Source organism: uncultured Bacteroides sp. (genome assembly GCF_902472605.1).
Classification (GTDB): domain Bacteria; phylum Bacteroidota; class Bacteroidia; order Bacteroidales; family Bacteroidaceae; genus Phocaeicola.
Genome location: NZ_CABROP010000024.1, coordinates 1 through 47,484, shown reverse-complemented (window position 1 = coordinate 47,484; position 47,484 = coordinate 1). Strand labels below are relative to the sequence as shown.

Here is a 47,484-nt window from a genome sequence, read left to right as displayed (position 1 = left end):
TATATTCTTTATACTTGTATGGAAATAGTCTGTTTCCAATCAGTAGTCCTCCCACAACTGATGCGAGGTCCTCTTTTTCCATCCAATATCCCTTACCGTCGTCACCTACTAAACGTATTTTTTTACCGTCCATGCTGGTTGCTTTCGTCATGTCAATTTCTCGTAAATCTCCTGCCATAGTTTTGTAAATTTTAATTGTTAATATTTAGTAATGTTATTAGCTTGGTATGTTATTGTAATAAACTGATGCAATCCAAAAATCTGCGAATCCTTGTAGGATATAAATTGAGTTACCTGCAAAAGTCACTGTAGAATTTCCTGCATACTTAACATTTCCCATTATCATGAATTTTCCTGAAGGTACTTTAACTATAATAGAAAGGCTTGTTTTTACATACAGATAAACAGTCCTACCATCTGCATTATCTCCCCAAGCCAGCAACAGCTCTGAATTATTTAATATTGATGATATGATAATCTTGTCATCCGAGATTGCGGAACCGTTAAATCCCCATATATCAATTCCAGATGATATGTATATCGGCTCGTATATCAGTGTCTTCCACGGTGTCCTTAATGAACCGCTTATATTTACATTTTGGAATGAACCGCTTGTAGCATTTATTTCACCTGTGACATGCGCATTCGTTTGCCAAGTTTCGCCTTTTTCATCAACGCGATAAGGTGCATTTTCAGGAGTCTCACTTCCGACCCATATCCGGATTTTGCTACCTTCTTCGCTACCTGAAAGACCAGCTGTTACCGTTCCATCTGATTTCTGTATCAGAAGCTGGTTTCCCTGCATGAATTTGATTTTTGCGTTCTTGGCAAGGATAAATGAGGCAAAAACAGCTCCAAAATTAGCTGAGAACTTAGACCAGTAACTTGTGTTCGTATAAGTTATACTTTCACTTGAAACATGTGTCTTTAAGCACAAGTACGCATCCCATCCTGTCTCTATAGCATCATTACGGACAAGCGCAACATTGACAATTCTCACAGACAGGCTTCCATCCGTAATGTTGCTGTCGTTCCGGTATTCGACTCCAAGTGCCCATTCAGAGTCTATGATAGATACTCCTTGAATCCCCTGTTGTCCGTCCTTTCCATCTTTTCCGTCAGCACCATCCTGTCCGTCTTTACCGGGAATACCCTGCTCGCCTTTTTCAGCAAGAACATCGTATTCAGCAGTATTCATTTCACCAGTAAGGATGTACCCACTGTTAGTCTTCAGACGATTCCCTTCACTGTCCATCAACGTGAACATAGGGGGATTGTATGTGGCTACCTTGGCGACGTAAGAGCTTCCGGCCATTGTGACTACACCCATTTTGGGGACAAGTAATCCATTATACCATGTGCCTAAATTTGTGTACCCGTCTCCTTTTTCTCCTTGCTCTCCCTTTATCTTCGTCCAAGAATACTTCCTGTAATCGGTTGAGTCATTCTGTTCAAAATCTGTATATTGCCCTATATACGATTTATTCGTAGAGTTTGACACGCTGAAATCTACGGAACCATCTGAGCTGTTAGAGTAAGCTATATGCAAGTAAGAAGTTTTACCGTTTTCACCGTTTATTCCAGCGATACCTTGTTCTCCTTTTTCTCCCTGCGCCCCTTCAAACCGAGACCACGTGTACTTCGTATAATCGTTGCTGTCCTGTTCTGTAAAATCAACATAAGTGCCAATATAGGTAGACGGAACTTCCGTCATAGGATTTCCGTTTGAGTTTGCGGAGTATTTTATGTGAAAATATGAGGTTCTTCCATCTTCGCCTTTTTCACCTTGAATACCCTGTTCACCTTTCTCTCCTTGCAAACCTTGTATGCCTTGGGCACCCTGCTCACCTTTAATCTTGGACCATTTGTAGTCAGATGGATTTGTGCTGTCATCAGGATTCAAGTCTGTCAGTACCCCAATGTAGTCTCCAGAATCTTCTCCATTATTACCGGTAAATGTCGAGCCTCCATCGTTTGAATACTTGATATGAAGGTAGTATGTTTTGCCGTCTGTCCCGTTGTAGCCTGGTATTCCCTGTTCACCTTTTTCACCTTGAATACCTTCAAAACGAGCCCATGCATATTTTGTATAATCTTCACTGTCAGCTTCTTCGAAATCCACGTAAGTACCTATATACTTGCTTGGTGTTTCGGTCATTGGGTATCCGTTCTCATTCTCAGAGTACTTTATATGGAAATACGATGTCTTACCATCTGCACCGTCTTTACCGGCAATTCCTTGTTCTCCCTTTTCTCCCTGCAAACCTTGAAGGCCATCTTCACCGTCTTTTCCCTTTTCAGCTATTATGTCATATTCAGCTGTATTGATTTCACCTGTGAGGATATATCCGTCATTGGTTTTTAGACGATTCCCTTCGCTGTCCATGAGTGTGAACATAGGGGGATTTGTGGTTGCTACCTTTGCGGCAAATGAATTTCCTCCCATTGTTACAACACCCAGATAAGGTACAATCATACCTTCATACCAGTGTCCTAAAACAGAGAAACCGTCACCTTTTTCTCCCTGAGAGCCAGTTTCACCTTTGACTTTTATAGGCTTACCCCAAGTACCTTCGGAAGAAGATGCTGCGACCTTCTGTGACATCCAAATAGTAGTTGATGTTGCATTTGTATGCCATCCGTTCGTAGTTCCGTCACCCGTAGGGGCAGAAGGCTCTGCTTCGCTGTCGTTATATGTAATATATACAGACAACCCGTTCTGACCGTCAGCTCCGTCTGTACCGTCCGTACCATCTACGACCATCAGCTTCCAAGCATTCCCATTGTAGATATATACACGACCGTTGTCTGTATCACGATAAGCCCAGTTCATCTGAGGATTTGCTGGTGCTTCCGACAAGTCACCTTTCCATACAATGCTAAGACCGTTTTCGCCGTTCTTACCGTCTACTCCGTCAATAGTCATTTGATACCAAGAACCATCCTGATATACATAAGACTTCTTGTCTGTCGTATTCTTATAAGCCCATCCGTTTTGCGGTCTTGACGGCGCACTTGCAAATTCTCCTTTCCATATAATGCTTGTTCCATCCTTACCGTCAACACCGTCAGCTCCATTCAATCCGTCTTTACCATCTTCACCTCGGAACTTACTCCATGTGTATTCAGATGGGTCAGTACCTTCAACTTCCGTTGTCTTGTTTACGGCAATACCGATATACTTCGTGCTATCAGTTGGCTGTTGATACATTGGATTACCGTCAGCATTATCTGAATAAACAATCCAAGTATAGTATTGAATGCCGTCCTCACCTTTTTCGCCTGGCACACCTTGCTCTCCCTTTATGTCAGACCAAGTATAGTCGTCGGGGTTATTGCTTTCAAGGGGGCTTTGCTTGTTGTATGCAAAACCGATATAAGCCTTTCCCGTAGGGTCGTTGGATATTCCATTTCCTTCTGCATCGTCAGCATATCTTATCCATGTATAGAATGTCTTTCCATCCTTACCATCCTGCCCTGCAACTCCGTCTAACCCATCCTTACCGTTGGTTCCGTCCGCTGCAATAAGCTGGTATTCTGCGTTGTTTATTTCACCCGTAAGTATATACCCTGATTCAGTCTTTATTCTGTTATTATTGTTGTCAAGAAGGGTATAATATGGCGGATTGTCTGTACCGTTTTTATTGATACACATAAATGAAGCATTACCCATTCTAACAACCCCTAAGTAAGGTACATGAAGTCCATTGTACCATCCTCCCATATTTACTACAGATTCTCCAGCTGGCCCTTGAATGACGCCTGCATCAGTCCATTTGCTGCCAGTCCATACCCACAAATGACCTTGTATCAGATAACCGTCACCTTCTTTGTTGCCTTCCTGCGAAAGTTCGGATTCATCATTCTTGCTTCCCAATATCCGGAAAGAGGTTCCGTCCTGGCCGTTTTCTCCCTTAGATACCTGCAACAACCAGTTGGGATTGTTTTCAGAAGGCTCTGTATTCGTTCCGCTTTCATTAACACACAGCCAAATGCACCCGTTATGTGATACACGATCGTAATAGAAGTATTGAGTGTTATTTATAAATGCTCCACGGTCGTTGGCAGTTATGACCGGTGTACCATCGGGTTTTACCTGTGTAATGTTTCCGGTAAAATACACGCTATTGGTGTACTCAGAGTATCCTTCCATATTAAGGCCGAAGACGTTTAGGTTCGACAGGTCTCCGGACTGCTTGGCTATGTTACCCTTACCGATTTCCCATGCATTCTGATGCCACAGATACCTTGTGTAAGTCCGGGTTTCGTAAACAGATGTCTGCCTGTCTTCACGCGTGAAACTGCCGTATGCCACAAATTTCATCTGCTCGAAAGGATCGAAAGAAAATTTCCAACTGTCTGATACGGGCCGAATCTGGTACTTGAACTGCTCGTTCCTGTCACCCATCACCTCGGTAATCGTGAAATAAACCGTGCAGAACCCTGCAAATGTCCGATTTCCACGGCTGTCATCCGTATCTTCAGTGGCATTGTCAGAAGATGTAAGCGAGTGGAATATACCCATACAGATGTCACCAACGGACACAGCTCCTATCTGCCCATCTTCAAGTTTTATAGTACATATCTTGTTTTCGGTATCAACCGTATCAATCAAACCTCCACCTGGCGCCCGCCATTTGTCCCCCAGAAATATTTCTATACTGTTGAAGCGAAATTCTGGAGTCTCAATGTATCGACGTGAAGTAAGGGACTCAACTTCGGCATTTCCGTTTTCGTCAATCTTTGCTCCGAATCCGGTCATTCCTTCTGCATATCCGTTTTTCCCGAAAATGGCACCAGCACGAAATATGGACGTCTGCAAGAATGTGAGTACTCCGATAACGGTGTCATTGAACTTCTTAGAGATAAACTCTGCTTTGGAGCGAAGAGCCGAAAATACATTGCTGTCAGAAGGTGCAGTCGAGTCGTTTACCTTAATTACATACACAACGCTACCTCCTCCACCTGTATAGGTCTGTCCTTTGTATGTGAGTGAATCCACCTTGTCCTCGATTTCTCCGATACGTGAGTAGGGCATACTCTCACCAATGGTATAGACCGTGCTGTCCCAAGGAATGTCCAAGTTCATTTCCCAACCCAAGACACGTGAGATGCGTCCGTTCTCAAAATAGGTGTCATCTACCAGATTGATGCGTTGACCGAACTCGAACGTGCGGGAAATCAAATCCTCTTTTACCCATGAACTGCTGAGGGTAGTAGGGTAGGTGCCATCATCCTTCTTCACTTTGTCGGCGTACTTCTGTGCCTTTTCCTTCAGTTCCTGTTCAGCTTCTGGGATATACTGGTCGGAAACCAGTTGGATGTCGAATCCGGAAAGGACATATTCGTCACCATTGGCAGGATACATCATATCATCGGGTAGGGGACGGCCATAGTCCTCATTTCGGACAATCTCCCAAAGCTGCTCGCCGCGAGTCTCGTCCTTCGGCTCAGGATTGAAGATAACTCCGAACTCCATGCCATTCAGCTTGCCGGACTGGAATTTGATTTTCAGCTCCTGTCCTTCGATGATATACTCTTCCTTGAACTCCAATCCGGTATCTTTGTAACGGTAGTAGATGACGGTCTCTTTCGTGCCGTCCTCATTATCCACTTCCTCGGTACGTGTGTGAACGTCGGACAAAGTACCAACACGACGGGGATAAACATCATCGAAAACAACCACGTCCTCGATGGCTTCTTCCTGAGACATTCCTTCGTATGCGTCAATATAGGGAGTATCGGCCGGAAGCATAAGCCGCTTCTGGACTACACCGTTCACCACGGCCTGTTCGTCGGTCGGACGGTAGTTCGTTGGGATATTCTTTGTTGAGCCAAACGCATAGATGCGGGTGGCATAAGTGCCCTGACTTTCACTGCGGGTGATGCTCGACGCTTCGAGACCACGCTCGATTTTAACGGCATCTCCGAACTCATTTCGCCCAAAATGAATCACGTTGTCCGTTATCCAGCAATCACAGTTCCACTTATCCTCGCCCGCCATAGAAAATAAGGCATCCAACAGGTTCATGTTTTCGTAAGTCATTGCTACGGCCTTGTTTTCTACGGTATCGTCTATGCTGAAAGTGAAGTCTGTTCCTCGGTAGTTGTATCCCAAAGCCTTCAGGTTTCGAAGGAATACACCAAGCTGTACATCAAGAGATGCAGTAAGCGACCATGACGCTTCGCTGCCTGCATGCTCCGGCGTGTACTTAAAAATCTTGTTCTTCCACTTCCAGTAGTAGGCGTTCATCTGAAGCTTATAGTCATAGCCTCCAGTGGAAGAGTTATAGGTTGGCTTCTGAAGGTCAGTTATCTCATAGATTTTTGCCAACTTTCCGCCGAGGGATTCATCCAATACGCCGGACAAGTCAACGTAGTCACCCAGTTTGAACGGAATGGGAGTGGACACCGAAAAAGGGAGGATGATATAGTCCTCTTTCATCAGCGTAAACTTTCCCTTGGCCCCTTTGTTGATGGAGGTGGAAAACCTTGTCTTTCCGGATATGTCCTTGATTTCAATCATATCCCCAAAGTTCATAAATAGAAAATGGAAGCCCTAAAAATCAGGGCTTCCATTTGAAACAATAAAGGGAATGTTCGTTATTCGTTTCTGTCCATCGGATTCGGTTCTTCAAATTTACTTGAAACCTTTCCGAAACAGCGGTCCAAACTCAACCCGTATGAAACACTTTTACCCAGGTAAACCAGCTTGTAAACCTCATTTCCGAGTACCGGCACCTTGATATTCACTGCTCCTTTCTCCAGTTCTGTCTGAAAGGCTTTCTTTTTGCTTCGGTAATCACTTTCCGAACTGCCTTCAATAGTGAACTGAAGAGTGATTTCGCGCGAATCCACTTTTGCGTTGTCTGTTATCACACGTTTTCCATGTTCCAACCGGCTTTCATTCTCAATGTAGTCTTTCATTTCATTGAACCCGTCGATGGCATCGAGGAAACTGTCTCCCATGCGGACACCCCATGTACTCCATGCGTCTTTCCCATTGATAAATAAATCTCCTGTCATAGTCTTGCTGTATTACGTTTCACTTCGGCGATGTCAGCCTGAATCTGCTTGATTGGTTTGACAATTTCGCCCGTATTCTCTCTGATTTGCTGCAACTCCAGATAGGAATTGGCCAGAATGGTACGTGTCTCATCGGCGATGTTGTACATTCCTGTTGCCTGTACTGTCAAGGCACTGATGGAACCTCGCAGTTCCGTGATAGCCACTGTCTGCTGCTGCTCTGCTTCCTCTATCCTAAGATTGGACTCATATACGGCTGTGAACCGCCCACTCAGTTCCCCGGCATCCTCGTGCGTCATTTCTGTTCCGAATCCGCGGCTGGAGGCTGATTGCTGCTCGGAGGAAGAACCTTCCCATCCCATAGCCTGCATGATGGCGTTACGCTCAGCTAAGGCATCACTGACCATCTGGTCCCATTGTGATTTTAGGTCGCTTTGTTCTGAACCGGACAAAGTACCGTCCGTCATCGAGTTTGCAAAGCTCTTGTACCACGTTTTCAAGCGGCTTGCATAGGTATCTGACATCATGCTTTCCACCACAGCCTGCTGCATCATCTTCTCGAAATTTTCTGCGAAGTCTTCCGCATCTGATTCCATGTCAAGTAGTTGGCTCTTGAACTCATCCCGGATATTGTCAAACGAGGTGTCGGTCAGCTTTTCGCGGTAAGTGTCCTCCAGTTCATCGAGCTGTTTCCAGTATTCAATATAGCTGTCCATATACTGTGAAGCGTTCTGATATCCATCGTCGGCGTATTGCTTGATTTTTGAGTATAGGTCTGTGGCGTTGTTTGCCACGTTGTACATCTGCTCACTGGTCAGGTTCCAGAAATCGCTGGCACTTGTCACCGAAACTCCTGCTGCATCACTGACACGTTTCCAGTCTTCGGCAGACATAGCGTCGTTGATTTTCTTATTACTTGAATGTGTGCCACCGATTCCAAGGAAACCGTTGCTATATGCAGCGGCAGAGCGTTGCATCATCTCTTTTGTATTGGCCATCTGCTCCTCGATATTCTTCTTCTGTTGTTCGTAAAGTCCAGTTGCATCGGCAACAGAACTTTCGTCCATCTTCTCAGCCAGATTATCGAGAGAGGCTTTCAAATCTTGATTGGATATTGTCAGTTTTTCCAAATCGTCTTTCAAATAAGGGTCACTTTCCTTATTTCCGATAAGTCCAAAGGTCAATGTGTCCCATATCCCCCCAACGGCTCTAAAGACACTACCGAAAAGATTGTCAACAAACCCATCAAGCCCCTGCGAGCTGATGGCATCTAAAAGAGAAAATGCGGCTCCAATGATTCCACCAAGTTTCTCGCTCCCATCTGCAAATATGTCTACTATATTACCGGCCAGGCTTCCGACTTGAGAAAGAGACATCTCTGAATTGGAGCCAAGCTGGGTAATTACATTCGACAAAGCGATAAGGTTGCTTGTCGTTTTGTCCGTTGACTTCTGCACATTGGTCTGAGCGTTCTGCTGTCTCTTCTGAGCATCGTTCAGCTTTTTTGTAGCAGCTTCCTTTTGCGCATCCGTACCATTCTTCATGGCTTCGTTGTATTCCTCCTGGGCTTGTGACAGTTCTTCCTGAGCCTTGGCAAGTTCGCTTAACTGTTCGGGTAGGTCGGCCAGCAATCCTCCTTTGTCGATGAGGCTTGATTGGATGTTGTTCAACGCCTCGTCAATGACCTTCTTCTGGTCAACAGCCATATTCTTGTATTCTTCGGAGTTCTTGAAGTCCCTAAGCTGCTGCTTTACCTTGTTCAAGGATTCTTTGGATACCTTGTCCAAATCACCGAATACAAGTTCCCAGTTGATACCCTGTTTTAGCTTTTCAAGATCAAGGGAGGAAAGTGCCTTTTCCATTTCTTTTTGGAGTATATCCTTGTCTCCCTGAGTAGTGGCTTCTGATATTTTACGAGCGTACTCATCGGTGATGGCCTGTCTTTTTTGCATGAATGTGCCGTAGTTTTTCAGATAGCGTTCATTGGCCTCGATTTCATCTTTGAGCCGGTCGTTTACTTGCTTATTCTTAGTGTTGTCGTAAATACTGTCAAACATGGAAGTATCAACAGTAACAGAAGATGATTCAAAACTTTTCTTTTTATACTTTGGGTTTTGTTTTGCCTTTAACTCTTCTGTGGCTTCGAATATTTCTTTCTGCCGCTGTACTTCCTTTTGGATATACTCTTCTTTAGCCCTGTCAATAGCTTGTAATTCTTTCTTATTATCAAGCTCACGTTGTGCAAGTATCTTCTCTCTTCCATCGGCCATAGCATTAATACGTGCCTGTTCAACCTGATTCTCTAATTCTACAGCTTCTTTTGCACGTTCTAATGCCTGTTTACGTTCCAAGTCTGAAAGTTTCCCTCCAGCTGATGTTGTCGCGTTCTCTCTTGACACATCCTTGTTCCTGACTCCGGTAAGTGTTTCCAACGTCTTTTCTGCACTCTGCAACTCTTTCTCCTTTGCCTTAATAGCAGATTCTACAGTCTTACCAGTCTCTGCCTGCAATTTTCCGCTTCGAAGGTCGGCAATCTCTTTTTTGAGTGTCTTGATACGCTTTGTGGCATTTTCTACTTCTTTGGATATTGTAGATTGTGGGGATTCTTTTTTATCGGATAAAGACGATTCTTCAATCTCTTTTTCCAAAGCATTAATAGCAGAAATAGTTTCATCTAATGCTTCCTTTGCCTTATTGGCTTTTTTTTCTGCGCTGCTTCTCTCTTGTGCTGTATACAGCTGTAATCTCGCTCCAGATTCGCCATAAAACTCTCCAAGTGGATTTTCTTTCTTTACTCTTTCAAAATTTTCTTGACTTGATTTATAGTCTTTTTCTTGGACACGTTTCTTTCTGTATAACTCCTCCAGCTCTTCCTGAGCAGCTTTCATCCGTATCTGCTTTTCCAGTTGCGTCAGATAGGATTTAATAGCCTCTGTGTTGTTGTTTATCAGTCGGCCCTCTTCATCAAGACTGGCATTGTAAGATGGGATGATGGCCTGCAAATCAGACAAGGCTTTCTTCTTCTGGTCAAGAGACGAAGTTTCACTTTTCAATACGCCGGACAACCTGTCAACCGTTGCTGCCTGCTTGGAAAATTCCTCATCGGCCTTTTTGTTCACCGAATTAAGCGTCTCCTGTGCTACAGTGGCTTCATTGGTTCTCTTGGTGTACATGTAAATAGCCGTACCGATTCCTACCAGCGTTGCTAACAGAGCAACATATACATTGGATTTTGAAGCGACATTGAAAGCCTGTTGTGCAGCGGTGGCCAGTCCCAATTCCTTTCTGTACATTACTATCAGACGGATACTTTCAACAAATCCGACCGCCTTCTGCGCTACGGCTGCGGTAATCAACGCGGCCTTGTACGTTCCGTATGCTGCAATCAGTCCGCCCATAACAGACAACACATCATCAAGACTTTCCACCAAGTCCTCGGCTGTACCGATGCCAAACTCAAAAACTTCCTTATACTTGTTCCCGAACTCATTCATTTTCTGGAAGAGGGTATCTTCGATATTCGACAGTCGCTGGGGCCACGTCCCGGCGGAACTTTCCATAAGGTTGGCAAACTTTCCTCCTTCGGATGTCATGTTTTTGAAGGCCTGTTCGACCTCCTTAAACCCTACCTTACCTTCCTTCACAAGTTCACTTACCTGGTCTTTAGAAACTCCTAATACCTTGGCCAGTTCTTCGTAGATTGGAATGCCTCGTCCGGCGAATTGGCGGATGTCTACAGTCATGGCCCGTCCTTGTGTTCTCAATGTTCCATACAGATAAATAAGCTGTCCGATAGGAATCTGCAATCCGGAAGCCACATCTCCAAGCATGGAAAGTTCATTCACGACATTATCGGCCGAGGAACCGTATGCCAGAAGCTGTTTTGCTCCGGTCGCTACATCGTCAAGATTGAATGGTGTTTTGGCCGCGAACTGGACAATATCGGCGATGAGCTGGTCCGCTTTTGATTTGTCCTGAAGGATGGTTGAAAGAGCTACCTGTAACTGCTGCATCTTTCCGGTTGCTTCAATCACATCGGATCCGAATTTCTTTATCGCCACCAGTCCACCGATTTCAACGGCTGTACGCTTTAAAGAATCCGTCAGGGATTTTACTATCTCATCAGCGTTGTTCGTCCCACTGGAAAATTCCTTGTACTCTCTCGTAAGTTTCCTCACTTCGAGCCTGTTTCTGGCCTGCTGGTCCTGTAATTCGCCAAGGGAATATCTCTGCTCGTTCAAGGCTGCTTTAGCCCGGTTCAGTTCAGCTAATTTAGCTTTTGAATTAGGAGAATACTTACCCATCTTTGAATATTCATCAGACAGCCGTCTGACATCATCCTGCGTATCACGGATGATTTTCCTTTGTTTTATGATTTCCTCTGTCAGTTCATCGGAGGCCTTTGACGCGGAATTAAGCTTTTTCTTCAAATCATTCTCCATCACAGCACCAGCCTTGGCCGCTTCTGTCACCAGCCCCATCATCTGTTGGCGAGCAGATGCCAGTTGAGTTTCCAAAGCCTTGGCGGCTGCGGGGGATTTGTTCACGTCCATCTTTTTGAGTTGGGCTTCCAGCTTCTCACATTCCTTCCTCAGACGGATAACCTCATCATAATCTGAACTGACTTTAAAGTATAGTGTAGCCATATCTATTTCTTGTTTCTTCTTCTGCGCGAAGCCATGTCCTTACCCTGTACCTTTGTAACCTTTGTCCCTGTAACGGTATGGAGCTTGTCACGCTGCATTAATACTAAATTTCTGTACGGTATCTCATAGACCACTTCCCGGTATGACAGATGCAGATTTTCCATGAACGACGCTATCTGTCCCAATAGAGTATCATTCCCTACAACCTCGGTTTCGCTGCCAGCAGGCTTACGTTCCTCGCCAAGCTGACAGCTTTGAGAAAAACCTTTGAGTCAATCATAGAGAGTGCTTCATCCAATGCGTTCACATTCTCTTCGTATGTTCCTTTTCCCAGTTCTTCGCTCAAACTTTCGTCACCAGCTATCAGCCAGGAGAGAGCCTTGCTGTAAGCCTCGCTTTCTCCCAAGGAAAACAGGACTTCTTTCAAATTGTCCGCTTCTTGTACGCCTGATAGATGGGAAATTGCCCCGGCCAGTTTGTGGACAGTAGGAGGGTAGACCGTGTAGGCTTTTCCGGCGACAAACACCGTCCTGAAATCACTTCCGATAATGGATTCTGATACTATTTTCGCTCCTTGATTCATTCTGATAAAAATTAAGGGGTGAAGCCATAAAGCCCACCCCTGTTATGGAATTCAAATTCTACCTATTGGATAGGCATTAAACACCTGCTTTTACCTCTTCTGAGTCAAACCAGTATTCCGGAGCGATAGCGGAGTCTTTCGGCTCCAGTTCTACAGCACTCACCGGAAGTCCGATAGCTTTGTCCGTTGTCGCTTCGCGGGCCCCGATGTCTGCACGAGGAATGACGCAATACTGGTCGTCTTCGGTCAGGGCAACAATCAGCTTCTCAATTTTCACCTTACCTCTTGCACGTTTCCAACCCTTGTCGGTGTTGATGACATCACCTCCCATGAGGTCTTTCTTAGTCGGATAGTCATACTCTCCAATCGTAAAGTTAACGGTCACGTCACCCATCTCCTTGTCGCTGCGATAGGTCTGGCCGGTAAGCTGGTTCTTATAGTTCGTTCGGCTCGCTTCCGCTTCTTCGAGTGTCCATGTGTCGCCATGAATATTTTTAACTTCTTTCAATGTGTCACCCTGCAAAAGAGTGTACAGAGCTTGTCCGGTCAAATCCGCGGAAATCTCGCTCGTTTCTCCATATAAAAGTTTTTTGATATTCACGGCTGTGATTTTCTTTGCTTCTGCCATATTATTTCACATTTAAAATTTCAAACAAAATTCTTACATTCACATAGTGACACTTTAAGGCTGTGTCCTCCTCGGTTCCGATTGTGTCGATGGAATAATGATAAGTGGTACCGTCATAGCGTCCGGTTATGCCGTCAAACAGCTTTTGAGCCTGTTTTTCAAGTTCGTTTAGCCTAATGGTATTGGCTTCACCTTCATTCAGGTCTGGAACGCAAAGGTTCACTTCTGCGAAAGACTTCTTCCAGTATGTTCCTGGCTGTTGACTTTTAGCATGAATGACAATCCTTTCTGACTTCATCGGACCCGTCAATTTCTTGCCATGGGGAACAATGGATATGCCGAAAGACTGGCAATCACGGTAAAGTATGTTCGCTATGTCGGTAGTTACTATCATTTGATTTCCTCCTTCAATCGTTTCTCAGCGTATAGGGCTGCACCAGTCAGGACTTCGTAGCCTTTGGATTCTACGAAAGATGCGTATTCGGCTTCATTCCTCAACTCCAAGCCGTCATCCTGAACTGAATACTTGTTTGACTTACGGAGCGTGCCGGTCCGGTTCTGATAACTGCCATGCTCCACTGCATAATCGACAGCTTCTTTGCCTACCTTCTCTTCAACGGCTTTCACCTCTGCATAACCTTGGTCGAAAAAGCTATCCACGTCCGAAAAATCAAACTTTACAGCCATATTTCTGAGTAACCAAAATAATTCGTATTCTTTACCATGTAAACCTTGCCAGTTCCCCGGATATTCTCACCGTCCATACACCTTACTTCATCACCAGCCTCCAGTGAGATTTTCTTCTCACAGACTACGTGATAGTTCGGCCGGTACACCTCGCCGTTCTCCGAGGTAAACTCCTTGGTAGAGTTGTCATCACACCGGCACTTGCACACGTCTTGCCAGCTTTCTCCGCCGGTACCGGGGATAGGCCGGCCGAACTCGTCTGTTTCCATTGAAGTAAAGACTTTAACCTGTAATGTATGTGGAGCGAATATCATAGGAATCTGACTTTAGGTTTATCTGACAGCGTGTCTTCAAGACCGTACTTCTTACACAAGAATGAGTAGTATTCCTTCAAGCCCTGAGTATTCCAGGACATAGAGAAACCGTTCTCGCTGATAGAAGTGGCACGGAGTAATAGAGAGGGGATGAACTTCGCCATTTCCACCGAAACAAGTCCGATGTTTGACGGGCCCATCTCATCCTCTCCGCTTATCCCTGAAGACAGACTTATCTCCAAAAGGTCAGCCTCCGACAAGTTAATGCCGAAGGTCTGAAACTTCTGTGATATGTAGTCATTTACTGTCATGCGTTCATGGTTGTCAAATCGAAATTCACAATCAGGTTCGGATTTGTAATCTGCGGAATCCACTCAGCCGTGTATTCCAGATAACGACCGTTCTTGTCCTTGTAACCGGAGATAAGCATATCACCGTCGGCTTGGGTGTAGTTACGTCCTGGTACGCCATCCACGGCTTCGTACGGAGTATGGAAGCGCATGTAACCAACCTTATCCTGCGGAAGTAAGGTAATGCGGTCGTCTGCGTAAATCTGCACGTTCTTTCCGGTCTGGTCTTTCACGTAATCTTCCTTAATCTCAATGGCCGGAAGGCCGATGCCGGTAAAGACTGAAGAAGCCAGTTGAGAGGTAATCAATCCAGTTGACATATACATTTCGTTACTGGTAAGCTGCATCTTGAACTTGTCACCAAATTCCGCTGAGCCGATAATATTCTTCACGAAAGTTCCACGTGACATGATCATCTTCTGGAAATTACCGTAGTCCGCTTTAAGTGCATTAATCTGCTGCTGCAAATAGGTAATGAATTTAGTCTTCGCACCGGTATCAGGCTTAATAAACTTGAACGGCAATTCAATGTTGAGAAGGTCAACGCCTCCGGCATTGTCGTCCTTGTTCTTGACTGTTGCTGCTCCTGTCATCAAGAGTGAACCTACGATAATATCCATACGTTTATGAGCTGCCAAGAGTACCTGACGGTAATCGTCGTAAATGAAGTTCACGATTTCCTGCATGGCTGCTACCTGGTCGGCAGGTTTAGCTGCATTGTACTTGTCAATCAAGTCCTGCAAATCAGACAAACGGTCTATGGAAATCTGGTAAGCATCGCCAAGATAAGCGATTTCACCATAACCTGAACCGATGTTCCGGCGTTCGCGGATAGGCTTCTCACCGTATCGTGAGTTGATGGAACCAGCCATTACGCCAGTAACCTGACCGATATAGTCTTTGAACACACGGGTAGTAGTTCTGCGGAAATCCAGGTACTGCTGCCAGTAAATCGCATCCTTACGGGTTTGAAGGACGCGCTGGATAACGGCATTAACGATGTTGGGGTCGTTAAACAGGGTATGAATAGTTAGCATCATATCTTAGTCCTCCTTTCTTATTCGTTAAATTGGAAATGTGGCATATTTGCCTTGTCTTTTTCATGGAAAGGCATAACCAGCTTGGTCGGTTCAATTTCGAAAGCACGCATAAGCAATGCTACCAAAACGATACCATCCTCCACTTTGGCTCTTTCGTATAAAGCTGAGTTGGCCACTACCTTCGGGGTAGTTCCATCGACTGCTGTGGCTTCAAAAAGAACTGTTCCGACATTGATTGTCGCGCCAAAATCAGCGGCTAAAGTCAGCTTGTCAAAAGCTTTATCAGACTTGTCAATCGAACTAACTGTCGCACCATGAGAACCGTCACCAATGTGCATACCCACATAAGCCAATGAGTTCTTCTTGATTTTCAATGTTAAGTTGGAACCTGTGGTGTATTTCTCGTAAACTTCCACACGGATAGCTACCTGAGCGGTCTTCTTCACCAAGTCGGCGGCAATCGGCGTGAAGGATGGAAGGAACGAACCTGCAACCAGGTTGGTCGTATCCAGCTTGTAAGGCCCTCTGCGTCTTACTCCGGTAGAGACATCATAGCGTTCCTCGATGGACGGTTCAGGCTCAATGTTGTACTTAAATCCTGCTGACATAAATTACTTGTTTTGTTGTTCGACAATAGATTTTGTGTCCGCCTCAATCATTTTGGCGAACTCACTCGCTTCTTTCTCCTGCTTCTGTTCGGCAGTCTCAGGAGCTTTTGAGAACTGAAAACCGCTGTTAGACATATCCTGCTTCATGTCCTTGAAATAGGTATCCAAGTCCGTGTTCTCAGGAATGTTGCGGTCTTTCAGCATAAATTCGGGAATACCGTACTTCTTCGCCACTGCCGAGATTTGAGAATTGCGCTGCGCCTGCGCTTCATTTTCCTCCATTTTGGCCAGCTTGTCGGCAAAAGGCTTGATACCAGCTGCAATGCCGTCGGCAATCATCTTTGCGATGTCCGTTTCCTGCGGCTTTGGAGGGTCGTTTGGCTTCGGTGGTTCCGGTTTCGGATTCTCGATTGGTTTTCCGTCTTTCAGTCCATGCTTCTTCTCGTAGTTGGAAACAGCGGAAGTCTGCGCTTGTCCTGCACGGAAATCACCATAGTTTTGCATCACGTCATGAAAAGAGATACCCTCAACGATGGAGGTCACCTTCGTTTCGTCCGTTATACCCTCAGCCTTTTTTGTGGCAATACGGGTAAGAGTGGCAGTGTCCACCCCAGCGAATTTCTGTTGCAGTCCTGCCAAGATTTGTTCAAAGATTGTCATACCGTATGAGTTTGATTAATAATTTCATACGGTAAATTTACTTATAGAGAAAGGGAGGGGGAAATTTTAAGGCTAACGATACGAAACAATTGGGATAATGTTCGTTTTTAGACAAAAAGAAAGCGTGACTACTGGGGTAATCACGCTAAAAAATCATTTTTTTTGAGCTTTTAAGTTCACCATTACATTTTTACCATATTCTGTTAAAATCCAATATGTGTATATTCCATCAACTTTTATAGTATCTGTTGATATCAATTTTAATACCATAAGTTGAATCAATATTGTTTGAAAATCACTGTTTATAATACTATAATGTTCCCCCAATAGGTTTTTAGTCATTTCTGAATACATAGTATTTTCATTGGTCGGACTAAACAACAAAGTTGATATTGACAAAAATATTTCATTCCAACTAACTTCTCGTTCATATATTTTAGCTTCTTCATCAAAAGAAAGCAATTCATAATCATACGTATAATGAATAGTAAATTTATCTTCTCCTTGTTTATATATTTCTGTTCCTTCTGGTATCTGAGAACTTAATACTCTGATTTTAGACTTCAATAAATCATTCTCCTTACGGAGAGTAATAAGTTCCCTGTTCGCTTCTGCTGAAGAAATTTCATCTGCTTTTACCCATCCTGTTCGAGGATAATTCTCAAACATATAATCTAAGGTAACATTCACATTAAATGCTAACTCATAAGCTTCTCCCCAAGATTTACATAAATTATTTTGTACTAATCTTTTAAATTCACCATATTTTTCCTTACCTTCATTTGTGTTTTCAACCTTGGAAGACGGTAAATCACCAATGTTTTTATGATAGAATGCAGCAACAGGAATATTTTTGTTTAAAGCATATTCATATTCTAACTGTGTGTAACTTTTACCAGTTTTTGGTTCTATAGATCCATAGCGACCACCAAGAATTAGAATATAATAATCGCATCTATCTATAAGTTTCTTTATAACTGCAAACTGTTCTTCACTTGCGGCAGGAAAGTATTCCATACCAACAGGAAAGCAATTCTTACTAATTAAAGCCTCTATAACTTTCTGTCTTTCCTCAATTAAATCTTGATAAGTTGAACTAACAAAAACCTGATACTTCTTATCCATAATTACAACAAATTTATAGCTGCCAGTTCCTCTGTCAGTGCGTTAATACCTTTCTGAATCTTCTCCAACTGCTGTTTACGGGGTTTATGTACTCCAGCCGCATAATGCCACAACTGGCGCTCATTGATTCCGGTTATCCGGCTCAATGCCGCTTTGGTAAAGATACTGCTGTAATAATTGATGAAGGTGGCCGCATCTATCTTGAATTTTAAGGTGAACTCTCCCTGCAAAACTTCCACCGGAGCGATGTTCATCTCCTTGCATGAATCCAAGTATAGCTCAACAGCTTCCTTCATGTTCTTCTCGATTTCCTTCACGTCGTTGCCGACAGTAATCACCGGAGCACCTTCAATGTAGGCACTCAGATTATTCCCAGCATGTTCTACAATCACTTCAACGGTTTTCATACAGACCTCCCTTTTTATTGTGAAACAAAAGAGGCGGGGGCTATTTTAGCCCCGCTTGCCTCAGAATGTTGTAATAAGTGCCTTTCTCAACGCCTTTCTTGCCGTGGTCGGGGACAATCACTACATGGCTGCCATCAGTGTAAACCATGTGACTGCCTTTCTGCCTCACGAACCAAAAGCCATTTTCAGTAAGCAGCGTTACAACGTCTTTAACTGATTTGTAGCTCATAGCGTTTACGACTTAATTACGATGCAAATATAGTAAAATAACGAATAATATCAAAAAAGTATTCATGTTTTTACTATGATAAAGAAAATAGCGACACCTCGAAAGATACCGCTATTCAATTAGTCAATATTTTAGATTTCCATCCGTATCGTTTGTATAAGCCCCGTAATTCTTCTGACTGAATTGTTCTATTCTTCAGATTTGCTACTTGAACTTTTGAGAGAGGAAAGCTGTTCCTGTTTCTCAATGTCGTTCTTCTGCTTCTCTGCCTGTTCTTCCTTGATGGCTTCAATCTCGTCCATAACGGAATCCACGTTCCCTACAAAGGTGATGGCTCGTTTCTGTGACCAAATTTCTCCGTTCTTGGCCTTGATGGCGGTGTCTATCTTGTCTTTGAGGTCCTCCAATTTGTACGGCTGCATCTGCACATCCACGTCGATGGTCTCGGAAGCCGCTTCGAGTGTGGAATTCACGGAACCCAACGCAGAGACAAGGAAGTTCACACGCCGTTGCATGAACTCGCCAACCGTTTCGTTAAGGTTCTCCACATTCAAATGGGTAGACATGAACACATAGTCAAAACTTACACCGGATACGGCGTTTCCTGTACCTTTCAGGGAGTCAAAAGAGATTCTGGGTGTATTGGTCAGTCCATATATCTGGCTCAGCAAGGTTTCCACCTCGAATTTTACGGTGTCAGGAACCTGAGACCAGGTAAGATACTGGGCATTTGCTCCCTGTCCGGTAAGTTCGACCACCCGGTTCTTGAACTCACCGGAGAAATTCTCCACGTTACCAAAAAGCATGAGGATAGGGAAGAAGTGATAGTCGATACAGTCCGCATAACTTGATAGGAGTTTCTCCAGTCTTACGCGGAGACTCTTTATCTTCTCACAGTACGCTTCCGGACGATACATGTAGATTACAGGCATTTTCTTGAAACAATGTGCGAAAGAACCCTTGTCTGTCCAATTGTTTGTAAGCTCCCACTGGTAAACCATATCCTTGGTAATGGTCATAAAGCAGGTAATCTCCACGTCATTCAGGTCTTTCTTCTTGTATTCACGGGATAGGGCCACCAAATCCCCCTGGTCATTGAAGAACGGATAGAGTTTATCTCCGCGGAACGGGGACCAGATGGCACTCTTCAGGCGGTACTCAGGTTTAGATTTACCGAAGATTCCTGAAATCTTTCTTTTGAGCTTGTCCCAGAAACCGTCATCTTTCACTACATACCAGTATTCGGCCACTTCCTGCTCGGCCAGCCATGCCCGGACAACCTTTTTGTTCTGGTATTTCAATTTGTTCTTCTTAAATACCTGCTTCAACGCAGAAAGAAGGCTTTCCTCCGACTGGTCCGGCTGGCAATCAAGAACCGGTTCCGTCCCCACGGTGAAGGCCGTCTGAATGTTCACGATGTCCTGCTCGATAGGAAGTGCAATCCGGTTCGGGTCAACTTCCTTCTTTACCGCCGGCTCGATATATTCTTTCCCGGTTGTCGGGTCTGTAATCCGTTTCTCAGGTTGAGTTGTGATTTTGATTTTAGGGTATTTCTCTTCATCTATCACTATCTCGTGCTTGTTCGGATTCCAGTCGTTGTAAAGGGCATGAGCGTTTGGTTGCTTGGTCTTTCGTCCCTTCTTCAGATAGTAGATTTTTCTCTCTACTTCGGGTATAGCTAAAATTTGTTCTAAAGTCATATTTCAAAGTTTAATGTCCAAATATTCCTGAAACATCTTTCGGTTTCATAATCCTGCCGAGAAGTTCTCCCAGCACATAGTAGCGTGCAGCATCTATACCGTGGTTATCGTGGTCTTCCGGCTCGTTGATGTAGTTTCCGTCCTTATCCTTTGCCCAGACATAATTTCTGTACTCCCTCTGCAGGTTGTAGGAGCGTCTGGTGATAAAGATTTCCATCCCTTGCATTTTGTCAAGACCTGCATTGACAGAACCTTGTCCTTTCTCTACTGGATAAATCTTGATACCTCCATTGTGGATTTCCTGAATGAGTCGCGGGTCCGCACTGTCGGCAATCACTTTCAGATTCCAAGGCCGCAAGGTTTTTATGATGTCTCCCGAAAGAAGTCCGGTTCTATAATCCAATTCATCCAGATACAGTGCATTGTCTATGATTCCACATCGGATAGCTGCTGTAGGGTCATTGGTATAACCAAAATCCAGCCCGATAGCTACATGCTTACACCACATCGGGAACTCATCCACGATGCCCCATTTCTTGAACACGGCACCTTCGGCCACGTCAGCCCAACGTCCGATAACCACATGAGCGTACTTCTCCGGATTCTTCTCTTTCATTTCCTTGACTTCTCTTAGGAACTCAGGAGAAAGGTTCTCGATATTGTCGAAGTAAGTCGTATGGATATGAAGAACATTCGGATGAGTTGAGATTTGAACCGGTACACCGTCAATCTCCACCAGCCGGTGGGTATTCTCGATGTATTTCTTGTAGATGAAGTGATTGGAGTCACAGGGATTCATGATAATGATAATCCGGTTCTGGATTCCCTTTTTACGGATGGAGAGCATAATCTTGTCAAACTCTTCCTCACTGGTCCATTCCTCGGCTTCATCGCAGACAAAGGTGGTGATACCCTGAATAGATTTCAGCTTGGCCGTTTGATTTCCGGAAGAAGTCTTGATACCCCGGAACATGATACGGCTGCCGGTCATCCGGTTTACGATATCCGTCTTGGTGGTCTTGAAATACTTCGTGGTTCCGTCCAGTTCTATCTTTTCCATCATTTCCGGAATAATAGACATGCCGGCAGATACCATTGTGTAACGGGTGTATAGAATCTGGTGGACAATCTTCTCCACTGGAGTCTGCTCAAAGGTCAGTCGTTCGATGAAGGTGGAAGCGTTGAAAGACTTCCCCGATCCACGGCCACCAGTAATGAGGATGATAAACTTCTCTCTGTCTGTGTATAACGGATGATATATCGTCTGGGGAACAATCATTTCAGCTTGTCTTTAATCCATGAGTCAATAGAAATTCCGTGGTCAATATCCTTTGGAATATCGGCTTCCTCGTCCTGCCGGCGTTCAACCTTCCTCCATTCTTCGTCATGGTGATACAGCCAGACGGACATGGCCTGAAGGTTGGGAGCCAGCTCGCTTTCACTAACCTGAAGCTCTTCTTCGCCGGTCAGATTGCCATCCTGGTCTTTCAGCTTCCTCACTACAGTGCTCTTGGTCTTGATACCACCCAAAGCCATCGCAAGGAACTTCGCACGCACAGCAGCGGTGATGGTCGCACGCCCGCGCGCTAATACTTCGCATAATTCAGAGTGCTCATTCTTCTTCTCGCAGAATGTCTGGGGGCATAACCCTAAAGCAAAAGCGATTTCTTTATCCGTGAATCCCTTCTTGGCATACATCTCCACCTGAGAAAGAAACTCCTCACTCTTGTAGTCAAATTTCGGCTTTCGCCCTGTATGTTTGCTTTTTTGAGATTCACTTTTCATAACCAAATCATCCGTTATTGTTACCCATATAAATGCGGCGAGAAACAGGATTATTGCCATAGACATCAATTCCTCTCTTTGAGAAATAACTGTCTATTCTCGCTGCATATCTTTCCATTATAGACCTCGTTCTGTCTCTTATACTTCTTTGCCTGTCTGTACCAAGCCCGTATTGCCTTCCAGCGTTGTACATTATTCGTCTTGACTGTTGATACAGCTGGCTATATGTTTTCCTTCTAACTCGGCATACCTCCTATATTTTAGATTCTCATTCAATTCTTTCTATCTGTTCATCGAATACCTCTCCCTTGATAAACTTGGAGTAGGGGTCGTAACCAAATCTCTCACAGAAGGCCGCTTTGGCCTCAAACGTATCGAAAGAAAGCATCAAGTAAGCATCCATGTCCTGTGCCTGCTTCTGAACGGCATCCTTTACCTGCTGCTTGACTTCCTTCATGTGGGCCACCTTCTCGGCTCTTTCCATCTGTTTGGCAGCTTTCTCGGCTTCTTTCTGCTCAGTTACTGGAGCCATCATATCCTCCAAAGCTTCCGCGATGGAACTTTCTTCTTCAGTCTGTAGGAGGAAATCACAGCCAATAATATTCAGGTCGGCAGCCGTCAGTCCTGCATCCTGATAGTCAATATCGGGAACCATCCGGGCCAAAGCGTCATAGTCCCATGAACCCTGTGCGTTTGGATTGTTCATCAGGATATTCAACTCTTTCTCCTGCTTTTCGTCTACATCAATCACATCTACACGGATTCTATAATCATTCTCAGGATACTTCTGAAGCTCGTCCATCACGCTAAGACGCTGGTGACCGGACACGACAGTCAGTCCGGTCCGCTTGTTGACTACGATTCCGCCGACAAGTCCGAACTTTTTGATACCCCGCTTCAACGTCTTTCTGGCTTCCTCAGAAAGTTTCCTGGGGTTATAACCTGCAAAGTGAATGGCGGAACGGTTAAGTTCCACCGATTCACTCTTTATGTATTTGCTCAGTTCCATACCTATTGCTTTTGTTTATGTTCCCAAAGGATTCTCTCAGCCATCGGAAACACCTTGTAAATTCTCTGTAAATCCTGCGGGTAGTTCTTCTCCAGCCATAACATACAATCCAGATTGAATCCAACACCAGAACTGGCCTTCAGCGAATACCTGACAGGTTCCGGCAGCCCGTTCTGCTTCATGTAGGACAGGATGTCTTTCTGCGTCCAGTCTGCCAAAGGGTAGCACATACCGTTGTTTTCGTACCCGTTGGCTTCATAGCCTTTCAGCATCAGGCGACGGTTCATGCCATCGGCCTTCTTCATACCCAAGAACGTGTAGTAAAGTCCGTATCTTAGCTGCATGGCCTTCACCACATCGGCCAGTTTTAAAAGTTTCACTTTCGGGTTTGGCACGCAATACAAACCACCACGAAGAATGTAGGTAAGGTTCCAGTGAGGCACCTGAACAAACTCTATCCTCGGATATTTGGCTTTTACCCATCCAATCCATCTTTCGATGTGCTCTAAACCTTTGACAAAGTACATGAACACGCAGACTATCCTTTCAAACTTCGGATAGATCATGTCCAGTAAGACCAAAGAATCCTTACCCAAGGACAGAAACAGCAAAACCCCGTCAGTATTCTGTCTGACGAGGTCAATATAGCTGTATGTCCTTTCTTGCAGTGTCATTATCCGCCACTCATACCAAGTCCTGTGCGGACGTTATAATACTGCTGGCGGCGGGTGATATATCTACCGCCCTGAGAGGTTCTACCTGTATTCGGGTCTGTCAATCCAGTGCGGCCCCCACGGTAGTTGCTCGTTGAAAATGTACTTCTGTTTGTTCTGACTCAACAACAAGTTTTAAAGGGTTAAACATTCTTTTCCATCACTCGGCCAAGGTCATAAACGACCTGTGCGGCCAAGTATATCTCACCTTGATAGGTGTATTCGATAAGATTGTGATTCTCATCTTCAAACAGTTCTATCTTTGCGCCTTTGACTTCTACCAGTGCGCTGGCCCTGTCTTTATTGTAGCCTACAAAGAACTGGATGGCATCGTAACGCTTAGGCTGCAAAATACCGTCTTTCTCGACACAATACCCATCAGCGTCAAGCTGGCAGTATTTTTTCTGGGTTGTAGGTCTGATTTCTCTGAATTCTTGTGTTTTCTTGCCCGACAAGATTTCGTCAAAGAACTTCTGTTTGATGATAAGCGTAAGTATTTCCATAATCGTGTAACTTTTAAATGTTAGTTGCGGGTGATGGATTCGAACCACCGGCCTTCACCAAGTCAAAGTGACGAGCTGCCCACTGCTCTAACCCGCGATGGTATCTATACAAAGATACCCCATTATGAAGACAATTCTAAACAACAATTCAACGCATACGAAACAATTTGCTAATTGTTTGCTAATAAATCAGGGTCGTGCCCATTGATTATTTCCTCGACTATTGCTTTTGCACGCTCTATGCCGTTTTTATAGCCTCGTCCATAGTCTGTTCTTGTAGACAAGTAGCTGGTATCATTACCCAGCCACTCGATTATTTCTTGCAGGATTTCTTTCTCGTTCATAGTTTCAATAATCTCTTAGTTGCTTCAATATCAATAAAATTAGTCCAACCTGCATCGTAAAGCCTTACAGCTGCTTCTGAAAGGGTTATTTTACCGCTTTCTACTTTCTCTCTCAGGCTTTCTAAAATGTTCTTTATCATAACCATCTCAAATTAGAATAATACACACCGTTCAATTTCATATAATCACCATACAGCTTTACTTTGCCTTTGTACATCATGGCGAACTTAGAACTGCCAGCGGCAGCCATCATCATGGATTCTGTTACCTTTGATTCATAACCATATTTCATTACAAGTGGATAAACTTGCCATCTGAAGAAGATTTCACTGTCTGTCATATCATTTACCGACTGAATAGGCAAAACGCCATTATGGGCAAAATAAACGCCATTCTCGACAAACGGGTGACAGTTCTTTCTGCACTTAGAACCGTGTGTAGCCAGTCTCATGTGAATGATACATTCTTCTTCAATGCCAACCTCTGAAAGATGGGCCAGAAACCTTTGATAATTCATTGACTTGAATCTGTGCTTAGAAGAAACAAAACCGTAACCATGATGATTGATTCTCTGAACCTTATTTAAGGTGTCCAGCGTTGGCATCTGGACACCTTTGGGTTTATATATTATACAACACATATCTGATTGATTTTAACCGTGTGAGGCTCATGCAAGAACCTCAGCACGTGATTTGAAGAATGATTTTTCTTTCGCTGTCAAGAAAGGTATCTCGTCGATTGAAGTTACCTCTGAACTTAATACGTTCTTCTTTGACTACGCTACCAGCTTGGCACAGAAATTCACCCAATTAGAGATTTTCTCGAAGTCTGTAGACCCTTGATGCTGTCTGAACTCGATAGTTTGATGGCGGGCGTAAGAACAGGCATTTACCTTGAAATATCTACTGCCGTTCATAATGTTTAGAACATCATGCTTTGTCATGCAATATTCAAAACTCATGCCTTGAAGAGTTCTGCACCACTGGCTGTTGTTTGCTCGTCTTGATCGTGCCATGAAAGTATCAATCACTCTCTCTAACTTCTGATAGTTCTTGAATACGTTGATATAGGCCTCGTCAGACAGATTTGCAGCCCCTATATGAACGTGTAGGCCAGTAGATATATTCACTTGTGCACCCGCTTCATTCAAAGCCTTACAGCAATTCTCGAGGCTTTTCATACCTGCCTTACCTGTGAGAACTGGCGATACACATTCGATAGGGTTTTCACCCCTGATAGAAGAGTCAGAAACAAACTTGTAGTAGTGGTTGTTGTCAACGTGGTTGTAACCTTCATAGTGAAAAGGCATTTCGTTTCTTGTAGCGCTTTCTCTCATAAGGCTGGCAGCTACCAGGCATTCAATCTCGACCCCAAAAGTGAGCTTGTGTGTCTCTCTGACAGGTTTAGGCAGGTCAGCCATAAGCAACTCTACTTCGTACTTTCTCAAACCCAACTTGACGAAAGCTGCTTTCTTTGCTGACTTAGAACCTTTCATGTTCTTAATTTCTTCTACTTGTTCTTTTAATGTCTTCATAATCGCGTGTATTGAAAATTATACTATCTGTTTAATTATCACGATGCAAATATACAGATAGTATAATTCTAAACAATGAGAATATAGTTAATAAATACTAATATTTAAACTATCAGTATTATTTCACTAACTTTCTTATACTATTTGTAATTTTTGACTATATTTGCGACATAAACAAACAGTTTAATTATGAATTTTAGAATAAAAGAAATTTGTCGAGAAAAAGGAATAATGCTTAAAGACCTTGCAAGCATGATAGGTATTACAGAGGTTGGGCTATCAAAATCTCTGAATGGAAATCCTAATATAAGCCGACTGGAAGAGATTGCCAATGTTTTAGGTGTGCCTGTAACAGAACTCTTCGATAACCCCAAAGAGGGAGTAATACGTTGTCCTCATTGTGGAAAAGAAATAAAGTTAGAAACTAAAATTTAGATTATATGGCACTAATAGAATGTCCAGAATGTCATAAAGAAATTAGTGACAAAGCATCATCCTGCCCCCATTGTGGTTATCCCGTAAAACAGGAGAACAACAAAGATGAATATTTATGTTGCCCTAAATGTCACTCAAGAGAACTTCACTCAGAGCAACAAGGTTTTAGTGGAGGAAAAGCCTTAGCTGGTGCCGTTTTAGTTGGTGGGGTTGGAATTTTAGCAGGAACTATAGGAAGCAAAGATGTTAATATTACTTGCTTAAAGTGCGGACATAGATTCAAAGCGGGTGAAGCTCTGATAGAAAAAGGAGAAAGTGGACAAAAAGAAATGGAGGATAAGATTGCATCACTTTTAAGAAATGATAAATTAGTTGATGCACTTAACTTATACAGAAACGAAACCCATCAGGAATTTAAGCCGTCAATGGATTACATCCACGAAGTAGCTCGCAAATACAATATTGAAATTAAACAGAATAAAGGTTGTTCGATATTGCTTATGCTTTTACTTGCTATTGTTTCATCCATCACGATTTTAATCTGTTAAAAGTGAAAGGAACTCTTTATGAGGTTCATTCATTTGAGGATTTAAGAAAGCTATTGGATTTGAATGTTTAATTTAAAAGAGCAGGTTTATGGAAGAACATAATATAGAGAATGAGTCTTTAAAAATACTTCAATACCAAAAAGTAACTATACAAAATAGACTTAGTAAACTCAAAAGGTTTAATAGTTTATTGTGGTGTATGTCGCTATTTTTAACTATAGGAGCACCTATCGCTATTTACATCTTAGAAAACAGACAAACATATTATATATTCATATTGTATGCATTAATTCCTTTTGCTATATTGCCAAGTTATTATCAAAGAATCAAACAGTATGAAAATAGACTACAAGAGATTGATCTTAGTCTTGATATTGAGAAGTTTAAAATTGGAACAGAAATCAGTTATGCAGAAAAAACTTTAAGGCTTCACAATAATCAGTTAAAAAAATATTACGACCTGAATCTTAGACAAAATTCATGGATTTTTATCTTGGGTATTTTTTGCATAATATTGGGGTTCGGCGTAATAATAGCCACATTTTATTTTATCACAGAATATACTAAAGATGATACAAGTAAAATAATAACCGGAGTATTAGGGGGAATTAGCGCAATAATGATTAATTATATTGCTGCTCTATATCTAAAAATAAATGCAACTGTTTCAGATAATCTAAAAGAATTTCATTCAAGATTAGTTGATACTCACAAAATATTGATGGGTAATGTTATTGCTGCAAAAATAGAAAATCGTGAACTTAAAGACTCAACATACTCCAGTATATCAAAAGAAATATGTAATAAACAAACCAATGAAACAGATTAAAAATGGTATAAATAATACTTTTAAATAGGAGGAATTATGATTGAAAAAACATTAATCGTAACTGCAAGATGTGGACAATTGGAATTTCAAGAATGTGCAAATCCGTATAATCCTGCTGTTCATCAAGAACAATATGATTCATGTATTGAAAAAATTCATCAGCAAATGAAAGATGCAGGAAGATATGAAATTAAAGACGCTTTTATTTATTCAGAAAATATTATAGAAAAGCCGGAAGCATAACGCTCCGGCTTTGTTACTTGATTAGTTCTTTTATTCGTTATCCATCATTAAGCCCCATATAAGTACGTCTGGTGGCTTTATAATTACGAGCCTGCTCAAATCCTTGACGATATGCATTACTTCCACCTTTTGAATTGAGAATATTCTCTGCATATTGAATTTGAGTTCGCTTAGCTCTTTGATAACGGGATTCCGTTATTCTCGGATTTGCCGCAATTCTATCTAATTGCGCAATCAAATCATTCCAACTTTTTCTTCTGACTCGGCATTAAAATTTAAATTTGTTAGACATAAAAATTCAAGCAAAGGGGATTTATCCCCCATTTAAAACATTCTGTCACTTGATCAGTCCTTTGACCTTCAATCTTTCTAAAATCTGATTGTAAAGATACTCTATATCCTGCCTGAAGTCCTTATACTGCTGGTAAATAAAGGAAACATCGGCGATATTGTTCGATATTACACATGGGGAAACATCCGGGAACACACCGGAAATTTCTGCCCGAATACCGTTCGGCAGCCGGCCGCCGGCAAGCACGCTGGGGGCGAAGAGGAATAATACGATGAAGAGGAACTTCTTTCGCTGGGTGACGCTCTCAGGATTGGGCGGGCAGTCCATCCCGGCCAACAGGTCCTTGAACCAGTCATAAATCTCCGGAATGAGAGAAAAATCGGTCAGGATGGGGGAGGATAGTTCCTGCTCACGTTCCGATAATCTTGATTTCTGCTCACGTATTGATTTCAACTCCACGATTGATGAAAATTCTTTTGTCATAGCACGATAGTTTTAGAATGAATTAGTATATTTGCATCATAATCGTGTGTGGGAGTTGGCTTCTAATCGTGTGGGCTGGCTCCCTTTTTTATGCCAAGTGGTATGCGTTCAGGATGGCGAAAGTGTAGATGATGACCGTGACCAGACTGTCCAGGAATATCGCCCATGCTCCCAATTTTTGAATCCGACTGAAACTCATGGCCAAGACAACAAGGAAACATACCCACTGGCTTGAAAACAGTCCTATACCCAAAAGCAAAAGCCCGACGGTATCCATGAACAATGCAACATGGAGCCACGGATGCGCCATCAGATACCATCTTTGTGATGTTTTATCCAGCTTCTGGAATACTTTCACATGTAGGTACAGGGATTTACATCTAAACAGCTTCGCAAGCTCATACAGGGCTTGCAGAATAATTAAGGCGTAGAATACGTGTTTCATGTTCAGTAGCTTTTATCCCCGTGCTTGTATGGACGAAGTTCATTGTATTTCATCTTCTGCTCGATGTACCAGAAGATGTCGATGTTTCTATCACGGCAGAAAGCGAATATCTCATTCAGGAGGATAAATGGTTCATCCCGGTAGAAGTTGTCGGTGACATAGACACAGATTCGAAACATGGCCTCCGTGAAGCTCATATCGGAATAGTCTTCCGTATCGCTTCCTTCGTAGTCGAAGCTATCCAAATCACATCCTCTCAGTCCGGCCAGATCCAACAGACGAATACAGGCGTCGGCGAGTTCGTCCTCCACGGTGTCCTTTATCCACTGTTCAAATATGGTATCCGAAAATGCTCCATGACAATAAAAGTCAGATTCAGCTATATAGCGACCAACATTTGCATACCTGCCTTTCCGGTCTGCTTCTACCGCTTCCATCAGCTCGGATATGACCAGACAGAGGAAATGTTCATCACTCAAGTTCTCTTCGTGCCAACCGTGTGCTACTGCGCACTGGTAGGCCTTATCTCTTAATTTGTTTAAGTTCATAATAGTTTGGTTTTTATTTGTTGAAAATAAAATACCCGATAACTGCCAAAAAGCAGTTACCGGGTATCCACAAAGCACTGACAAGGGCTGTCAGTGGAATTTTAACTCTATAAATATTAACTAACGTACTAATCTAATTGGTAACTTAAAGCCGCAAAATGATTTCTCCAAATTTAAGAAAGGATCTCCAGGCTTATTTTCATCATAGTCAATATAAACAGAATTTTTTTTATCTCCATCTTTACTTAATAGCCATAAATATACAAATTGTTTCTCTTCTTTTTTCGTAGAACTAAAATATCCAGTAAATAAGAAAGAAATAACCTTTCCATTTGGTCCCACACAATCTATTGTATGTTTATCATATCTACCGATCCATTGACAATATTTTTCCAATTCCTTCCATTGTTCAATACTTGGAATGGGATATTCTTTCGCCTCCATATATGGTAAATAACAGACTTTTCCTTCAATATCTTTCAAATAATCAGATGCCCACAAAGTTCCGCTCGGCAAGCCAAGGTCAACAAATTCCGCATCATTGCATTCTATTTTAGCATTTTCTTTCCCACTCTTATAACCATCTTTGTATCCATCTAAATATGCCTGAGCAATAGCCTTTGTTATAGCTTCATTTACTTTCCCCTCAGCATAAGAATTTGCTATTTCCTGAATATCCATGTTAGTTCAAATTATCATAGTTTATACTCTGGTCAGAAACTTCGTTAGACTTTAATGTATTGGGAGTAAAATATGAAGTTTCTGCATTTATGTCTCAAAAAGAGATTTTTAAATCTGTATTAACAATAAAATTATCAACTCTATATTGGTCATCGAAAAATACACCGTTAAAATAGACTTTTATTGGATGAAATAAATCCTTTGGAACATCTCCATTTGAGAATGACAGGTCGCTCTTATAAGTATTGGATATGCTATATAATCTGTGGAATCGTCCTCTTCCATGATGAATGGCTTTAACTTTTGATAAATAAGAGTTTATGTAATGTTTGTTAGTTCCATTAACACAATCTTTTGTGATTAGGTAATAATTCTCCACATAAAAAGTTCGTATCCTATTTATTGGTATAGAATCAGATAAATCTGACTTTCTATCTACAGTAACATCCTTTAAAGTGCATCCTGCTTGAATGACATCTTTGACGTTTATAAAGTAATCTCCATCCACTAATAAATATCCACTATATGGATATGCTCCATAAAGCATCTCAGATATTTCTTCCTTTGAATAATCTTTTATGTTGTCTGATTTTCCATATTCTTTATACTTCAGAAGCCATTTTTCCGGATGTTCATACACACTCCTGATTAAGTCTGTTCTAACCGGTTTTATATACCCTTCCATAAATTTAGATTTTAAGTTCCCTCAAAGATAAAAATTTATTGAATCAGATGATATTTATGCAGCTTTTATTTTTGTGCCTTCACAAATTGTCCTCTTCATCATGGTACCCTCCCATTGTGACAAGTATGGCAAGTACAGCACATAAAAGAATACCAACTATCATTATTACTATAACGTCATTCATTTGTCGGATGATTTGCTTTTACATAATCTACTAATTCATTGATTGCTTCATCCAACGGAAGCGTAGCCAAATATTTCAGACAGGAATCCCAACCTGCCATGAATGAAAGTTCTCTCAAAAGCTGCATGCTTGGGAGCTTACTTTCTGAGGAAAATATTTTCGCGAATTCTTCTTTCTTTCCCATAATCATTTCTCCTTTCTACTCTGTTTTCTTTGAGCTATCTGTTCATTAATTTGTTCAATAGTCTTTTTCTCGAAATTGGGACACTTATACACATCTCCGTATGCCATCAGCACCATAACCGGGAAATGCATCCCATGCTTACAGCTTCTTCCGAATGCGTCTGCAAATGTACAGTCTTCGCATCGTCCATTTACATCGTATGCAGCCATAGTTTCTCCTTTCCACCTATCCCAGCAGCCACCACATGACTGCCAGGAACAGGTAATACAATTTCGTTTTACTCATTTCCATTCATTTTCTTATCCATCCATTCAACAGCATCCTGTGTGGATGAAACTTTTTTAAACTCACGTGTAACACAGAACGTCATGTACTCACAGATAATTTCTCCATCATCATTAAAGTAGATGTTGTATGCCCCAGTGCTATTTGCTCCAGTACACGGTATCTCAAGTTCCAAAGCCTTCAATGCTTTTTCAGCATCGCAAGTGAAGTAAGCATATATATCATGCGAAACCTCCTTGCATCCGGTCAATTTGACAATGTTAGCCATTTTCTTTCCTCCTTTTTTCTACAAGTTGTTCAAGTCTCTTTTCACACTCAGTACATTCGAGTTTCTTGCGCTCCAGCTTCTCCCGGAACTTAACCAGTTCCTCGTCCGTGTCCTCGTCAAAGAATATGTTGTTCTGACGGTTTTGCTCAATATAGTTCTTCATCATCAGTTCCGCTTTCGTCACCTGGGCTTTGGCAGAAATTAGATTAGACAGACAACTATTAACTCCCATAGATTCCCCTGAACGCTTATCATAGTGATACAGACTTATACCAATAATCTGTTTTGGATATTGACACTGCAATTTCGCCATCCTCCATCTAATCACCCATTGGTAACGGAAATACATTTCACGGGGAAGGTTGTAGTGATAAAGACTTACTTGTTTATCTGCATATCCGTAATAAAGGGTGACTTCAACCCATCGCTCAACCTTCAGCTCCTTTTCAGCTTTTGCCAAATCCTTTGCGAGCTGATAAAAATCGCTAACGCTTTCCTGCTTTCCCATATCATTCAAAGTTTAAAGAGAGTTGCTTACAAGGTTCTTTGTAACCAGGATTCGAAAGCATAAACGACTTCCGCAAGGCATCAGAAATTCTTTCTCTCATGGCCTTAGAAACATTGTTCCTGTCCGCTTCTCTGTTAATCAGCAAGCATCTTTCAAGGCTCCCGTTGATAGGTTTCTCGTCGAGAAACAAACTATATTCTGTGAATATCCGGTTTTGACGTTTTCCATCAGACATTTCTTCATCAGTCTGGTACCGCTCAAATACAGTGTCTTGTATTGTTCTCAGGCACCTTTGTCCTCTCTCACTTCTGCATCCCAGCATTTCGTTCTCGAACATGACCGACAAAGCACGCTTTTTCCTGACACCTCCAATTCTGGCCCATCCATAATAAACTTTCAGCTTTCCCATCAGTTCCATCTTTGAGGCCGGCTATTGATTCTTTCCAAGTACGCAGCTATCTTCTTTTCCGCATCCTCACCATTTCGGACGAAAATTCTTGTGTGGGTCTTGTCACCGGGGACAGCCACATACTTTCCATATTTCTCCATCTCCCGCTTCCGGGCGATTTTCAATTCGGTTCCAGAAGGGTTCTTCTCCAAATCCACCTTACGTGGAAGCATCGGGTCACTTTCCGTTATCATTTTGCAAGATATTTGTTGATTATGTTACTTACTACCAGTCCGGCTTCATCACACATACCGGCAAAATTGTCAGACAAAGAGGTGTTATTCTCTTCATCGGGTATTCGTACTATGCTTCTCAGCTCTTTCAATGCACGCTTAACCTGAAAAACCACTTGGGCATCTATTCCGTTTGATTCAAGTTCAGACTGGAACTCCAGTGCAGCTCCTTCAAGCAAATCGGAGTAGATGAACAGCTTGTGCATCTTGCGAAGCATTTCTACCTTGAACTCTGGGGTATAGTCCTGAAGAAGTTCTCCCAAGGAATGTGGCTCCAGCTCTCTTTCAAGGGATTCAATTTTGTTCTTTATTTTCTGTGCTTTGGCAAAGTTCATGGATGAAATCAAGGAAATATACTTCTGTCTCAGTTCATTGAGCTTTCTTTCTGATTCTTGTCTTTTCATTTTTCTACTTTTCTGATGATTAAATACTTCGGCTCGCCTTTACGGAGATTGTCAAGGGTCTCTTCGTCTACTTCCGCTTCGGTGAGTCTGTTTACGTTCATGTATTGTGGTAGACGGTACTTCTCTCGCAGCCTCCTGATCAGGTTCCAGTCACGAGTTACCCAGCAGATTGTGATTTTCATTTTCTCAGGCTTTCACCGCTGAACAGGACGGTTTTCGTTATAGCCCTCAGCCGGTCGATGGTTCTTTCCCCATATTTCTCTCTAAGCTCGTCTATCGTGAGGTTGGTAGTAAGAATGAGAAGTTTTCCCTTCTTCTCTGCCTCGTCTGCAAGCTCAGCGAAAGCAAGCCTTTTTTCTCCGTATTTCACGCTTAAATTCTCTGTCCCTATATCGTCCACGTAGATGATGTGTTTTTGCTTCACAGCGTCCAAATCAGCGTTCATCTGCTGTGCATCGTAGCAGCTTACCACCTTTCCGCAGTAATGGTTCAGGAGTAAGGGAAGAATCTTTCCGCAGATAAGGGTCTTTCCTCGTCCGCAGTTGCCGAAACACAGAAGTCCGCGGCCTTCATTGCCGGCCAGCCAACCTGCCACCTCTTCGTACTCCGGCAACCATTGGGCATTATTTCCGGTGAAATACCTGATGCCGGCCCAGAGAACCTTCTTCGCCTCCGGAACGGATACCTGTACGACATTCGGGATAGGGGAGAAGCCCGTATCTTTGAGCCGTGCGATTGTCTGTTGAAAATTTATCTGTTCCATGTTTACCATCCTTTCTTGTATTTTTCAGGTGAATTGTCTTTCAGGACTACGCCCAAATCGGTTTTTGAAGGAATTTTCTCACGGCTGGCCCAGGTTGCCAGTCTTCTGGGAAGTTCCCAGGTCTTTTCCAGTTCATATCGCATACGGGTGCCGGATTTGTTAAGCTCGCTCCAGTAGTCGAAGAAGGCACGAATCATTTCCTTCGGGTACTGGCCGACATAAGGTACCAATAACTGGTAAAAGGATTTTTTTCGTGAGAGAGTAGCGGCTTTAGCCGCGGCCTTCTTTTCTACCACGATAGTGGTAGTTTCTTTATTATTCTTTCCTTTTATTTGCTTTGTGTCACCCGTGTGTCGCTTTTTGGCCTCATTTTGGGGCTGTGTCACCTGTTGTGTCAACAGTTGTGTCGTTAGCTGTGTCACCTGCGAACGTAACTCATTGATTTCTTGCAAGATAGTTGTGTCACTAATTGTGTCATTACTTGTGTCACTTGCTGTGTCAGTAGGATTTCCGTTGTAGTCATTGTATTTTACAAGTGTTATAATGTTCATACCTTGTTCCTTGGAAAGAGTTATCATGTTTTCCCGCTTCAGATAAGCAAGAAACGTCCGTACTCGTCTTTCAGTCCAGTTCCAGCGTTTAGATAAGAATCTTATGGATGCAGGATATTGTCCTCTTGTATAAGAGACTTCTCGACCTCCGATACTCTCCATACGGGGCGTTGCCTCAAATCGTGCTGACCGAATCAGGTCAAGCCACGCTTCGCAACTGCTAAAAGTCCGGGCCTCATTCCACATATCATTCGAGAAGAACTTGCGGCTTAGTTTTATATATCCTTCCATAATATTAGAATCTTACGTTAGTCAACTGCCTGTTGTTAGAATACACGGCCCACTTGCCGTTACCACCATCTACCAAGCGTAAATCCTTGACTTCGCCAAATCGCTTTTTGTTTCCACAAAGGTCAACAATCCATCCAGCCTCCTTGCTCGGATGCGGACGGATGGCGCGGCCAACTATCTGGTACCATAGGGCCAGTGACATGGTAGGACGTGCCATGACTATCGTATCCAGTTCTGGGTAATCAAATCCAGTTGTTAGTACGCCGACATTGGCCACCACCGGAATCTCTCCGGCCTTGAACGCTTCAAGAATACGCTCACGCTCTTTCTTCGGTGTCTCACCCGAAACGATAGCCGTTCCGGGAATGGACCAGGTAAGGCGTTCAGCTTCTTTCAGAAACCTTGTGAATACCAATATACCTTTTCTCTTTACCCCGCTTTTCGGATTCATAAGCCTTTGCACAATGCTGACCAGAAACCCGTAGAAGTCGATACGTTCATACTCCTTTACGACAGACTTGTCCGTGTAGTCGGCTCCGGTCGTGTTCACCTTCAGGTTAAGTTCGTTCCATCCTAAAGGGTTCATTTCATAATAGTTCAGCTTTGACAGATAACCCATATCCAATAGAGTAGAGATTTGTACCTGATAAATCACCTCAGAGAACACACATGGGCGTGTGCGTGTGATGAACTTCAACATGCTGCCGAAATCCCTGCTTGATGAAAGACGGTAAGGTGTGGCCGTCAATCCCAAAACTTTACATTTCAGCATCGAAAGAAATCTCTTGTACATTCCGTCTTTCGGGTTGACCAGATGGCACTCGTCGATGATGATATTCTGAAAATGCTGGAAAAGTTCCGGATGGTTGACTACGCTGCCGATAGTGGCAAATGTTATTCTTGAAATCTCTTTCCGCCCGAATGATGCAGAATAAATGGAACAGTCCAGAATCCCATACGAGCAGAGCTTCAGATAGTTCTGTTCGAGTATTTCTTTGCTGGGCTGGAATACCAGTGTGTGCCCTTCGAGACGGCTGGCGATGTCGGCTATTACCAGACTCTTTCCGGCTCCGGTGGGCAGCACCATGATGGCATTGTTCTTCTTTGCTTTGTTGGCAAAGAAGTTGACAGCTGCATCACTGGCTTTCTGCTGGTAATCTCGTAAAACATAACTCATAAGCCTTTCTCCTTACTCAGTTTGTCCCCCAAAGTCTTGTAATACTTTGTGAGTTCTATTAATTCAAAATCAGTCCATTTCTTTGTTTGTCCGGCTTTCCATGCCAGCTTGTCGAAACGCTGCTGACCGATTTTTGCCTTCAGGTTCGCCTCGTAGCGTATCAGATGGTCGGCACTGAATCGGTTGCACGCCCGGCACTCGGCATGGGCGTTGTCTTCGTCAAAGCGTGTAGCCATGTGGCGGCGTGAATGGAAGTGCCCGCAATCTGCCTGTGCGTATGGCTTTATCTGACCGCATGAAATACAGCGGAAATACCCGTTCGGCATACAATCACGAAGCCGGATATAGCGGCTGAAAACTTTGTCGAGTTTGGCCACTAAATCCGGCTTCTTCTTTACTTTGATACCTGCCTTGTCAAATAACGGCAAAGGCTTTTCTTTCTTCTTTTTAGGTTTCTTGATGTAATACGGCATAATTCATAATTTTAGTTTGTGGTACCGGCAGGATTCGAACCTGCATTGTGTCTATAGCCACACTGCATGAGCTTTTGCAACCTACAATACGACTTTACGTTTACCTACAGTTGCGGGAGTAAAAGTCCCTTAGTTTTCATACGTCGTCTTTCCAATTTCCGCCACGATACCGTATGCCCGTCTTTCCGGGCTGTCAATTATACTTCGATGATTACGATGTCAGGTGCGACGCCTTTGATTGCTTCAATCTGTTCATCAATCACCTTGTTCTTGTATTCTTCAATGGCCTCATTTGCACCGGCTGAAACCAAAGAGAGAGAAACTTCCCGTCCATCTACATCGGCATAAATCTCGACCTCGATTTCTTCACAGGCAAAACCTTTAAAAAGAGGAATATTCAACTTGAACGACTTTGGCAGGTTGGAATCAACAACCTGCGAATAGTTGTCCGTCTTGTTCCCGTTTTCCTCCTTGCTGCGTTCAATGTCTTGATTTACTTTGGCCTTGAAATTCTTCAAAGTGGAAACCAGCATCATGTTCTGTGACTTGTCCTTGAAGAAAGCACGGTGCATCTTGAAAAACTGGGACAACTTAATAGGTTCCCATTTCCTTTCCGCATTGATACCGAACTCCTGCATTTCCTTTGAAGCCTGTAAAACTCCACTAATTACTGTCTGGTAATAGTTGGTTTCATCAATAGTCAAAGACAGACACATCTTATCACGGTTTACGATGATGTGTGCCGATTTCTGATTAATCAATTCGACACGCTTCTCCAGCCACTTGAAAGGTGCATCTATCGTTCCATCGATAACTACTCTCTCCGGTTCTTTCGGGTCAAGGGCTACGGATGCTTTACCTTCTCTCAATACTACTTCGATGGGTGTACCGTTGTAGTCTTTCGGCACTACCAAATTGATTTTGTTTTCACTCATGATTCTGTTCCAGTTTTACGGTTAATACTAAATACTGTCTTCTGCATTTCTTGTGGCATGATTGGGCGGCTGTAAACCAGTTCACCCAACTTGTTGTAGAATCCGGCCATCTTTTCCTCGTGATAAAGAATTTTGGCACATTCTTCATTCTCAACGAACTCTGAACCACGTTTGATATGGTCCAGAAGTTCCTGCTTTTCTTCGTTCAAAGGCTTCAAGCGTTCTTTGAAACTCTCCATAGCCTCTTTCTTCTCCAATTCAACATCGTTGATGGTGATGGATACCTCGGCCAAAGTCTCTTTCTTCTGAGCCAGTTCTTCGGGGGTGAATCGGTGAGTATATCCGATTTTCTCTACCGCATCGGCGTTGTCCTGAAGGAACTGCCATCGTTCCTGTTCAGGGATGTCTTGTCCTAAAAATTTGTCCATAGTCAAATAAATTCTTTATTACGTTCGATTTCTTGTTGTGCATAGATAAGCATCTGTTGTTCGTTGGCTGCCGGAAGATATACTCCGGCCACTGACGCAGACCAGTTACGGAAACGGTCAATGCTCAATGTCATTTCACCTGTCGTAAGTTCTGCCGAACTTCTCAGGTAGGTAACTTCCTTGCCTTTCTTGTTGACCGTCTTTCTCTCAAACAAATCACGGTTGCAAGTTCTTTTGTAGAAGTCAATCTTTGCTTCTTCAAGGCTGCAACCGTATTCACTGCCGAAATACCCTAAAAGCAGATGTAGATAACTGTTCTGGGCCAGCGTGCGGTTAGGAAGCTTCTTTCTCACTTCCACAACTGCACGTTCCTGAAACAACTTGTTTACATAAGCCTTAAACTTGGGTATATCGTATTCATTTTTCAGATTGAATATACTCATAGGCTAAAAAGGCAAATCGTCCTTAGGATTTCCGTTCGCATCTACTTCCGGTGGAAACGCCTGTGCCATTGTCGGCGGAAATGGTGCTGCCGGTTGAGGTGCCTGCTGAACCGATTGTGCCGCCGTTTGGCCGCCGGTGCGCCGGAGTTCCAGCTTGTAACACCGGATCGATGCCATTCGTTTCAATTCTCCATCCTGATTTGTCCAGGATCGCCCTTGTAAGGCAAATGACACCGTTATCACGTCTCCAATCCTGAACTGATCTAATTCTGCACACTTATCGCCAGAAACTTCAAGCGGTAAGATATTCTCATACTCGCTGCGTTGCCCGGTATAAGGGTCATAGGTAGTTGCATCAAGCAGGAACTCACGTTTCAGGAATGAAGCACCGCCTGTCTTTGATGGTATCTGGACAGTCTGGCCAATTCCAACCAGACGCCCGGTTATTTGGTTACTCATCTTCTGCAAAAATTTTCTTATCAGTTATCAAATCTCTGTTGTCATTCAAGAACCGTATAAAGTCCTCACAATGATTTATAAGGATAGGTATATCCCGTGCAGGCACGAAAGTGTAGCTCTCGGTGTATGTCGCCCGGAAGTCCGTAATATTATACTCGAACAACCTCACATCACTACCGTTCTGCATCAGGCAATACGGATAAACCATGTGCTGCCAGTGGTCTTTGAATTTACCTACATAGTAACTTCCGGTAGTCTTTATATCGTGAACCGACAACGGCATCAGTTCATCTATATATCCATATAGAAGAACATTTCCGAAGCATGTAGGCAAAGTTGCTTCAACACGTTGCTGGGTCAAGGCCCCTTTGTAATAGTTTGCAAACTCGCGGCAAAGTGAAAGGGGAAAGTCAAACTGTCGGTTGTTGTAAGTGGCTCGCAGTCCTACTATTGACTGTCTGCCATCAACCATATCAGACAGCAGTCTTTCCACATGTACCTTGTCTGACTTCCGGTTCTCAATCATGCAGTCTATTACTTCATTGAAAGCCGTTCCCTTGTCGGCTGCTTCACTGTCGAACGGGACACGGTTAATCGTGTCAATCAGGCTTTGGAACTGCTTTTGTCTGAACTCTTCAGGGGTATGTGGGGGATTCTCGCTGAATCCCCAATACCTTTCCCAAATGGCATCGCTTTTCAGATAGCTTGTGAAGGCATCGAGAAGCGTTGCATAAAACTTGAATTTAGGCTGCTTTGTCTGCATAGGTCTTTGTCTCTTTGTTGAATACCAGCCCAAGGGCTTTTACCTTGGCAGCAAACAGGTTTCTGGCCATGCTCAAAGAACTTCCCACATGCTCGAACTCGTTAATACGGGAAGCGAACTCATTGGCTGATTGGGCGTCGGTGATGAATTCGATATTCTCTTTGATTTCGGCTATCACATGGTCGTACTTAGCAGCTTCTTCTTTCTTCACCTGAAGCATGTTCAGGTAAGGACGGATGACTTGGGTAGTGATGAAGTCGTTCTTGGCTGTCGGGTTGCCGTTCTTGTCGAGTATGTTAGGTACAAACATGATACCCGGCAGGTTACAGGTATTCTTTCCGTCGTTTCTTGATGTGGGGTCGAATGTGATTGTACGCTTCTGCACTCCATTCTCGTTTCGCATTTCAAGGTAGCCGAGCAAGTCAAGTTCTGTTACGATGGAATTATAGGATTTCTCTCGCAAAGCAGGGATGAATACCGTATCGTCACCTTCTTTCCGGGTATCACGGTGGGCCACAAACACCACGTTCTTATTCAATGATGAAAGCGTTCGTGTCATCCATGAAAACTCTGCATTGATACCGCCCCAATCCTTAATTTGTGGCTGGCGAGTTCCGCATTTATAGGAAATAATGAAGTCCATCATCTTGCCGATGGTATCCACTACGATTGTTTGGTAGGCCGAGAGGTCTTCTTGCAATACCTGTTGAACATCCTGCCATGAACTTACCTGTACGATGTCGATACCGTCCAAGTGGGCCATATTCACACGTTTTACACCATTATCAAAATCGAGCAGTAGCGGTTTCGGTGCGCTCAAAGCTACGGTTGTCTTACCCATACCTGCCTGACCGTAAATCATCATCTTTACGGTGGAAGGAATTACTAATTCATTGGATTTTTTAATCAAACTCATAATGCAATTTTTTTAGTTAATCAATATTTCAATTTCGCATGTTTAATCACATCCCAGGCATTACAGAACCACTTTCCGTTTTGCTTGTTCGTCGTCTTTTCAGCTCTGATAAGACCTTTCCCTACCAATTCTTTCAATCTGGCCAAACCGCCTACAATGTCGGCAGCAGTGTCACGCCCAAAAGTCTTGTCATTGAGGACTATCTTTAAAACTTCTTCATTTACCATAAGCGTTTATTTTAAGCAGATAATTGCCGAGAAGCCCGGATACTCTGTGGCCGATACCCGGTATTTCACGTCCATTTTGTTTTTAAGTGTCCCGATCAAGCGGAGGTCACGGTTACGTCGTGAGGCTTCCAGCTTGATTCCGTTATGCCGTTTCTTGTCGTAGGGAACCTTGTAGATGTCCCCTTTCTTCATTGCGTCAAACAGACGCACAGTCTGGTAGTTTTCGTCTACTGTAATTTCTCTTACCATAGTTTTAAAATTTGATGTTGCTGGCAGAATGGGACTCGAACCCGTGACCTTTCCGCTAACCCTACGAAATGTTCTACCTCCTGAACTACCTGCCAATAAAAAATGCCGAACTTCACAGCCCGGCATCCACGTTTTATAACCCAAAACACTAATCAACTAAGATTATCATTGATTTTACAAGGTTCTTGAAGTTCTCAAACTTCTTCTCTATTTTGTTTTTCTCTTCACTATAAAAGAGAGTTGAATCTCTTGATGATTTCAAGTCTTTTTGTAACTTTTCTGCGTATGCCACAAGTTCATCCTGCGTCATAGCCTTCAATTCTTCAACTGTTTTCATGACTATTCTTTTTAATGTTCTTGATTTCCGTTTCTATCTCCTTATCGAACTGCTCCCGTCTGTCTAATTCCCGCGAGCGTGCTGCAAGAATGACACTGATGTCCGCAAATTCATTGCAGATGCTCTTTATTATTTTTTGAAGTTCTTCCATCTTTGTCCATTTTATAAGCGGCCCAAAAGCCAGTTGTCACAAACCCTGAAAGCCCAATCCAGTAGACCGGATTCAAATCTTGATTGAAGTGCATCACCAGTACAGACAATGCACAGAGAAAAAGAAGTTTTTTCATAACCGTGTGTTTTAAAATTCGTTCCCGTGGGCGTTCCGGTGGTTGCCTTACTGCTTATCCAAGGTTGGGTAAGCCACGGGTATATATAGTTCTTGCTGGTGTCTAATCAGTGAAGATTGTCTTTGTAGCCGGCCTACGGCCACCTGCAATCGTATAAGTCGTTTTTGTTATCGCGGTGATTAATGCGCTGCGTTTGCTTGTTGTCAGTCCCTTACTCACACCCTTTTCACCGTGCCGCTATCGCTACTCAGTCGAATCCCTTTTGCGTCAGGCGTAGCGGTACGCCTAAAATTTCCATCATGTCAAAGAACCAATCAAGTAGAACCCTGCCCGATTCTCGCTATCGGTTGCCGTTCAGTCCGTCAGCAGGGTAGGTGAGTTACCAACGTATCACAGGCAAGCCTTGTGATAACTGAAGGTTGATGTAGTCCATACCGTCATCTTCGCTGTAATCATCGCAATCGTAAGACTTCAATGCCTCTATTTCTTCTTCGATAATATCTTCAATGTCTTGCTTGCAATCTGCATTGTATTTGCTGCAAACTTCTGATTCTGACATGCCTCTAACAGATTCTAACTCACTGTAGAGTTCATCTAACTTCTTGCTTGCTTCTGTTGCTCTCATAGTCATGCGATATTTAAAAGGTTAGCTTTCTTGAAGCATCTGTATTCTTGTCTCTCTGTGTCGAAGTACACCTGAACGGTATCGTTCTTCTTTCTGTTGTCACCTGATGTAGCAGGTATCAGGTTTTCTTTCAGCGTGCCGTATGCTTCGCGAACAGAACCATCTACCTTTTTGAAGTAGAACTTTACAATTCTTTGCTTCATTGCAGCTTTCAGCTTCATGTTAGCCCAGGCGCATTTCAACGCTTCACTCATAGAGAAACCGTTTCTCTTTACCAACTGCCAAGCTAAAGTCATAATCTCGTGTAATACATTTCTTTTCATAATCGTGTGAGGGTTAGTTGTTTTTTACTATATTTGTTTCGTATCAGTGTTACGTTTCTGATGCAAATATACACATATTTGTTTACAATAGAAATACAAAACAAACAAATATGTGTATATAAATATTATTTAACCATTGGATAATACATTATTATTTGTAGATATGGACCTGAAAGACTTTGTCAGTGAAACACTTAAAGAAATAATAGAAGGAGTAAAAGATGCGCAAGAATTTGCAAAAGGAAAAGGGGCTATTATAAATCCTTCAAAGTTTGGAACAGTTACTCCTAAAGCAATAATGAGTAAAGATAATGATGAAATCTCAGCTGTTCAGCGAATAGATTTTTCCTTGTCTTTAAAGCAAGATTATAAAGCAGGAGGCAAGATAAGCGTAGGAATTATGGATTTAGGAAATTTAGGAGGTGAATATCAGAAAATGAGTGAGAATAGAGTAAATTTCAGCATATTAGTTATTCTTCCCACCGATAACCATTAGGCAATGTATTATGCTTGTACTCTCCTTTTTCTACATATTTAGCAAACTCTTCTGCCATTCTTATGGCTGTTGATGCTTCGGTATAACCATTTACCAAATTGCTATGAATGACAAGAGATAAATACATTTTTCTTCTCCTTTGTGAGAGGAACTTTTTTATTTGAGCTTTTATATTCATAGTTTAAAAACTAAACACCTACAATAGGTACGAGCTATTATGGGTGCATATATTAAACCTCCTTGGAGGAATGTTTAACCAATTAGTTCCTGTAATACCTCGTACTTGTTACGGATACAAAGATATAAACATATTTGTGTATATGAAAAATAATGGAGAAAGAATTGCACAGATAATTTATAGCTTTTGTAAATCAAAAGCTGATTTTGCAAGAAAAGTAGGAGAAAAACCACAAACTATCAGTAACTGGGTTGCTCGTGATAATGGAATGAATGTACTAAATAAAATAATAGAGGTCTTTCCTGAGATTAATATGGATTGGCTTCTGACTGGGGACGGTGAAATGTTGAAAAAAACAATTGGAAGTATTACACCTTCAGCAGATAAAAATACTCGTCCACGTATTCCTTATGATGCAGCAGCAGGTACACTTACTGAAACGATAGATGGAGTAACCAGCTATCAATGCGAACAACTTCCTATTATAAGTGCATTCCCTAAATATGACTTTACTATAAGAATTACAGGGAAAAGTATGGAACCTGAATATTATGCCGGAGATGAAGTTGCATGCCTCCGAGTAAATGAAGAAAGTTTCCTTCAGTGGGGGCGTGTACATGTACTTGACACAACACAAGGAGTTATTATCAAACGAATTTATGATGATGGTGATAAAATCAGATGTAAATCATATAACCCAGAATATCCTGATTTTTCTATACCTAAAGGTGATATTCGATCTTACAATTTAGTAGTTGGCAGCTTAAGATTATAACTAGAAAACCTAATCTTTTATGGAAAATAATATATTCAAAAACACCATTGAATTACATTATTGGCTTAAGGATGAGAGCCACACAATGGATGCCTTTGTATTAAACAAATGTGAATGGGAACTTCTTAATTTATTTAAAGAAGTTGCTAACATTGCAAAGGTAAATATCGTAATAGAATCTGAAGCCATAACAGAGGGTGGTATAAGACAATGGTTTAATATACGGATTAGCTCTAATACGAAAAAAACTATTGCAATTTCTGCATTTACATCTTTTTTTACTTTTGCCTTCACACAAGCACCTCAGTTCGGATTAGATATGTTAAAAGAATACTTTAAAAGTAATCCAGAATTGGAACAGCTTGCCATTGAAGAAAAAAAAGTAGAAATTGAAAGTAAGAAGTTAGATAATGAGATTAAAAGAGAGAAGTTAAAAGAAATTAGATCCAAAAATAATAAGCAAATTGAAGATACCTTACAAAATATATCTTCTAGTACTAAAATAGCTAAAAGAACATCAAATTTTTATGAGGAATTGTCTAAGGAAGTTAAGGTTAATAGTATAACAATAAATAATTATGTTGATTGCGGACCAATACAGCAATCAATTGAAATAAAAAGAGAGGATTTCCAAAAATATATTTTGACATCTAATCAGCTTGAGACCATTATAGACGAAGAAGCTATTGTGGAAATAGTATCTCCCGTTTTAAAAAAAGGTAACTATCAATGGAGAGGAATATACAATGGGGAAACACTTAATTTTAATATGAAATCAAATGAATTTAAAACACTTGTTCAATCTGGGAAGATTGAATTTAAAAATGGGACATGCATAAAATGCGTTCTTGAAATGCCAAGATACATGAATAATTTAGGAGAAGAAGTTATTTCTTCCTACAACATCGTCAAGGTAGTTGGAACATATGATGATAATACATATAGTGAAACAAATGAAGGTCGTATATATAGAAAAAAGAAAGAAGCAGATATTGCTCAACTTGAACTATTCCCCGATATGACTCAAAATGAGAAATAAATTTTAATATAGATTACAGGTTTACATAACACTTATGAAATTTAATATATTTATAGTATCACTTTTCATTCTTATAAGTTGCGGAAGCAATAAGCCATCGCAGGAACAGAAAGACAAAGCAGACAGATACGTCCAAAGTCTCGTGGATGCTGAAATAGGAATCTACAAAGGTGAACTGACCGACGCGAACTTTCTAATCCTTGCCGTAGACGCTTATCCGGGAGCAAACTTTGATGCTTATGCACGTACATACTTGGAAGAAGCGCAAGGTAAAGGACTGGAGATAAAGGGAGTCTATATTGTAGACATCAAGAACTGTCAGTTCGGTGACGGATGGGTATCCGGTGACAGGATAGGGAAGGCTTTCAAGTAGAAAAAATGTTCAAAAGCTTATCCCGGACAGTTAAAAGAGAACTTACAACAAACTAATTTACAAACAGATACACTATAAATTGGAGGAATATTCCCAAGCTGAGGGTCACGGGTTCGAGTCCCGCTTGCCGCTCCTCAGTGTTTAAAGGCTAATATTCTGATAATTAAGAATGTTAGCCTTTGTTTTTTAGAGAAATTCCATAGATATATCAAATTATCAGATTTGGTTCATGGAGAAAAGGAGTAACAAACTGAACCGCTCAACACAGACTATCCTTCTTTTTTCGTAACTTCGCAAAAACCTAAACCAAACTCTTATGAAAGCAAAGTTACTGATTGCCCTGTTCGGCTTGTTGCTCAGCTTGGGCACTACCTCGTGCGTGGTTCATCGCCATGCTCCCAAACCTCCTCACAAGAAAGAAGTTCCTCCCGGACATGCCAAGAAGAAACGTGGCAAAAAAGCGGCCAAGTTCGATGCTCCGGGACACCGTAAACCGCTTCCTCCACAAGCCTGAAAAACAGAAATTCCCCTCATCGGACCAGCCCTCAGCGGAGGTGTCCGAAGGGGAAAAAAAGAAGTAACTACTCTTTTTAGTTATTTAACTATAAATATTAGTTTATAAACTAAAAGTTTTAGTTCTTTGCGGTAATCAAATAAAACGGATATGAAAACACTTACCGCCAAAGAAGAAGAAATCATGGGATTTTTTTGGGAGAAAGGCCCCATGTTCGTCAAGCAGCTGGTGGAACTCTACGATGAACCCCGGCCGCATTTCAATACCCTGTCCACCATTGTGCGGGGACTGGAAGAGAAGGGTTACCTGTCGCACACGGCCTTCGGCAACACTTACCAGTATTATGCCACCGTGAGCCGTGACGATTTCAGTCGCCGCACGCTGCGCGGAGTCATCAGCAAATACTTCAACAACTCCTATCTAGGGGCCGTCTCCTCGCTGGTGAAGGAGGAAGACATCTCGCTGAAGGAACTCAAGGAGCTCATCCGTCAGGTGGAAGAGGGAGAGCAAGAGAAACCACAGTAACACATCTCGGCTTATGGGAACCTTTTTAGTCTACATACTCAAATCGGCCGTCTGCCTGGCGGTGTTCTACTTGTTCTATCGCCTGCTGCTCAGCAAGGAGACTTTCCACCGCTTCAACCGGATAGCCTTACTGGGAGTGATGGTGCTCTCGTGCCTGCTGCCGCTGATACAGATCACGGTCAAGGAGGCTTCTCCGGTAAACATGCAAGTGATGTCGATGGAGGACTTGTTGCTGATGTACCAGTGGAACCAAGGAGCTACGATAGTAGAAGAGGGGGACCACACTCTCCGCTGGCAGGAAATGCTGGTACTGGCCTACTTCGCAGGACTGCTGTTCGTCATTGTCCGCCCCCTCTGGTCGTTGGGACGCATGCTCTTCCTCATTCGCCACAGCCGGTGTGAGAAGCTGAACGACGGTGTCCTACTGGTAATACATCATCGTCCCATCGCGCCCTTTAGCTGGATGCGCTACATCGTGATTTCGGAAACCGACCTGAAGGAAGAAGGACACTACATCCTGATGCATGAACTGGCCCACATCCGTCACCATCATTCATGGGACTTGTTGCTGACCGAAGTCTGTGCCTGGTTGCAATGGTTTAATCCGGCCATCTGGCTGCTCAAACAGGAGTTGCAGAACATTCATGAATACGAAGCCGACGAAGAAGTACTCCGTCAGGGCATCAATGCGAAAGAATATCAAATGTTATTAATAAAAAAAGCCGTTGGCGCAAGGCTCTACT

General features: G+C 42.6%; 65 protein-coding genes and 2 tRNA genes. 11 read left to right on the top strand and 56 right to left on the bottom strand.

Annotated elements, in window-relative coordinates:
• Positions 1–217: 217 nt before the first annotated feature.
• The 26 genes from RDP42_RS07370 to RDP42_RS07245 form a co-directional block, all read right to left on the bottom strand.
• Positions 218–6,526 (bottom strand): hypothetical protein, encoded by a 6,309-nt coding sequence (locus RDP42_RS07370; protein ID WP_308763172.1) that lies wholly within the window; start codon positions 6,524–6,526, stop codon positions 218–220.
• Positions 6,527–6,603: 77 nt separating this feature from the next.
• Complete coding sequence (locus tag RDP42_RS07365; protein ID WP_308763171.1) at positions 6,604–7,026, bottom strand: hypothetical protein; 423 nt, start codon at positions 7,024–7,026, stop codon at positions 6,604–6,606.
• Entirely contained in the window at positions 7,023–11,672 is a 4,650-nt protein-coding gene (locus tag RDP42_RS07360; RefSeq protein WP_308763170.1) for a tape measure protein, read from the bottom strand. The genes RDP42_RS07365 and RDP42_RS07360 overlap by 4 nt, the downstream gene beginning before the upstream one ends.
• A gap of 199 nt (positions 11,673–11,871) precedes the next feature.
• Positions 11,872–12,255, bottom strand: a complete 384-nt coding sequence (locus RDP42_RS07355; protein WP_308763169.1) for a hypothetical protein — start codon at positions 12,253–12,255, stop codon at positions 11,872–11,874.
• Between the two features lie 76 nt (positions 12,256–12,331).
• Positions 12,332–12,883, bottom strand: coding sequence for a hypothetical protein (locus RDP42_RS07350; RefSeq protein WP_308763168.1), 552 nt, complete (start codon positions 12,881–12,883; stop codon positions 12,332–12,334).
• A 1-nt stretch (position 12,884) separates the two neighbouring features.
• Positions 12,885–13,277, bottom strand: a complete 393-nt coding sequence (locus tag RDP42_RS07345; protein ID WP_308763167.1) for a hypothetical protein — start codon at positions 13,275–13,277, stop codon at positions 12,885–12,887.
• On the bottom strand, positions 13,274–13,570 hold the full coding sequence (locus RDP42_RS07340; RefSeq protein WP_308763166.1) for a hypothetical protein: 297 nt from the start codon (positions 13,568–13,570) through the stop codon (positions 13,274–13,276). Before RDP42_RS07340 ends, RDP42_RS07345 begins: the two co-directional genes overlap by 4 nt.
• The gene (locus tag RDP42_RS07335; protein WP_308763165.1) at positions 13,561–13,884 is read right to left on the bottom strand and encodes a hypothetical protein; all 324 of its coding nucleotides are present in this window, start codon (positions 13,882–13,884) and stop codon (positions 13,561–13,563) included. Before RDP42_RS07335 ends, RDP42_RS07340 begins: the two co-directional genes overlap by 10 nt.
• Positions 13,881–14,195: a DUF6706 family protein gene (locus RDP42_RS07330; protein WP_308763164.1), complete on the bottom strand. Its 315-nt coding sequence runs from the start codon at positions 14,193–14,195 to the stop codon at positions 13,881–13,883. Before RDP42_RS07330 ends, RDP42_RS07335 begins: the two co-directional genes overlap by 4 nt.
• The gene (locus RDP42_RS07325; protein ID WP_308763163.1) at positions 14,192–15,274 is read right to left on the bottom strand and encodes a major capsid protein; all 1,083 of its coding nucleotides are present in this window, start codon (positions 15,272–15,274) and stop codon (positions 14,192–14,194) included. Before RDP42_RS07325 ends, RDP42_RS07330 begins: the two co-directional genes overlap by 4 nt.
• Positions 15,275–15,291: 17 nt before the next feature.
• Positions 15,292–15,882: a head fiber protein gene (locus RDP42_RS07320; RefSeq protein ID WP_308763162.1), complete on the bottom strand. Its 591-nt coding sequence runs from the start codon at positions 15,880–15,882 to the stop codon at positions 15,292–15,294.
• Positions 15,883–15,885: 3 nt separating this feature from the next.
• The gene (locus RDP42_RS07315) at positions 15,886–16,542 is read right to left on the bottom strand and encodes a hypothetical protein (RefSeq protein WP_308763161.1); all 657 of its coding nucleotides are present in this window, start codon (positions 16,540–16,542) and stop codon (positions 15,886–15,888) included.
• 153 nt (positions 16,543–16,695) lie between these two features.
• Positions 16,696–17,667, bottom strand: coding sequence for a DUF4062 domain-containing protein (locus RDP42_RS07310; protein WP_308763160.1), 972 nt, complete (start codon positions 17,665–17,667; stop codon positions 16,696–16,698).
• A 2-nt stretch (positions 17,668–17,669) separates the two neighbouring features.
• Complete coding sequence (locus RDP42_RS07305; protein WP_118026500.1) at positions 17,670–18,074, bottom strand: antitoxin HicB; 405 nt, start codon at positions 18,072–18,074, stop codon at positions 17,670–17,672.
• Between the two features lie 40 nt (positions 18,075–18,114).
• Positions 18,115–18,303 carry a type II toxin-antitoxin system HicA family toxin gene (locus RDP42_RS07300; protein ID WP_117671892.1) on the bottom strand — a complete coding sequence of 63 codons (189 nt, stop codon included), beginning with the start codon at positions 18,301–18,303 and terminating at the stop codon, positions 18,115–18,117.
• Between the two features lie 188 nt (positions 18,304–18,491).
• Complete coding sequence (locus RDP42_RS07295; protein ID WP_308763159.1) at positions 18,492–20,003, bottom strand: phage portal protein; 1,512 nt, start codon at positions 20,001–20,003, stop codon at positions 18,492–18,494.
• Positions 20,004–20,013: 10 nt separating this feature from the next.
• Positions 20,014–21,282 carry a PBSX family phage terminase large subunit gene (locus tag RDP42_RS07290; RefSeq protein ID WP_308763158.1) on the bottom strand — a complete coding sequence of 423 codons (1,269 nt, stop codon included), beginning with the start codon at positions 21,280–21,282 and terminating at the stop codon, positions 20,014–20,016.
• Complete coding sequence (locus RDP42_RS07285) at positions 21,279–21,788, bottom strand: hypothetical protein (RefSeq protein ID WP_308763173.1); 510 nt, start codon at positions 21,786–21,788, stop codon at positions 21,279–21,281. The genes RDP42_RS07290 and RDP42_RS07285 overlap by 4 nt, the downstream gene beginning before the upstream one ends.
• A 268-nt stretch (positions 21,789–22,056) precedes the next feature.
• Entirely contained in the window at positions 22,057–22,797 is a 741-nt protein-coding gene (locus RDP42_RS07280) for a ParB N-terminal domain-containing protein (protein WP_308763157.1), read from the bottom strand.
• A gap of 2 nt (positions 22,798–22,799) precedes the next feature.
• Positions 22,800–23,471: a phosphoadenosine phosphosulfate reductase family protein gene (locus RDP42_RS07275; protein ID WP_308763156.1), complete on the bottom strand. Its 672-nt coding sequence runs from the start codon at positions 23,469–23,471 to the stop codon at positions 22,800–22,802.
• Positions 23,472–23,653: 182 nt separating this feature from the next.
• Complete coding sequence (locus RDP42_RS07270; protein ID WP_308763155.1) at positions 23,654–24,013, bottom strand: ASCH domain-containing protein; 360 nt, start codon at positions 24,011–24,013, stop codon at positions 23,654–23,656.
• Positions 24,014–24,037: 24 nt separating this feature from the next.
• Positions 24,038–24,110: transfer RNA gene (locus tag RDP42_RS07265), tRNA-Val, on the bottom strand.
• 73 nt (positions 24,111–24,183) lie between these two features.
• Positions 24,184–24,357 carry a hypothetical protein gene (locus RDP42_RS07260; RefSeq protein ID WP_308763154.1) on the bottom strand — a complete coding sequence of 58 codons (174 nt, stop codon included), beginning with the start codon at positions 24,355–24,357 and terminating at the stop codon, positions 24,184–24,186.
• On the bottom strand, positions 24,354–24,497 hold the full coding sequence (locus RDP42_RS07255) for a hypothetical protein (protein WP_308763153.1): 144 nt from the start codon (positions 24,495–24,497) through the stop codon (positions 24,354–24,356). Before RDP42_RS07255 ends, RDP42_RS07260 begins: the two co-directional genes overlap by 4 nt.
• On the bottom strand, positions 24,494–24,961 hold the full coding sequence (locus RDP42_RS07250; RefSeq protein WP_308763152.1) for a class II glutamine amidotransferase: 468 nt from the start codon (positions 24,959–24,961) through the stop codon (positions 24,494–24,496). The genes RDP42_RS07255 and RDP42_RS07250 overlap by 4 nt, the downstream gene beginning before the upstream one ends.
• Positions 24,962–25,132: 171 nt before the next feature.
• Positions 25,133–25,891 (bottom strand): amidoligase family protein, encoded by a 759-nt coding sequence (locus RDP42_RS07245; RefSeq protein ID WP_308763151.1) that lies wholly within the window; start codon positions 25,889–25,891, stop codon positions 25,133–25,135.
• A 189-nt stretch (positions 25,892–26,080) separates the two neighbouring features.
• Between RDP42_RS07245 and RDP42_RS07240 the strand changes: the two genes are divergently transcribed.
• From RDP42_RS07240 to RDP42_RS07225, 4 genes are all read left to right on the top strand, one after another.
• On the top strand, positions 26,081–26,326 hold the full coding sequence (locus RDP42_RS07240) for a helix-turn-helix transcriptional regulator (protein WP_308763150.1): 246 nt from the start codon (positions 26,081–26,083) through the stop codon (positions 26,324–26,326).
• Between the two features lie 5 nt (positions 26,327–26,331).
• Positions 26,332–26,874, top strand: coding sequence for a zinc ribbon domain-containing protein (locus tag RDP42_RS07235; protein WP_308763149.1), 543 nt, complete (start codon positions 26,332–26,334; stop codon positions 26,872–26,874).
• Positions 26,875–26,962: 88 nt separating this feature from the next.
• Entirely contained in the window at positions 26,963–27,703 is a 741-nt protein-coding gene (locus RDP42_RS07230) for a hypothetical protein (protein ID WP_308763148.1), read from the top strand.
• A gap of 36 nt (positions 27,704–27,739) precedes the next feature.
• Positions 27,740–27,946: a hypothetical protein gene (locus RDP42_RS07225; protein WP_308763147.1), complete on the top strand. Its 207-nt coding sequence runs from the start codon at positions 27,740–27,742 to the stop codon at positions 27,944–27,946.
• Between the two features lie 37 nt (positions 27,947–27,983).
• On the opposite strand, the gene RDP42_RS07220 is transcribed toward RDP42_RS07225, so the two are convergent.
• The 29 genes from RDP42_RS07220 to RDP42_RS07080 all read right to left on the bottom strand — a co-directional run bounded on the left by RDP42_RS07220 (position 27,984) and on the right by RDP42_RS07080 (position 42,841).
• Complete coding sequence (locus tag RDP42_RS07220) at positions 27,984–28,184, bottom strand: hypothetical protein (RefSeq protein ID WP_308763146.1); 201 nt, start codon at positions 28,182–28,184, stop codon at positions 27,984–27,986.
• Positions 28,185–28,283: 99 nt separating this feature from the next.
• The gene (locus RDP42_RS07215) at positions 28,284–28,721 is read right to left on the bottom strand and encodes a hypothetical protein (RefSeq protein ID WP_118026516.1); all 438 of its coding nucleotides are present in this window, start codon (positions 28,719–28,721) and stop codon (positions 28,284–28,286) included.
• An 88-nt stretch (positions 28,722–28,809) separates the two neighbouring features.
• Positions 28,810–29,031 (bottom strand): hypothetical protein, encoded by a 222-nt coding sequence (locus RDP42_RS07210; RefSeq protein WP_308763145.1) that lies wholly within the window; start codon positions 29,029–29,031, stop codon positions 28,810–28,812.
• A 137-nt stretch (positions 29,032–29,168) separates the two neighbouring features.
• Entirely contained in the window at positions 29,169–29,714 is a 546-nt protein-coding gene (locus tag RDP42_RS07205; RefSeq protein ID WP_308763144.1) for a hypothetical protein, read from the bottom strand.
• Positions 29,715–29,834: 120 nt separating this feature from the next.
• On the bottom strand, positions 29,835–30,395 hold the full coding sequence (locus RDP42_RS07200; protein ID WP_308763143.1) for a hypothetical protein: 561 nt from the start codon (positions 30,393–30,395) through the stop codon (positions 29,835–29,837).
• 94 nt (positions 30,396–30,489) lie between these two features.
• Positions 30,490–31,080, bottom strand: a complete 591-nt coding sequence (locus tag RDP42_RS07195; RefSeq protein ID WP_308763142.1) for a hypothetical protein — start codon at positions 31,078–31,080, stop codon at positions 30,490–30,492.
• Between the two features lie 176 nt (positions 31,081–31,256).
• The gene (locus tag RDP42_RS07190) at positions 31,257–31,448 is read right to left on the bottom strand and encodes a hypothetical protein (protein WP_308763141.1); all 192 of its coding nucleotides are present in this window, start codon (positions 31,446–31,448) and stop codon (positions 31,257–31,259) included.
• Positions 31,449–31,725: 277 nt separating this feature from the next.
• Positions 31,726–32,001 (bottom strand): hypothetical protein, encoded by a 276-nt coding sequence (locus RDP42_RS07185; protein WP_308763140.1) that lies wholly within the window; start codon positions 31,999–32,001, stop codon positions 31,726–31,728.
• Positions 31,994–32,509, bottom strand: a complete 516-nt coding sequence (locus tag RDP42_RS07180; RefSeq protein ID WP_308763139.1) for a hypothetical protein — start codon at positions 32,507–32,509, stop codon at positions 31,994–31,996. Before RDP42_RS07180 ends, RDP42_RS07185 begins: the two co-directional genes overlap by 8 nt.
• 1 nt (position 32,510) lies before the next feature.
• Entirely contained in the window at positions 32,511–32,918 is a 408-nt protein-coding gene (locus RDP42_RS07175) for a hypothetical protein (RefSeq protein ID WP_308763138.1), read from the bottom strand.
• Positions 32,918–33,151, bottom strand: coding sequence for a hypothetical protein (locus tag RDP42_RS07170; protein WP_308763137.1), 234 nt, complete (start codon positions 33,149–33,151; stop codon positions 32,918–32,920). The genes RDP42_RS07175 and RDP42_RS07170 overlap by 1 nt, the downstream gene beginning before the upstream one ends.
• On the bottom strand, positions 33,148–33,594 hold the full coding sequence (locus RDP42_RS07165; RefSeq protein ID WP_308763136.1) for a hypothetical protein: 447 nt from the start codon (positions 33,592–33,594) through the stop codon (positions 33,148–33,150). The genes RDP42_RS07170 and RDP42_RS07165 overlap by 4 nt, the downstream gene beginning before the upstream one ends.
• A gap of 178 nt (positions 33,595–33,772) precedes the next feature.
• Complete coding sequence (locus tag RDP42_RS07160; protein WP_308763135.1) at positions 33,773–34,357, bottom strand: hypothetical protein; 585 nt, start codon at positions 34,355–34,357, stop codon at positions 33,773–33,775.
• A 2-nt stretch (positions 34,358–34,359) separates the two neighbouring features.
• A complete protein-coding gene (locus RDP42_RS07155) occupies positions 34,360–35,199 on the bottom strand; it encodes a hypothetical protein (protein ID WP_308763134.1) in 840 nt (279 codons plus the stop codon).
• Positions 35,200–35,203: 4 nt separating this feature from the next.
• Positions 35,204–36,376, bottom strand: a complete 1,173-nt coding sequence (locus RDP42_RS07150) for a DEAD/DEAH box helicase (RefSeq protein ID WP_308763133.1) — start codon at positions 36,374–36,376, stop codon at positions 35,204–35,206.
• Entirely contained in the window at positions 36,373–36,849 is a 477-nt protein-coding gene (locus tag RDP42_RS07145) for a recombination protein NinG (RefSeq protein WP_308763132.1), read from the bottom strand. The genes RDP42_RS07150 and RDP42_RS07145 overlap by 4 nt, the downstream gene beginning before the upstream one ends.
• A 197-nt stretch (positions 36,850–37,046) precedes the next feature.
• The gene (locus tag RDP42_RS07140) at positions 37,047–37,784 is read right to left on the bottom strand and encodes a hypothetical protein (RefSeq protein WP_308763131.1); all 738 of its coding nucleotides are present in this window, start codon (positions 37,782–37,784) and stop codon (positions 37,047–37,049) included.
• A complete protein-coding gene (locus RDP42_RS07135; RefSeq protein WP_204477146.1) occupies positions 37,781–38,212 on the bottom strand; it encodes a hypothetical protein in 432 nt (143 codons plus the stop codon). Before RDP42_RS07135 ends, RDP42_RS07140 begins: the two co-directional genes overlap by 4 nt.
• A 2-nt stretch (positions 38,213–38,214) precedes the next feature.
• Positions 38,215–38,655, bottom strand: coding sequence for a hypothetical protein (locus tag RDP42_RS07130; RefSeq protein WP_308763130.1), 441 nt, complete (start codon positions 38,653–38,655; stop codon positions 38,215–38,217).
• A gap of 3 nt (positions 38,656–38,658) precedes the next feature.
• Complete coding sequence (locus RDP42_RS07125; protein ID WP_308763129.1) at positions 38,659–39,114, bottom strand: DUF3127 domain-containing protein; 456 nt, start codon at positions 39,112–39,114, stop codon at positions 38,659–38,661.
• On the bottom strand, positions 39,107–39,877 hold the full coding sequence (locus tag RDP42_RS07120) for an HNH endonuclease (protein ID WP_308763128.1): 771 nt from the start codon (positions 39,875–39,877) through the stop codon (positions 39,107–39,109). The genes RDP42_RS07125 and RDP42_RS07120 overlap by 8 nt, the downstream gene beginning before the upstream one ends.
• Entirely contained in the window at positions 39,858–40,793 is a 936-nt protein-coding gene (locus RDP42_RS07115) for an ATP-binding protein (protein ID WP_204477139.1), read from the bottom strand. The genes RDP42_RS07120 and RDP42_RS07115 overlap by 20 nt, the downstream gene beginning before the upstream one ends.
• 20 nt (positions 40,794–40,813) lie before the next feature.
• On the bottom strand, positions 40,814–41,020 hold the full coding sequence (locus RDP42_RS07110) for a hypothetical protein (RefSeq protein ID WP_308763127.1): 207 nt from the start codon (positions 41,018–41,020) through the stop codon (positions 40,814–40,816).
• A gap of 6 nt (positions 41,021–41,026) precedes the next feature.
• Positions 41,027–41,269: a hypothetical protein gene (locus RDP42_RS07105; protein WP_072542811.1), complete on the bottom strand. Its 243-nt coding sequence runs from the start codon at positions 41,267–41,269 to the stop codon at positions 41,027–41,029.
• A 20-nt stretch (positions 41,270–41,289) separates the two neighbouring features.
• A tRNA-OTHER gene (locus RDP42_RS07100) sits at positions 41,290–41,364 on the bottom strand.
• Positions 41,365–41,417: 53 nt separating this feature from the next.
• The gene (locus RDP42_RS07095) at positions 41,418–41,606 is read right to left on the bottom strand and encodes a hypothetical protein (RefSeq protein WP_308763126.1); all 189 of its coding nucleotides are present in this window, start codon (positions 41,604–41,606) and stop codon (positions 41,418–41,420) included.
• 110 nt (positions 41,607–41,716) lie between these two features.
• Positions 41,717–41,893, bottom strand: coding sequence for a hypothetical protein (locus RDP42_RS07090; RefSeq protein WP_308763125.1), 177 nt, complete (start codon positions 41,891–41,893; stop codon positions 41,717–41,719).
• Between the two features lie 379 nt (positions 41,894–42,272).
• Entirely contained in the window at positions 42,273–42,452 is a 180-nt protein-coding gene (locus RDP42_RS07085; RefSeq protein WP_308763124.1) for a hypothetical protein, read from the bottom strand.
• A 68-nt stretch (positions 42,453–42,520) separates the two neighbouring features.
• Positions 42,521–42,841, bottom strand: coding sequence for an SH3 beta-barrel fold-containing protein (locus RDP42_RS07080; RefSeq protein WP_308763123.1), 321 nt, complete (start codon positions 42,839–42,841; stop codon positions 42,521–42,523).
• 163 nt (positions 42,842–43,004) lie between these two features.
• Between RDP42_RS07080 and RDP42_RS07075 the strand changes: the two genes are divergently transcribed.
• On the top strand, positions 43,005–43,337 hold the full coding sequence (locus RDP42_RS07075; protein WP_308763122.1) for a hypothetical protein: 333 nt from the start codon (positions 43,005–43,007) through the stop codon (positions 43,335–43,337).
• Here RDP42_RS07075 and RDP42_RS07070 read toward each other — a convergent pair.
• Positions 43,312–43,515: a hypothetical protein gene (locus RDP42_RS07070; RefSeq protein ID WP_308763121.1), complete on the bottom strand. Its 204-nt coding sequence runs from the start codon at positions 43,513–43,515 to the stop codon at positions 43,312–43,314. The genes RDP42_RS07075 and RDP42_RS07070 overlap by 26 nt on opposite strands.
• Positions 43,516–43,657: 142 nt before the next feature.
• Between RDP42_RS07070 and RDP42_RS07065 the strand changes: the two genes are divergently transcribed.
• The 6 genes from RDP42_RS07065 to RDP42_RS07040 all read left to right on the top strand — a co-directional run.
• Positions 43,658–44,290 (top strand): S24 family peptidase, encoded by a 633-nt coding sequence (locus RDP42_RS07065; RefSeq protein ID WP_308763120.1) that lies wholly within the window; start codon positions 43,658–43,660, stop codon positions 44,288–44,290.
• Between the two features lie 19 nt (positions 44,291–44,309).
• The gene (locus tag RDP42_RS07060; protein WP_308763119.1) at positions 44,310–45,329 is read left to right on the top strand and encodes a hypothetical protein; all 1,020 of its coding nucleotides are present in this window, start codon (positions 44,310–44,312) and stop codon (positions 45,327–45,329) included.
• Positions 45,330–45,363: 34 nt separating this feature from the next.
• Entirely contained in the window at positions 45,364–45,702 is a 339-nt protein-coding gene (locus RDP42_RS07055) for a hypothetical protein (RefSeq protein ID WP_308763118.1), read from the top strand.
• A 316-nt stretch (positions 45,703–46,018) separates the two neighbouring features.
• Positions 46,019–46,216: a hypothetical protein gene (locus tag RDP42_RS07050; protein ID WP_308763117.1), complete on the top strand. Its 198-nt coding sequence runs from the start codon at positions 46,019–46,021 to the stop codon at positions 46,214–46,216.
• A gap of 150 nt (positions 46,217–46,366) precedes the next feature.
• Complete coding sequence (locus RDP42_RS07045) at positions 46,367–46,741, top strand: BlaI/MecI/CopY family transcriptional regulator (protein WP_204479745.1); 375 nt, start codon at positions 46,367–46,369, stop codon at positions 46,739–46,741.
• 13 nt (positions 46,742–46,754) lie between these two features.
• Positions 46,755–47,484, top strand: a 730-nt coding sequence (locus RDP42_RS07040) for a M56 family metallopeptidase (protein WP_308763116.1), incomplete at its 3' end; no start/stop codon positions are given.

Coding starts and splice junctions, on each gene's coding strand:
- RDP42_RS07335 (WP_308763165.1), bottom strand. CDS start 13,884: ATGATATTCGCTCCACATACATTACAGGTTAAAGTCTTTACTTCAATG.
- RDP42_RS07070 (WP_308763121.1), bottom strand. CDS start 43,515: ATGAATATAAAAGCTCAAATAAAAAAGTTCCTCTCACAAAGGAGAAGA.
- RDP42_RS07185 (WP_308763140.1), bottom strand. CDS start 32,001: ATGGCTAACATTGTCAAATTGACCGGATGCAAGGAGGTTTCGCATGAT.
- RDP42_RS07050 (WP_308763117.1), top strand. CDS start 46,019: ATGAAAGCAAAGTTACTGATTGCCCTGTTCGGCTTGTTGCTCAGCTTG.
- RDP42_RS07060 (WP_308763119.1), top strand. CDS start 44,310: ATGGAAAATAATATATTCAAAAACACCATTGAATTACATTATTGGCTT.
- RDP42_RS07190 (WP_308763141.1), bottom strand. CDS start 31,448: ATGGGAAAGAAAGAAGAATTCGCGAAAATATTTTCCTCAGAAAGTAAG.
- RDP42_RS07315 (WP_308763161.1), bottom strand. CDS start 16,542: ATGACAATCTTTGAACAAATCTTGGCAGGACTGCAACAGAAATTCGCT.
- RDP42_RS07180 (WP_308763139.1), bottom strand. CDS start 32,509: ATGGGAAAGCAGGAAAGCGTTAGCGATTTTTATCAGCTCGCAAAGGAT.
- RDP42_RS07075 (WP_308763122.1), top strand. CDS start 43,005: ATGGACCTGAAAGACTTTGTCAGTGAAACACTTAAAGAAATAATAGAA.
- RDP42_RS07310 (WP_308763160.1), bottom strand. CDS start 17,667: ATGGATAAGAAGTATCAGGTTTTTGTTAGTTCAACTTATCAAGATTTA.
- RDP42_RS07240 (WP_308763150.1), top strand. CDS start 26,081: ATGAATTTTAGAATAAAAGAAATTTGTCGAGAAAAAGGAATAATGCTT.
- RDP42_RS07210 (WP_308763145.1), bottom strand. CDS start 29,031: ATGGCGCATCCGTGGCTCCATGTTGCATTGTTCATGGATACCGTCGGG.
- RDP42_RS07170 (WP_308763137.1), bottom strand. CDS start 33,151: ATGATAACGGAAAGTGACCCGATGCTTCCACGTAAGGTGGATTTGGAG.
- RDP42_RS07345 (WP_308763167.1), bottom strand. CDS start 13,277: ATGATAGTAACTACCGACATAGCGAACATACTTTACCGTGATTGCCAG.
- RDP42_RS07300 (WP_117671892.1), bottom strand. CDS start 18,303: ATGAGCTACAAATCAGTTAAAGACGTTGTAACGCTGCTTACTGAAAAT.
- RDP42_RS07140 (WP_308763131.1), bottom strand. CDS start 37,784: ATGAGTGAAAACAAAATCAATTTGGTAGTGCCGAAAGACTACAACGGT.
- RDP42_RS07275 (WP_308763156.1), bottom strand. CDS start 23,471: ATGACACTGCAAGAAAGGACATACAGCTATATTGACCTCGTCAGACAG.
- RDP42_RS07200 (WP_308763143.1), bottom strand. CDS start 30,395: ATGGATATTCAGGAAATAGCAAATTCTTATGCTGAGGGGAAAGTAAAT.
- RDP42_RS07235 (WP_308763149.1), top strand. CDS start 26,332: ATGGCACTAATAGAATGTCCAGAATGTCATAAAGAAATTAGTGACAAA.
- RDP42_RS07285 (WP_308763173.1), bottom strand. CDS start 21,788: ATGAAAAGTGAATCTCAAAAAAGCAAACATACAGGGCGAAAGCCGAAA.
- RDP42_RS07230 (WP_308763148.1), top strand. CDS start 26,963: ATGGAAGAACATAATATAGAGAATGAGTCTTTAAAAATACTTCAATAC.
- RDP42_RS07065 (WP_308763120.1), top strand. CDS start 43,658: ATGAAAAATAATGGAGAAAGAATTGCACAGATAATTTATAGCTTTTGT.
- RDP42_RS07120 (WP_308763128.1), bottom strand. CDS start 39,877: ATGCAGACAAAGCAGCCTAAATTCAAGTTTTATGCAACGCTTCTCGAT.
- RDP42_RS07130 (WP_308763130.1), bottom strand. CDS start 38,655: ATGAGTATATTCAATCTGAAAAATGAATACGATATACCCAAGTTTAAG.
- RDP42_RS07115 (WP_204477139.1), bottom strand. CDS start 40,793: ATGAGTTTGATTAAAAAATCCAATGAATTAGTAATTCCTTCCACCGTA.
- RDP42_RS07350 (WP_308763168.1), bottom strand. CDS start 12,883: ATGGCAGAAGCAAAGAAAATCACAGCCGTGAATATCAAAAAACTTTTA.
- RDP42_RS07155 (WP_308763134.1), bottom strand. CDS start 35,199: ATGGAAGGATATATAAAACTAAGCCGCAAGTTCTTCTCGAATGATATG.
- RDP42_RS07250 (WP_308763152.1), bottom strand. CDS start 24,961: ATGCCAACGCTGGACACCTTAAATAAGGTTCAGAGAATCAATCATCAT.
- RDP42_RS07055 (WP_308763118.1), top strand. CDS start 45,364: ATGAAATTTAATATATTTATAGTATCACTTTTCATTCTTATAAGTTGC.
- RDP42_RS07255 (WP_308763153.1), bottom strand. CDS start 24,497: ATGATAAAGAACATTTTAGAAAGCCTGAGAGAGAAAGTAGAAAGCGGT.
- RDP42_RS07365 (WP_308763171.1), bottom strand. CDS start 7,026: ATGACAGGAGATTTATTTATCAATGGGAAAGACGCATGGAGTACATGG.
- RDP42_RS07340 (WP_308763166.1), bottom strand. CDS start 13,570: ATGGCTGTAAAGTTTGATTTTTCGGACGTGGATAGCTTTTTCGACCAA.
- RDP42_RS07295 (WP_308763159.1), bottom strand. CDS start 20,003: ATGACTTTAGAACAAATTTTAGCTATACCCGAAGTAGAGAGAAAAATC.
- RDP42_RS07215 (WP_118026516.1), bottom strand. CDS start 28,721: ATGACAAAAGAATTTTCATCAATCGTGGAGTTGAAATCAATACGTGAG.
- RDP42_RS07225 (WP_308763147.1), top strand. CDS start 27,740: ATGATTGAAAAAACATTAATCGTAACTGCAAGATGTGGACAATTGGAA.
- RDP42_RS07175 (WP_308763138.1), bottom strand. CDS start 32,918: ATGGGAAAGCTGAAAGTTTATTATGGATGGGCCAGAATTGGAGGTGTC.
- RDP42_RS07160 (WP_308763135.1), bottom strand. CDS start 34,357: ATGGAACAGATAAATTTTCAACAGACAATCGCACGGCTCAAAGATACG.
- RDP42_RS07165 (WP_308763136.1), bottom strand. CDS start 33,594: ATGAAAAGACAAGAATCAGAAAGAAAGCTCAATGAACTGAGACAGAAG.
- RDP42_RS07260 (WP_308763154.1), bottom strand. CDS start 24,357: ATGAACGAGAAAGAAATCCTGCAAGAAATAATCGAGTGGCTGGGTAAT.
- RDP42_RS07135 (WP_204477146.1), bottom strand. CDS start 38,212: ATGGACAAATTTTTAGGACAAGACATCCCTGAACAGGAACGATGGCAG.
- RDP42_RS07305 (WP_118026500.1), bottom strand. CDS start 18,074: ATGAAAACCGTTGAAGTGATTGTAGAACATGCTGGGAATAATCTGAGT.
- RDP42_RS07270 (WP_308763155.1), bottom strand. CDS start 24,013: ATGGAAATACTTACGCTTATCATCAAACAGAAGTTCTTTGACGAAATC.
- RDP42_RS07325 (WP_308763163.1), bottom strand. CDS start 15,274: ATGATGCTAACTATTCATACCCTGTTTAACGACCCCAACATCGTTAAT.
- RDP42_RS07195 (WP_308763142.1), bottom strand. CDS start 31,080: ATGGAAGGGTATATAAAACCGGTTAGAACAGACTTAATCAGGAGTGTG.
- RDP42_RS07290 (WP_308763158.1), bottom strand. CDS start 21,282: ATGATTGTTCCCCAGACGATATATCATCCGTTATACACAGACAGAGAG.
- RDP42_RS07205 (WP_308763144.1), bottom strand. CDS start 29,714: ATGAACTTAAACAAATTAAGAGATAAGGCCTACCAGTGCGCAGTAGCA.
- RDP42_RS07330 (WP_308763164.1), bottom strand. CDS start 14,195: ATGACAGTAAATGACTACATATCACAGAAGTTTCAGACCTTCGGCATT.
- RDP42_RS07145 (WP_308763132.1), bottom strand. CDS start 36,849: ATGCCGTATTACATCAAGAAACCTAAAAAGAAGAAAGAAAAGCCTTTG.
- RDP42_RS07370 (WP_308763172.1), bottom strand. CDS start 6,526: ATGATTGAAATCAAGGACATATCCGGAAAGACAAGGTTTTCCACCTCC.
- RDP42_RS07360 (WP_308763170.1), bottom strand. CDS start 11,672: ATGGCTACACTATACTTTAAAGTCAGTTCAGATTATGATGAGGTTATC.
- RDP42_RS07045 (WP_204479745.1), top strand. CDS start 46,367: ATGAAAACACTTACCGCCAAAGAAGAAGAAATCATGGGATTTTTTTGG.
- RDP42_RS07080 (WP_308763123.1), bottom strand. CDS start 42,841: ATGAAAAGAAATGTATTACACGAGATTATGACTTTAGCTTGGCAGTTG.
- RDP42_RS07125 (WP_308763129.1), bottom strand. CDS start 39,114: ATGAGTAACCAAATAACCGGGCGTCTGGTTGGAATTGGCCAGACTGTC.
- RDP42_RS07105 (WP_072542811.1), bottom strand. CDS start 41,269: ATGGTAAGAGAAATTACAGTAGACGAAAACTACCAGACTGTGCGTCTG.
- RDP42_RS07245 (WP_308763151.1), bottom strand. CDS start 25,891: ATGAAGACATTAAAAGAACAAGTAGAAGAAATTAAGAACATGAAAGGT.
- RDP42_RS07095 (WP_308763126.1), bottom strand. CDS start 41,606: ATGAAAACAGTTGAAGAATTGAAGGCTATGACGCAGGATGAACTTGTG.
- RDP42_RS07320 (WP_308763162.1), bottom strand. CDS start 15,882: ATGTCAGCAGGATTTAAGTACAACATTGAGCCTGAACCGTCCATCGAG.
- RDP42_RS07090 (WP_308763125.1), bottom strand. CDS start 41,893: ATGAAAAAACTTCTTTTTCTCTGTGCATTGTCTGTACTGGTGATGCAC.
- RDP42_RS07355 (WP_308763169.1), bottom strand. CDS start 12,255: ATGAATCAAGGAGCGAAAATAGTATCAGAATCCATTATCGGAAGTGAT.
- RDP42_RS07085 (WP_308763124.1), bottom strand. CDS start 42,452: ATGTCAGAATCAGAAGTTTGCAGCAAATACAATGCAGATTGCAAGCAA.
- RDP42_RS07280 (WP_308763157.1), bottom strand. CDS start 22,797: ATGGAACTGAGCAAATACATAAAGAGTGAATCGGTGGAACTTAACCGT.
- RDP42_RS07150 (WP_308763133.1), bottom strand. CDS start 36,376: ATGAGTTATGTTTTACGAGATTACCAGCAGAAAGCCAGTGATGCAGCT.
- RDP42_RS07110 (WP_308763127.1), bottom strand. CDS start 41,020: ATGGTAAATGAAGAAGTTTTAAAGATAGTCCTCAATGACAAGACTTTT.